Below are 57,671 nucleotides of genomic sequence, written 5' to 3' on the forward strand. Positions count from 1 at the left end.
TTTATACGGTTTATAGTAAGAAAAAAATTTACGTAGCATATCTTCCCTCCATTTTCCAAAATCAAAAAGACTCTCTAAATGATAACCATTATCAAACAATTATTCAAGTTATCCGTCTATGAAACTTCAAAAGAAGGTTTGCGATAGTTGTCGTTTTTTGCCGGAAAGTCGATATATTTGAATAATCGCTGATATATCCCAATAATCGCCGATATAATTCGAGTTGCGCTGATATATCCCAATAATCGCTGATATAAATTTCATTTACTACCCTACTGCCCTCACCCATCACAAACAAAAAAGGCATCACCACAAGATGATACCTTTTCTTCTATTACATCGCTTCCGTATCCCACTCATGCTCCTGCTGAACAAACACAATACCTAATTCGTGATGTCCACCAGCGTATAATGCCGTTTGAGCAAGGCGAAGTTCTCCATTTGTATCTAATACTTCTAATTTACAAAATGCTCCTGTCGTCTTCGTTTGAAGCGCATCATAAAATTCCTCAGCACTTCTTGGAATGACTCCATTTACTTTCGTAATCATTTCTCCAGGCAGTAAATTCAGCTCTGCTCCAATTGTATTTGGAATTGTATCTAGTACAACGAGTCCGTCATTACGTGCAGCGAAGTACGCTGGTCTTGTTTCATCCGCAATTTTCTCTTGCATGGAAATTGTAAAACGTCCAAGCATTGCAACGCCCATTGCAATAATGGCAAGTACGTGCCACCAATAACTTGCGATTCCTAAAACAAGCACAAATCCTGCTAATCCGTACACACGTCTTCCTGTAAATAATAAAGCTTCCGTCGGCTCATAACTTCTAATCCTTCTCATAAATCCAATTAAAAATGGAACGAGGAATAGAGAATATGTATGTGAACCGATTGAAACGACAGGCCACCATGAAATAAACTGCGTTACTGCGTCACCTGGTACAAGAATAAAAATAGGAACGATCCATAAACGCTTTGATTCGTGTAAACCAATCTTTAATCCGCGCTTCCCCTTCCTAATCTTCGGCGTCGAATATCCTACTGCATTTTTAGAAATCAACAAGCCCTCTACAACGAGCATGATGCCTAGCAAAATAGCAAGGGATACGATTGTATTCTCTTCACCTTCTCCAAGCTGTAAGAAAGAAACTGGTAGCTTAGAAGATAATAGAACACATACAATCGCAATACTAAACGTATAAGCCGCTGATAAATATCGATACATAGCAGTTAATCCAAATAGTAACGTCCAAAGTAAAATGGCCCATAAGCTCGCCTTAGAAACAACAAGTCCGAGCCCAATCGTAATGATAGATACGATTAATCCGTATTTAACTCCCGCCAATAAAGATGTTCGCAGTTCAAACCAAATATCATAAACTTTAAAAGAAAAATCTTTTCGTTCTCGTAACATACGTAAGTATCCAACGAAGATACTACTTATTAAAAATACATAGACAGCAGGGTGTAAGAAAAAACGTCCAACTGCCCGCATTATTTCAAAAATCCATGCCTCCACGAACCCATTCACCACCATTTATATCATTCTTTCTTTTTATATTATCATAACTGGACAAACGTTTGTTTAACACAAAAAAATACAGGCAGCAAACCGCCTGTATTTCTTTTTACTTCGCCATTAATTTTAATGCTGACTGTAATTGTAGATCATTTTCTCCAGAACGGATTTTTTCAATAATTTTCGTTTGAATCGCCTCAGCTGTCTTTTTATCGAGCTGTCCTGTCGCTTCCATCTTATTCGCATTTTGGAATGCTTTCAGTGCTGATTCTGTCTCTTTACTAAAGTAGCCATCTTCACGTCCTGGTACATATCCTAAACTCTTAAGCATTTCTTGGGCATGTTTTACTTGTACATCATTTGCATTGTATGAGAGTGTCTTTTCAATTTGAATTGGTGTCGCATGATAATAATCTGGTTGTTTCACTTCTACAGTTGGCTTGATTCCTTTTTTATGAATCCAGTTTCCATCCGGTGTTAACCATTTGAACATCGTTAATTTGATATTGCTGCCATCTTTAAATGGAACAGCTTGCTGAACAGTACCTTTGCCAAACGTTTTTTCACCAATTAAATCGTATCCTTCTCCCTCTTTTAGCGCACCCGCTAAAATCTCTGAAGCAGAAGCACTTCCATTATCAATTAATACTGAAATTGGATATGGCTTTCTCTCTTTTAGTTCCGTAGAGAATTTCTTCTTCTCACCATTTCTTTGCTCTACTTGTAGCATCGGCTTTTTATCCGTCATAATTTCTCCTAGTATCTCTTCTACACTATTTAAGTAGCCACCTGGATTACCACGTACGTCAATAACTAAGCCTTTTATGTTTTTCTTCTCTAACTCTTTTAACTGATCCTTAAATTCTTTCGCTGTATTTTCAGCAAAAGAAGTGATTTGCATATAACCGATATCTTTTCCACTCTCTTGTTTCACAGAGCTAAACACTGTGAAGATTGGAATTTTTTCACGCTTAATTTTAAATACAATCGGATCAGCTACTCCTGCACGCTTAATTTCAATCGCAACAGTCGTTCCTTTTTTACCACGAATCTTTAATACTGCTTCTTCACGTGATAAATCTTTCACACTATTTCCATCTACAGATAAAATTTGGTCATTCGGTTTAATTCCAATCTTTTCTGCTGGTGAGCCTTTAATTGGAGATACGATAATAAGCTTACCGTCCGTTTTGTTCACCTCAGCCCCAATCCCTTCTAACTCGGGATCAAGCGATTCACTAAACTGTTTAGCCGTTTCTTTATCCATATACGTGGAATAAGGGTCCTTCAGCGTAGACAACATGCCTTGTATTGCACCTTCGACTAATTTTTCATCTTTCACGTCTTCCACATAACGTGAATCAATTAGTGCATACGCCTCATTAATTTTTGCCAAATTCCCTTGCGCAGTGCTAGCGTTTCCATTCGAAATTGTTTGCGTTACTTCTGCTGGGTTAACCCCAAATAAAGACATACCCGCAAACATTCCGCCAGCACCAATTAAAAATGCAACAACCATTCCAATAATTGCAACTCTACGTTTCAATGCGGAATTCCCCTTTCCAAAACACACAGGTGGTGTAGCAAAAGGCATCACACAGTGTGTGATGCCTTTACCTATTTCTACTATATGATAAGCTTGTACGAATTATGTTTGCAACTTTTTATACTTTTAAGAAGCGACGGATTGACATTACACTTCCCCACATACCGATTAAAGCCCCGATTAACACTAGTAAACCAGCTAATTGGAATACAAATGGGCTGTATGGTAGAAGTTCGAAAATTGTTCCGCCAAGTTTTTCGTTAAACACACCTTGCAACGAATTATACGTAACTAGAATTAAGCCAATTGGAATAATTGATCCTAATACTCCTAGGAATAATCCCTCTAATAAGAACGGCCAACGAATAAACCAGTTTGTTGCACCTACAAGTTTCATAATTTCGATTTCTGTACTACGAGCATAAATTGTAATTTTAATTGTATTAGAGATTAAGAACATCGCTGTGAATAAAAGACCAGCAATTAACACAATCCCGATGTTACGACCAGTTTTTACAGTATCAAATAATCGTTCAACTTGCCCTTTTCCGTACTGAACATTACTTACAAACTGCATTTTTTCAATCTTTTTCGCAATTGTTGCTGTATCTGTTGGTTCTTTTGCTTTTACAACGAATACGTTTTTAAGTGGGTTATCTTGTTCAAATAACTCAAATGTCTTTCCACTATCGCCTAAGCTTTTAATTAAACGTTTTAACTCTTCTTCTTTAGAAGAATATTTAATAGAGTCTACTTTTGCAATCTTACTCATATCATCTTCTAATTTCTTTTGATCAGCTTCTTTTGCCGCTGGATCAATGTGTACACGAATTTCTACATCTTGCTCTACTTTCGTCGCAAAATGGTTCATATTCATAATCGCTGTTAAAAAGACACCTACAAGTAATAATGTAACTGTTACTGCACTAACAGAAGCAAACGTCATCCATCCGTTACGTGATAGATTCTTTACACCTTCTCGCAAATGTCGACTAAGGGTCTTAGCCTTCATATCCGTATCCTCCCTCCATCTCATCTCGAACAATTTTTCCGCCTTCAATCGCGATTACACGATGACGGATTGTATTTACGATATCTGCGTTATGTGTCGCCATAACGATCGTTGTACCACGCTCATTAATGCGCGTGAAAATCTTCATAATATCAAGAGCTGTTTCAATATCTAAGTTACCTGTTGGCTCATCGGCAATTACAACCTTTGGTCTATTAACAATTGCTCTCGCAATCGCAACACGTTGCTGCTCCCCGCCTGAAAGTTCGCTTGGAAGTGCGTCTGCACGATCTTCAAGACCTACAAGACCTAACACTTCTGTTACACGCTCACGAATTGCATCTGGCTCTTCTTCAATTACTTCTAAGGCAAACGCAACATTCTCATATACCGTTAATTTAGGTAGTAATTTAAAGTCTTGGAAAATCACGCCTAATTGACGACGGAAATATGGAACGTCTCTTTCTGCTAATGACTCGATAGTAAGACCATTTACATTAATTGATCCTGTAGATGGCTTCTCTTCACGATACATCATTTTAATAAATGTAGATTTTCCGGCTCCACTCGGTCCAACTACGTATACAAACTCGCCTTGTTTAATGTTAACTGTGAGACCAGCAATGGCTTTCATACCATTCGGGTACTCCTTATAAACATTCGTCATTTTTATCATTATTTATCACCCAATACTTAATGATTTTTTTCGAAATACTTTTCTGTACATTTGAAAATAAAAGCTAAACCTTTATTCTCTTTTAAACCACTCTTGTTGAAGGCAGTCTACTTATACTCTTTTTCTAAGCAATACTACTCTATGTAATATATTTCAGCAAAATTCTACAAACCTCATTGTAACATCAAACGGTTTCCAGTTTGGATACATTTTTGTTACAGTTATGTTACATTCCAAAAAAAGGGAAACGAGTTGATTATATGAATCAACTCGTCCATTTTCCCCCTTTTTATTTATGTTCAGCTAACCACTCAGCTACTTTTTTCGCATCTTCACCTTGAATAAGTCCTGGCGACATTGAACCGCGACCTTTTTTAATAATTTCTTCGATATCTGCAGCGTCGTACTTCCCGCCTACTTTTCTTAAATCAGGTCCAGTTGCTCCTGATAAATCTGTTGCGTGACACCCAGCACAACTTCTTTGGAAAATTTGTTCTGCACTGTCTGTACTTGCAGACTGGTTCGAAGGCTTACTCTCTTCTTTATTTCCACACGCTCCTAAAGCAAAAACGACTGATGTTCCTAGCGCAATAGCCAATAATTTCTTTTTCACTTCTATCGCTCCCCATTGTTGATATTCTTTTCATTCCTAACACACTCATTTTCATTATAAGCATTATCTTTATATAGAAAAACTAAGGTATATTTCATATTCTTCAAAAATAAAGTGAGAACCCTAATGATATAAAGCTTTTATAAGTTGTTTCAATTCTGTGAACAACTTATAAACTTCTATAAAGGATTCTTTTTGAACGGGAATTTAGAAAAATTCTGTAGAAAGCCTTACTCTATTGCCAATCTGTTTTACTATTTTCTACTTTTTACAAAACAATATACAACATTGTATGCTACATATAATCCCATCAAAAAGAGAAGTTGTCGTTTCCAACTTCTCTTCCTCTGTACTTCATCCATATAAATAAAATAGCACTCTTTATGTCCTCTATATCCTCAACGTGCGCCAACAATTTTGTTGGCTTTTTTTCACTTAGCTTATTAGATGCGAGAACGTAAGTAAGCATCAATAAATGGATCAATTTCTCCATCCATAACTGCTTGCACATTACCAACCTCTGTATTTGTACGGTGGTCTTTCACAAGAGAATATGGGTGGAATACGTAAGAACGGATTTGGCTACCCCATCCGATTTCTTTTTGTTCTCCGCGAATTTCATCTAACTCCGCTTGTTGCTCTTCTAATTTCTTTTGATATAATTTCGCTTTTAACATCTTCATCGCATGCTCACGGTTTTTAATTTGAGAACGCTCTGACTGACACGTTACAACCGTATTTGTCGGTGTATGCGTAATACGAACTGCTGAATCTGTCGTATTAACGTGCTGTCCACCCGCTCCACTTGCACGATACGTATCAATTTTCAAGTCTTCTGTACGCACTTCAATTTCAACTTCATCATTGAACTCAGGTACAACTTCACAAGATACGAACGATGTATGACGACGGCCTGAAGAATCGAATGGTGAAATACGTACAAGACGATGTACACCTTTCTCAGCTTTTAAGTAACCGTAAGCGTTATGACCTTTAATTAATAAAGTAACGCTCTTAATACCAGCTTCATCACCTGGTAAGTAGTCAACAGTTTCTACTTTAAACCCACGTTTTTCAGCCCAACGTGTGTACATACGTAGTAACATAGAGCCCCAGTCTTGTGACTCTGTTCCACCAGCACCTGGGTGTAATTCTAAAATGGCGTTATTTTTATCATAAGGATCGCTAAGTAGTAACTGCAGCTCATACTCATTCATTTCTTGAATTAAGCCTTTTACTTCTGATTCAAGTTCCTCATGTAAATCTTCATCATACTCTTCTTTTAAAAGCTCATGCGTAATTTCTAGGTTTTCGAACGTCTCATCTAGCTGACGGAACTTTCCAACCATATCTTTCAGTGCATTTGCTTCGTTAATTACAGCTTGTGCGCCTTGTTGGTCATCCCAAAATCCTGCGCCCATCATTTTCTCTTCTAATTCTGCAATTTGTTTCTCCTTAGTAGGGAGGTCAAAGAGACCCCCTAAAAGCCGCTAATCTCTTAGCCATTTTCTCTAATTCCTGTCTAATTTCTACTAATTCCATTTCCTTCACCTCTATGTAATTGCTGTTACTTTCGTATGAAAACAAGGGAAACTCTCTCCACTTATGACGGAGAGAGTTTAATCCTTCTTAATTATACATTTTTGATGTAAAAGTTTGCAAAGCAGCCTGGGCTACCGCCCTATATTACTTCCCAATGCCACAGCAGTTTTTATATTTTTTACCGCTACCACATTTACATAAATCGTTGCGGCCCACTTGGTCACCTTTTACAACTGGTTTTTTCTTCGCCTCTTCGCCATCGCTAGATGGGTGAACAGCTTCACCTTGAACAACTTCTTGACGCTCTAAGTTTTGTTCAATTTCAGCCTTCATAATGTAACGAGAAATTTCCTCTTCAATAGAAGCAATCATTGATTCGAACATTGCGAATCCTTCCATTTGATACTCACGAAGTGGATCAATTTGACCGTAAGCACGTAAATGAATACCTTCACGAAGGTGATCCATCGCATCGATATGCTCTGTCCATTTCGTATCTACAACACGGAATACAACAACTTTTTCGAATTCACGCATTTGCTCTTCTGGCATAAGCTTCTCTTTTTCGTTGTAACGCTCTATTAATTTCGCGATAATTGGCTCGCTCATTTCCTCTGGAGCAAGGCGACGTAATTCTTCTTCTTTCACATCTCCTTCTTGCAGAAGGTTCGTATTTAAGTAGTCAACAAGACCTTTAATGTTCCAATCTTCTTCAATTTCCTCTTGTGTATGAAGTGCAACCGCACGCTCTACTGTAGATTTCATCATACCTTCAATAATACCGCGTAAGTTCTCAGACTCCATTACCTCTTGACGCTGTTTGTAAATAACTTCACGTTGCTGACGAAGTACATCATCATATTGTAGTAACTGCTTACGTGCATCATAGTTATTTCCTTCTACACGTTTTTGCGCAGATTCTACTGCACGAGAAACCATTTTACTTTCGATTGGCTGAGAATCATCCATACCAAGGCGATCCATCATCGCTTTCATATTATCAGAACCGAAGCGACGCATTAGTTCATCTTCCATTGATAAGTAGAACTGCGTAACACCTGGGTCCCCTTGACGACCAGCACGACCACGTAACTGGTTATCAATACGACGACTTTCGTGACGCTCTGTACCGATAACGGCTAAACCAACGTTTTTCACATCGTCTCCAAGCTTAATATCTGTACCACGACCTGCCATGTTCGTCGCAATCGTTACAGCGCCTTTTATACCTGCTTCTGCAATGATATCCGCTTCACGCGCATGGTTTTTCGCATTTAAGATGTTATGACGTACACCTTTACGCGTTAACATTTTTGAAATAAGTTCTGACGTTTCGATCGCAACTGTACCGACAAGAACTGGTTGCCCTTGTTTATGACGATTTACAATATCCTCAACAACAGCATTAAATTTACCTTCCATTGATTTGAAGATTAAATCTGCACGGTCATCACGAATAATCGGTTTGTTCGTTGGAATTACGATAACGTTCATATTATAAATGTTACGGAATTCCTCTTCCTCTGTTTTCGCTGTACCAGTCATACCAGATAACTTTTCGTACATACGGAAGTAGTTCTGGAATGTAATTGTCGCAAGCGTCATACTTTCATTTTGAATTTCTACGCCTTCTTTTGCCTCGATAGCTTGGTGTAACCCTTCGCTATAACGACGACCTTTCATAAGACGACCAGTAAATTGGTCTACAATTACGATTTCGCCTTCTTGTACAACATAATCTGTATCACGATGCATAACAACGTGCGCACGAAGTGCCTGATTAATATGGTGAAGAAGCGCTACATGTTTTAAATCAAATAAGTTTTCAATATGGAAAGCTTTCTCCGCTTTCGTAATACCATCTTCTGTTAACATTACATTTTTCGTCTTCACATCAAATGAATAATCTTTTTCATTTTCTAACGTACGAACGAATGCATTTGCAAACATGTACAGCTCTGTTGATTTTTGAGCTTGTCCAGAAATAATAAGTGGCGTACGCGCTTCATCGACTAAGATAGAATCGACTTCATCGATAATAGCAAAGTGCAGTGGGCGTTGAACGCACTGCTCTTTATATAAAACCATGTTGTCACGTAAGTAATCGAATCCAAGCTCATTATTTGTGCTATACGTAATATCAGCAGCATAAGCCTCTTGTTTCTCTTCGCGTGACATACTGTTTAAATTAATTCCTACTGTTAATCCTAGGAACTCATGAAGTTGTCCCATTTCGCTCGCATCACGTTGTGCTAAGTATTCATTGACTGTAACAACGTGAACACCTTTTCCTGTTAAAGCATTTAAATATACAGGTAATGTAGATGTTAACGTTTTACCTTCACCCGTTTTCATCTCAGAGATATTCCCTTCATGTAAGGCAATACCACCCATTAACTGTACACCATACGGACGCATTCCAAGAACACGAGTCGCAGCTTCACGAACAACCGCAAAAGCTTCAGGTAGTAGATCATCTACTGTTTCACCTTTTGTTAGACGTTCTTTAAATTCAAGCGTCTTCCCTTTTAATTGTTCATCAGTTAATGGCTTAATAGATGGCTCTAATGCATCAATTTGCTCAACTGTCTTCTGCATACGTTTAATTTGGCGTTGATTTACATCAAATACCTTTTTTAAAATACCGATCATAGGAAATACGCTCCTCTTTTTTATTAAAATAAAACTTCCGATTGTTTTTCTTTTTCTCTATTACAATCAGTCGTTATAAAAATCAAATGTATGTTATGCCAATTTTTCTCCTAATTAAAAAAACTAAAATGTATATACCTAATGATAATTGTAACACTTGTCTTATAACTATGACAACAATCGGCAAAATGTCGGGCCTTATATTCAAAAAAAGTTTTTATTTTATTTGTTACGTTCCTTTTCTCTGTCTCGCTATTTCAATTTCACGTTACAAATTTCGTATTAAATCTAAGTCCTATTCTTTCAAGTTTCCTTTTAAAGAACATGACTACCAGAAATTCCTTAATAAAATCTAAATCGACAATTACAAAAAGCCGGAAATTTCGCAGGTGCAGCATCCATGGATACTTACACCTGCAAAAAAACTCCGACTTTAAAAAATATTGTTATGTTGCAAGATCTACAAACACCATTAAAATATAGCTGTACCAATCATAAATTTTATTAATTTATCGGTATTTCTAATTCATGATACTTCCCTTTCTGATCCTTCATAAAAGAAATGAATTTCACTTTAGTTGATTCATTTGAAAAGTTTTTATAATTTTTATAAGGATCATCTCCTATAAAATAATTTGTCCCTATATATCCTCGCACTGTTTTACCAGCAGGTATTACAGGCTCAAACTGATATTTTTCAGGTAATTCCATTGAATATGGAATTACATTATAAAACTCTCCTATTTTAGAATAAAACATTGTATTAGAAATAGATTTATTACTAAGCAAATTAATATCCCGATTCGTTGTATTTGTAATATCTAAAGGTAATACATACGTCACTACTTCACGGTCTTCATAAGGATCATAAACTTTTGTAGGATCAAGAGGATTAAGTGCATGAAAAGTAACTCCTTGCCCATCTTCAAAAGTTCTATTAGATAAAAACTCATCTTTTACCACTTTATAAGATTCATTATTAAGATTTAATGTTTTAAATCTTAATAAACTAGCAAATATACATAGCAACAGACACAATCCAACGCTTATTAAGACATATTTTCTTGTCACTCTTAATCTACCAACTTTCCATTATTAACATGTACAATACGATCTACCATTTCATTATCTAGAACATGCACATCATGACTGGCTACAACAATAGTCGTTCCTTTAGACTTTTCTACTTTCAAAATATCCAAAACATCTTTTATCCCATCACTATCTAAAGCATTCGTTGGCTCGTCTAATAACAATAGTGTTGGTTGCTCCATTAAAGCTTGCGCTATCCCTAAACGTTGTTTCATACCTAAAGAGTATCTTTTATACTTTCTCTTATCTGTTTTATCAAGTCCAACCCTTTGAATAATATTATAAATTTCCTCATCAGATATTTTATTGTTAATCGATGATAAAAACTTCAAGTTCTGAAAACCAGTATACCCTGGAATAAAACTTGGATATTCAATCAATATCCCCATAGAATCAGGGAATTGCTTTTGTTTTCCAATCATTTCATTATCTATATAAACAACTCCAGAATTTAAACGCATTAATCCTGATATAGCACGTAAAATCATTGTTTTACCAGAACCATTATGCCCCTTCAAAACTAAAAACTCTCCTTTTTTTACTGACAAACTAATATTATCTAACACAATATTTCCCTTTAATCTTTTCGTCATACATTCACATTTAATATAATTGTCCATAAATTATTCACCTATCACATCTAGTTTTTTAAAACAAAAACTACCTAATAAAATCATTACAACAACAATTACTACTCCTATTAGAAGTAAATCATTCCATTGAATAGATTGATTATTACCTAAAGTCAATTGAATTGAACTGTGATCAACAAAATACCAACGATTTGGCATAACAAAAGATCCTAAAAAATAAATACTATGAAAGAAAATAGACAAAAATAGGTACAACAACATTAGTACAAAAACAATAGTTATTGGTATATAGAACGTTAAAAGCTCAAAAATTAAAGCTAATAAAAAGCTGATAATGATTTGAATTAGCATAGTACCTAATATCTTATAAGGAAATTGACTATATAAAGAACTCTCGCCATAAGGAAGCAAATAGTACACCGTAAACCAAATAAAATACATAACAACCCAAATACAAACTATGTAAAAAAACAAAGATAGCATTTTCGTTAACCACAGAAAATGCTTCTTCTTAACACGAGGAAATAAATAAACACCATTCTGTTGAATATCTGAAAGGGCAAACTTCCCTACTAGCAACAAAGGAACGATTTGAAAGAATATCCAATAAAAAGGGATAGAAAATCGCCCCTCCTTATAAAAATAAGATAAATCCACAAAGTCGACTCCATGAAAAAATCGATAAAAGGTAACATCTACTAATACAGTTTCTTTACCATTACTAAGAGGCTGATTGTATAAAAAAGTAACTACAATCATAGCGTAAATTAAGAATAAAAAAGCCATTATCTTGATGGAATCTCGAAACCTTACATGTAAATCTCTTTTTAACAAATAATATAAAATCATAATGTAAACTAGATCACCTCTGTCTCATCATTCATAGAAATATAACTTTTTTTAGATAAAATCCATACACTTATAAAAAAGATAGAAAAACATCCAAATAAGCGTATAAGTAAACCAGTAGCATCTTCAAACACATTTATATAAAAAGCATTTGTAAATAAAAATCCATGTAATATAAATCTATCTAATAAAACAGCAGTAATCATACATATTATTACAAGTAAACTAGGTAAAAATAATTGCAAGAAAGCACTTATTATGCATATAAAAATATTCGCAAATAGTTGAATGCAAAATAATAATGGATAATTTACATCAACACTAGTTACAGCCATCATATTCGACATCAAAAACAACTGTAAAATCATACTCCCAGCAAAAAAGCAAACAAAAACAATTAGTTTCAAATAATAGATAGAAACTAATTTCAATGCATTATTCACTCGATACACTACATAAATACTAAAAAAATTTGACATAGAATATACAGAAAAAACGATAGTTAAAGGAATAAATATGGTCGACAAATTATAAAACGATATAACCTTATACAAGGTTTCCAATTCGTTCATTTTCTCTTTTACAATTCCAGGTTCAAAATAATTGAACAAACAACCTATGATACTGACATTAAGTAAAAAAAGAATACTTAACCAAATATATTTCATCCTTATAGTTTCTTTCATTACATTATAAAAGAACATGCTTCCTACTCCCCCGTAAATAAAGAACTACAGAACAAAACCAAATACATAACAATACACTAAGAAAAATTTTTAATTCAAAAAAGCCGAGATCTTTAATTAAATAATCTTTAGGATTGAGAATTCCCTTTCCAATACCAAGCCAAAAAATATGTAAAATAAATGGCACTAAATAAATAAAATAAACTCGTTTTATAAAAAACGAAACTGATAAAGCCAAACTTGACAAAACCGCACCGTATAAACCATTTAAAAATACATACATAAGAAAATATAAAGTAGGATACTCATAATAAACCGTATGAAATTGAGCTGTTGGTGAAACAGTAGCAGCCATATAATTTAATACCGGATGCGGAGCAACTGTTGGATAAGTCATTGCATATAAATAAAAGTTAAATAGTAAAGGGACACTTATAATAAAAAAAGATACAATAAAATTAATAAAATAAAGTAGCTTAAAATAATAACCCGTTCCCATTTTAGAAATAACAGGATAAATAAATCCATAATTTTTATCGATTCTATAAATCCCTGCTACAGCCATTGCAGAGATTATAGGAAATATAAGTAGATAAAACTCACTATAAAATGGTAATCTAGTAAAATATAAAATATTAGATAAATATGGTGATACCTTTATAATCCCAGTATCATTAAATCCTTTAGTTGTTACTAGCATAGAAATATATTGAGCAGTAATAATTACTAACATAATAAATAAAGACAACCAAAACATTTTACCTTTTAAAATCCTTCTTAAAAAGTAACTCATCTACAGCTCCTCCATAAACCATTAATGAAATTCAAATCTTTTTTAATATGAACAGTTGATCCGCAACACCATAACATTTATTTTCTTTATTTAACCAGATGTAACGAAAAGAAACATTTGCTCTCTCTCCTTCAAATTTAGGAAACTCAACTTCATACTGATAAACATCATTTGTACCTTTTCTTTTTACACTCTTAACTTCTTGTTTCCACCGAATTATTTTTCCATCAATTTGTTCAATCCGTCCCAAAAGATACGTTGGTTTTTTCTTATTCGTAACACCTGTCAAAAAAACATAATAATTTTCTGGTATAACTCCTGACTTTATTTTTTTATTTGAAAGATTATCTTTTATTGCAATATCATTTCTATCTATTTGCCCTTGAAAGAAATCATCACCAGTTTCATTTTCCAAAAATACTTGTTCAAAAACAGTATTTTTATTAATTTCTTTCAACTGAATACTTTTCAAATTATCTTTTTCCGTTAAAGTATCTTCAATATTTACAATAGGTTCATCTACTTTCTTATGGCAAGAGGCTAATAAACAAATAATCAATATAAAACAACAGAATAAAATATATTTTGAAATAATCTTCATTGCAGCCCCTCCTATTCAAAAAATGAAATAGTAGAAAAAGTCGTATAATCCAGATGATGAACTAGACGACTTTTTCTAACGTTACACAATAAATAATTTTAATTTATAATTTCTAAATCAATATTCAGTGTAAGGTCCACTAGGTCTTACACTATCAGGGCTCCAAGCAGTAGGATAAGCATTATTTTCTCTAGAATAACCACCGAATCTCACAGGTACATTTTTTCCATAGTTTTCATATGCGTAATTTTGGAAAAGATACGTTTTACCTGGTCGCACCGTTCCTTCATGCTTACCTGACTCACCTGAAACATTTACCCAATCTCTATCACCTTTACCTTTATTTTTATCTGCTTCTGTCCAAACGTTGAAAGAACCACCGCCCTTTTCACTACTCTTCACACGCATATACATAGAAGTAGGTGTCTCTTTAGGACTTGCATTAGTATAATCATATGCATTCCAAAGTCTAAAGGTAAATTCTACATGATCATCCCTTGTATCAGCATTAGCTGGTTCGGTTAAAACGAAAGTACTAGCTAAAATACCTAAAGATAAAACAGATCCAAGCATAAAACGACTTTTTTTCTTAATGCTCACTAAAAGCACCTCCGATAATTTGTAGCATTATATTGATTTTATTTTTTCACTGGAGCAATAGAATCCATATAATACGATATTATAGTAACAACACCTCAACATACGTTCAATTGATTTCAGAATATTTAATATTACTTTTACACTTGCGAACATTTTGTTAAATTTTCAAAAACAATAATATACTCCTAGCAAAGAATTACTTGTAAAGATAGCTATATTCCTATGCTTGTTCCAAATAATAACGAGTAACTCACTTCTCTAAGTTTTGAATTTTCTCATGCGATTTTAACGAAATAATGCCTAAAATCACTTCTTAATGAAATCGGCTACTTACAAAGTTTTTTAACCTTGCTGCGAAAAATAAAAATACAAAAAAAGCGCAGCCATTTCGGCTGCGCTTTTGAATTATTATTTAGTTTCAATTAAACCATATTTCCCATCTTTACGGCCATATACAACGTTAGTTTCATTTGTATCAGCATTTGTGAAGACGAAGAAATTATGTCCTAGCATATCCATTTGTAGGATTGCCTCTTCAACGTCCATCGGTTTTAAATCGAATCGTTTTGTACGTACAAGTTCTAGTTCATCCTCTTCTACCTCATCCAGAACAGCTACTGTTTCTGGAAGGATAAAGTTCGTTTTCATAGAACCTTTCTCACGTAACTTACGATTTACTTTTGTTTTATGTTTACGAATTTGTCGCTCAAGTTTATCAACTACTAAATCGATAGCAGCGTACATATCGCTATTAGTTTCTTCTGCACGAAGTAATAAATCAGTAAATGGAATTGTTACCTCGACACGTTGCTTGTCAGAGTATACTTTTAAATTAACTTTAATCTCTGGGAATGTATCAAAATAACGCTCTAACTTACTTAGTTTTTTCTCTACATATTCCTTTAATGCTGGAGTTACTTCAATATTTTCACCACGAATGTTGAATTTCATAGATGAATTCCTCCTTTCAAGCCTATGTACTATAATTTCGACACCGGCTTAAAAACTCCTTCTAACTTTTTTAAAAAAATTAGTGGAATTGCGATTTTTTTATCGTTTTTTGTTGAAATGAAAAGATGCATCGTTTCTATCTTTATTTTATCCTATTAACATCGTGAATAACGAATATAACTGTGGACAATTCGTTACAGAAAAGAAACAACTTTTTGACAACTCCATTCATAACAAAAACCCCTTGCAAAAAAACAAGAGGTTCTACCATATATATAACGTTGCCACAAGCGCAGCTTTCTCTTCCCAAAAACAATATACCTACAGTTTTACAACATTAGCTGCTTGCGGTCCACGTGCTCCCTCTACAATATCAAACTCAACTTGTTGCCCTTCTTCTAATGACTTATATCCATCTTGTTGAATAGCAGAAAAATGAACAAACACATCATCACCGTCTTCACGCTCAATAAACCCAAATCCCTTTTCTGCATTGAACCATTTTACTCTTCCTTGCATGTTCATTCCATTCCCTTCACTCTAAAAATCAGGGCATTTGCCCCATAATTTCACTATAACGAATGACAACATACGAAGTCAAAGAAGACTTATCGTCTTTTTATTATCTCTTTCGACAGTTACAGATTAACTTCTACAGAGCGTCAAACTAGAAACTTCGCTTGCTCCTTTATCATAGAAAAGACTTCCAATTTGTCTCACTGTAATTCCTGTCGTATATACATCATCAACAAGTAAAATGTGTTGACCATGAAACATCTCTTCTCTCTGAAAATAAAAAGGATTACTTCCCGAAAGCCTTTCTTTACGCGATTTCTTACTTTGCTTTTCTGTGTCCTTCCTTCTTAATGATGAATAAAAATTTTTGACAGGCAAACATGCTGCTAATAACTCTGCTTGATTAAAACCTCGTTCATATTCCCGTTCCCTACTAAGCGGAACAGCAATAACGGTTGAAACGTCCGTAAAATACTTTTGAAATAACTCCCGAAAAGATTGATAAAAAATATGAACTAACTCCGCATCACCTCGAAACTTAAACTGCGCTAGTATACCTTTCATATCATCATTGTACACGTACAACGAACGATTTTTAAAAGGACGATATCCTTCCTCATTCCTCCATCTTACACAGTCCATGCAAATATCATTTTCTTTATATCGGGTAGGTAAGTCATCTAAAGGACGACCACAATCCATGCAAATTCCTCCTATAATATAGGAAAGTTTTTGCTCACATCTATCACATACATATTTTTGGTGGGACTTTACAAAGAAGGTGTACCAACTAACTGTTTCCACCATATACTCATCACAAAGTAAACAATGCATTAATCGATCAATCCTTGTTCTTTCGCATTTTTGTTCATACTTTGAATATGTTTTTTCGCACGTACCATTGCCTCTGTCTTACCGTAATGAAAATACATAACCTCACCATATGGCTCTTCAAAACTACGCCCCGCTCGGCCTGCAATTTGTACGAGCGCACTCTCTGAAAAAATTTCTTCTTCAGCTCCTAACACAGCCACTTGTAAGTTCTTCACAGTTACTCCTCTTTCTAAAATTGTCGTTGTAACTAATAACGGAATGTCTCCCTTTCTGAAAGATGCTACTTTTTCTTTTCTCATCGAATCTTCTGCATGCACGCCATCGATTCTATTATCCAACCCTTTCAACAACTGACTTATTTCTTCTATATATCGCACATGAGGAACAAATAAAAAAATAGGATACTTTTTATTTAAGTTCATTTTTAACCATTGTAGTAACACGCGAGGAATTTTTCTATGATGGAGGCTTTTCTTCCAATTTCCGCACCAACTAAATAGAGGAACTGGTAACGGGTGACGATGGTATCGTCCTGACACAATAACACCTTTTTGTTTCCCCTTTCTGAAATTACGCTTCCACTTTTCATCAGGGGTTGCAGTTAAATAAATACGCGCTGCTTTCTCTTTCATTGCTTGCCTAACTGCATACTGTAACATTTGATCTGCATGATACGGGAAGGCATCAATCTCATCTACAATCATCACATGAAACGCTCTATAGTAACGTAACAGTTGGTGAGTCGTTGCAACGACTAACGCTGCATCTTTTTTATGATCTACACTCCCTCCGTATAAAGCAGCTACAGTTATACTTGGAAACACTTCTTGTAATCTCGGCGCTAATTCCAGTACAACGTCAGTCCTTGGCGTTGCGATACAAACTCTTTCTCCTTTTTGGAGCGCCTCTTCTATACCGTAAAATAACATTTCTGTTTTTCCAGCCCCGCACACAGCCCAAATAAAAAAAGATTCTTTCTGCTTAATCGCTTCTATAACTCCTTGCGCCGCCAACTCCTGACCAATCGATAAAGCCCCATTCCACTGTAACGGATTTAGCTCCCTGTCTCCGTTTCTTTCATGAATCCCGCGAACAAGTACAGTACATTCGCTAACTCTCCCCATCGTGATACACTTCCGGCAATACGCGCATGCTTTACCGCACCTTTTACATAAAAATGATGCAAATAGCCGCTTCTCTATATTTCCGCAGCGCTGACATATATATTTAGAAGTATTCTTTGTTATACCTTGTACACATACAACCTCTCCCTTCTTTTTCAAATCACTTAATTCTCTCCGTAAATCTGAAGAGAGTTCTTCTAATAGCAACTGTTTTCCAGCAAGCATTAGCACTCACCTCCAGCACTACTATAAGCCTTTCTTATAATCTCGTAAAAACGCAAAAAAGCCGATAACCTACTTATAAAATAGTAAGCTATCGACTTTATACACATGTTTTATTCGATTATAAATCCTAGAATCTACCGTATCCTAAGAAATGTTTTTGGTTGTAGCTACTGCTTAAGCTAGAGTAAGCAATCCCTTTGTCACCAGCATGAATCATTTGGCCATTGCCAACGTAAATACCAATGTGAGATGGACCTGGTTTATAAGTACCTTGGAAGAATACTAAATCTCCAGGTTGTGGGCTACTTACTTTAGAAACTGAATTCCAGTAACCTGCAACGTCTTGACGACCTACACCGAATACGTAAGAAATGAATCCACTACAGTCAAAACCACCGTTTGATGGAGATGCACTTCCCCAAACATATGGTAAGCCTAAGTATTGTTGCGCTTTACCAATTACGCCAGGAGCTGGAGCTGGGCCTGGTGTCGGTTCTGGTTTTTTATCTTCTTTTTTAGGTGCTTCTTTTTTAGGCTCTTCCTTTTTAGGTGCTTCTTTTTGAGCTTGTCCACCGTTGTTTGCTGGTGCCGCTGGCTGAGCAGGTACCACTTGTGCTGGTTGAGCTTGCGCATCTTTAGCAGCTTGCTCTGCTTGTTTTTGAGCAGCAGCTTCTTGTGCAGCTTTTTCTTGCGCTTCTTGTTCAGCAATACGTTGTAATTGTAATGCTTGTTTTTCAAGATCTTTCAATTGACTTTCCGTACTTGTCATTGAAGTTACAACTGTATCCATTTTACCGCTTAAATCGTTTACTGCCGCTGCTTTTTTCTCTTTTTCAGCGTCAAGTTCTTTCTTAGCAGTTTCAATTTGAGCTTGTGCTTCTTTTAATTCTTTTTGCTTTGTTTTTACCGTTTCAACATCTTTTTTCACGTTCGCTTGATCTTCTTGTTGTGTTTTCATGATATCTTCGTCAGACTCAAGAATTTTAGAAACAGAAGTTAAACGATCAACTAAATCTGCAACGTTTTTAGAGTTTACAAGAACTTCTGTTACAACGTTCGTGTTTGGTTGCTCTTGAAGTGCAACTAAACGTTTTCTTAATAACTCTTCACGTTTTGCAATTTTCGTTTGTAATTCTGCAATATCTTTATTTTTCTTTTCGATTAATTGCTCAGTGTCCGCAACTTTTTTCGTTGTTTCATCAAGCTTTGCAGCATTCTCTTGAACAGACTTATCTAAACCTTGAATTGTTTTGTTTAAGTCATTCATTTGTTTTTGTAATTCATCACGTTCTTGTTGTTGTTTATGTAAAGTGTCATTTTGTGTATTAATTTGTGATTTCACGTCAGAAATTTTATCTTCAGCAAATACATTTGGTGTTAGTCCTGAAAACATTAACCCTGCCACTAATGCGCAAGATGCCATTTTTAGCTTTTTCATTTTATTTTTTACACCGCTTTCTTTTTTCTTTTTCCGTATATAACCTATAAAATTTATACCATAATTCGGGATTTTTTTTGCTAATGTTACGCTTTTGTAAAACAAATGTAATATTATATGTAACACTATCGCAAAATATGCATATTTTTGTACGTATGTGTAGAATTTTAAATACTTTTTTGTAAGCAAAGAAAAAAACGCAAGGTTTCCCTTACGTTTTATTAAATATACTAATACGGATGAAATCAAAACGTTATTTCATCCATTTCTCAGCCCAATTTTGGACTTCATCCATAACACTTTCTAACGCTTTTCCCTTGTCCGTTAAGCCGTACTCGATTCGAACTGGTACTTCTGGATAAACATTACGAACTACAATGCCTTCGCTTTCCAATTCCTTTAAACGCTCTGATAACATACGATCGCTCATATTCGGTATAATATCTGCGATTTCTCTAAAACGTTTTGACTCTTCCAGCAAAGATTTAATAATTAAGCCAGTCCATTTCTTACTAAGCAAAGTAAAAGCTGACTCAAACTTTGGACATAAACAAGAATTATGCTCCATATGTTTCACCTCTCTTCTATTATAATATAGTTTCTTGTAAAAAGTAAGTTATAAAACTTTCCTCATTATTTTATTTTACGTACATTTTACCATTTCCAAATATTAACTTGTCAACTTCACGTAAAATATCCGTAAAAAAACCCTCTTCCGAAAGAGAGCTTTTTATATCTTTATTACTTCGTATACCATCCAAGACCTAGTGCACCTTCACCTAAATGCGTTCCAATTACAGCACCGAAATAACCTGTGCGGATTGTAACATGAGGATATTTTGCTTCTAATTCTGCCTTCCATTCATTCGCTTCCTCTTCACGTTGTGCATGAATGATAACTGCTTCCATAGGTAAACCTTTACTTGCTTGCTCATCAAAAATTTCAATGATACGTTTTAGCGCTTTTTTACGCGTACGAATCTTTTCAAACGGGATAATGATTTTGTCCCTAAAATATAAAACCGGCTTTACTTGTAACAGACTACCGATGAAAGCTTGCGCACTATTTAATCGGCCTCCACGTTGTAAATGGTGTAAATCATCTACTACAAAATAAGCGTCCATCGTTTTCTTCATTTCATCAAAACGGGCGATAATCTCTTTTGGATCCTTCCCTTCGCTTGCTAGCTTTGCACCTTCACGCACGTAGAATCCTTGTACTTCACAACTAATTTCAGAGTCGTACGTATATACATCAATACCCTCTACCATTTGACCAGCTGTCGTTGACGTTTGATATGTACCACTAATCCCACTTGAAAGATGAATGCTAATAACTGCATCATAATCCTTAGATAATTCTTCATATAGCTCAACAAACTTTCCGATTGCTGGTTGAGAAGTTTTTGGAAGTTCTTCTTGCTCACGTACTTTTACATAAAAATCATCTGCTGAAATTTCAGCTTCTTCTTGATAAGATTCCGTTCCAAACACAACGTTTAATGGAATCATATATATATTGAGTTCATCACGAATATGCTTCGGTATATATGCTGTACTATCAGTAACAATAGCTGTTTTCATTTTCGTACCTGCCTTATAAAAAAGTTTTTATTTCCTAATTTTACACGAAAACTAAAAATGGTGCATCCATACATGAAAATGCGGGTTTGAAATTATACTCATCATCTCGACAAATTACAACAAAAAGGTAAAACACTCACCAAAAATTTCAGCTTATTTATAAAAAATGTTTGAATATAAAAACGCCCGCTTTTAAAATGTAAAGTACTAGTCATTTTGATGGATAGGAGCGTATACAAGTGTTATTACAATATTTAACAATAAAAGACTACGGTGAACACGAAATTGTCATTCAAAAATCAAGATTCATCTGTTATGTTAGTCGTGCTACAACCGAAGAAGAGGCTCAAGAATTCATACAAAAAATCAAAAAACAAAACTGGAATGCAACACATAATTGTTCTGCTTATTTAATTGGCGAACAAGATCAAATTCAAAAAGCAAATGATGATGGTGAACCTAGCGGTACAGCTGGCGTACCTATGTTAGAGGTACTAAAAAAACGCGGTTTAAAAGATATCGTCGTTGTCGTTACCCGCTATTTTGGTGGCATCAAACTGGGCGCTGGTGGATTAATTCGCGCATATGGAAAATGTACAAGCGAAGGCATTAATCATGTCGGTGTTGTCGAGCGAAAATTAATGCGTGTTATGCAGACCGAAATTGATTACACATTACTTGGCAAAATTGAAAATGAATTACGCAATTCAAAATATGCCATTAAAGATATACATTACCTCGAAAATGTCACATTTGATACGTATGTAGAAGAAGATGGAAAACAAGCATTCACGGATTGGATGATTGAATTAACAAATGGGAAATGTACAATTACAGAAGGAGATATGTTGTACTTAGAACAAGATGTTATCTAAGAATAACTACTGTATCGCCTTTAAAGATTAATGTAGTGAATTACTTTCCTACAAATGAACTAAGGAGATTATATATGGAAGAACGTTATTATCATCTCCAAAATAGCAGAATAAAAAAGAAACGAAGAAGAAAGTTTTTCTACTTCCTTATTTTCTTATTTTTATTTGGCAGTGTAGGACTTTATATATTAAATTCCTACTCTTCTCTCATGGGGATGTATAGTGGTTTTACTCGTGAAAAATCGGATTTGAGAACCGAAGATGTAGAAATTACAAAGGAGCCTTTTACACTCCTTATTATGGGTATAGAAGATTATGCAACAGACGGCCAAAACGGTCGTACAGATTCATTAATGTTTGCGACAGTCAATCCGAAAACGCAAAAGATTTCGCTTATGAGTATTCCTCGGGATAGTCGCGTTCCAATTGTCGGAAAGAATAAAGAGGACAAAATTAACGCTGCGCATGCTTACGGCGGAGAAGAAATGGCAATCAAAACTGTCGAAGGTTTTCTAAAAGTGCCTGTCGACCATTATCTTAAAATTGATTTCCAAGGCTTTAAAGGTATTGTTGATGCTGTTGGCGGTGTGACTGTTGATGTCCCCTTCGACTTTTGGGAGCGTTCAGACGTGGATTACTACAAAAAAATCGAATTTAAGCAAGGACAACAAGAATTAAATGGTGAAGAAGCACTCGCTTACGTTCGTATGCGAAAGCAAGATCCGAATGGTGACTATGGTCGTGCCGCTAGACAAAGACAATTACTAGCTGCTGTTGTTCAAAAACTAAATTCCACCTCTACCGTATTTAAAATTAAAGATTTGACAGCAGTCGTTGGAAAATATATAAAAACTGACATTCCTATTTCTGATGGCCTTGCTCTTTACAAGAAACTTTCTGGGTTTGATCCTTCCACAATACAAACACTCAAACTTGAAGGAGAAGACAAAAAAATAGGTGGTATTTATTACTTCCTTCCAGATCCAAACGGTGTTGAGGCAGTACGTAACGAAATTAAAAAAGAACTAGGAGAAAAGGTAACCACGCAAGAAAATTCAACAACAAAAACGGAATCCACTCCTTCTTCAAATTCGAACTCTAACGAGAAAGCAAAGAAAGAAACGAATCAGAACAAAACACCAACTGATCCCCCTCCTTCTACGAATGCTCATGCAGAGTGGATTATGAGAAATCAGCAATAAAACAGCCAAATCGCATGCGATTTGGCTGTTTTTTTATTTATTAAAATGTTTTAAGATTGCTTCTACAATACGCTCTGATGCACGGCCATCACCGTACGGATTAGATGCTTTTGACATCTTATCATGAGCTTCTTTGTCTGATAACAACTCATCAGCAAGACTAAAGATTGTCTCTTCGTCTGTTCCCGCTAATTTCAACGTACCTGCTTCAATACCTTCTGGACGCTCTGTTGTATCACGAAGAACAAGAACCGGTACACCTAATGACGGAGCTTCCTCTTGTACACCACCAGAATCAGTTAGCATTAAGTATGAACGAGCTGCAACATTGTGGAAATCAATTACATCTAGCGGCTCAATTAAATGAATGCGGCCATGATCGCCTAAAATATCATTTGCAGTTTCACGAACAACAGGGTTCATATGAACAGGATACACAACTTGTACGTCTTCATGCTTATCAACAAGACGCTTAATTGCACGGAACATATTACGCATTGGCTCTCCTAGGTTTTCACGACGGTGAGCTGTCATAAGTACAAGACGATCACTTCCAAGTTTCTCTAGTACAGGATGACTATATGTTTCTTTTACAGTCGTTTTTAGTGCGTCAATCGCTGTATTTCCTGTTATGAAAATACGTGATTCATCTTTATTTTCTTTCTGTAAGTTCGTTGCTGATTTTGCTGTAGGTGAGAAATGAAGATCTGCCATTACGCCTGTTAATTGACGATTCATCTCTTCTGGGTATGGAGAATATTTATCCCATGTACGAAGTCCTGCCTCGACATGACCTACTGGAATTTGATTATAGAAAGCAGCTAAGCTTGCAATAAACGTTGTCGTCGTATCACCATGTACAAGTACGATATCCGGCTTTGCTTCTTTCATTACTTTATCCAAACCTTCTAAACCACGCGTTGTAATATCGATTAAAGTTTGGCGATCCTTCATAATATTCAAATCGAAATCTGGTGTAATTCCAAAGATACTTAATACTTGGTCTAACATTTGACGATGTTGTGCTGTTACAGTCACAATTGATTCAATTTTCTCTGGATGCTTTTGCAACTCTAATACAAGAGGTGCCATTTTAATTGCTTCTGGACGTGTCCCGAAAATTGTCATTACTTTTAAACGTTCAGTCATTTCATTGCCTCTTTTCTTTCACTAGTTACAAATCCTATTATGACATATAAGAATATACATGAATACATACCTTTTTAACGAATAACGGAAAAATCCCTCTTATGAATACTTTCTCTTCCAACAGAATAATAATCTATTCCTTGTTTCTTAACATCCTCATTAGTATAACAATTTCTTCCATCAAATAAAATAGGTTCTCTCATAAGTTGTACGTACTTTCCTAACGGATACGTTCGGATAGCCTCCCATTCTGTCACGATAAAAGCCGCACTCGCTCCTCTAATCGATTCATCTATACATTCGCTATATTGTATAGTCTCCCCAAAGATATTTTTCATATTTTGAATCGCCTTCGGGTCATATAGTACTATGTCTGCACCTATATTCATTAATTCTTGTATCATAATAAGGGACGGTGCGTCTCTTATATCATCTGTATTCGGTTTAAATGCTGCTCCCAGCACTGCAATTCGCTTCTTGTTCATATTTATTACTTTCTTCGCTTTCTCAATCAATAATAGCTGTTGTTTATTATTTACTTCAATGACGGCTTTTAACAAACGAAAATCATGTGCCACATTCCCTGCAATTTGCACAAGCGCTTTCGTATCTTTCGGAAAACACGATCCCCCGTAACCAATGCCCGCATTTAAAAAAGACGACCCAATTCTCTTATCCATTCCCATTCCTTTTGCAACATCTAATACATTAGCTCCTACCTTCTCACATATATTTGAAATTTCATTGATAAAACTAATTTTTGTCGCTAAAAAGGCATTCGATGCGTATTTAATCATCTCTGCACTTTTTATATCTGTAACATACGTTTGCAAATGTAATTTACTATATAAATCCTCAACTTTTCGCGCCGCTTCCTCATTATCAGCTCCAATTACAATACGATCTCCCTGAAAAAAATCGTAAATCCCTGAACCCTCCCGTAAAAATTCGGGATTCGATACAATATGTAACTCATGCCTATTTTGTAATGTCTCCTCAATCCATCCCCTCATAGCACCATTCGTCCCTACAGGAACAGTACTTTTTGTAACAACAATAATGTCTTTAGTCGCATATGCTCCAATATCAAAACATGCATTTTGAATATATGTTAAATCTGCTGTCCCATCTAATAACGATGGCGTTCCAACTGTAATAAATATAAATTCTGCATCATGAAATGCTTCTTCTTTACTTGTTGTAAAAGTTAAACGATTATTCTCACACGCATCATGTATTAATTCATATAAGCCAGCTTCATAAATAGGCAGATTCCCTTGTTTTATCCGTTCCATTTTCTCATCATTTATATCAAAACATGTAACCGAATGTCCCAATACTGCCAATCCTACTCCTGTAATCAATCCAACGTATCCGGTACCTATTATCGTAATTTTCATTTCCTTTTCGCACAGGAATATACAATAGAAAATATACGAATACATAGAATTTCCCCTGTGCTTCCCCCTCTCACATTAAAAATGAGAAAACTCTTTTACTTCTTTATTATATGAATTACTTTCTTCATTCTTTTTTAAGTTTTTGTAAAATTAAATATTGTCCATAAAACCAATAGAAATTTTACCGAGATTACAGCTGCACGTTCAGGCTTGAAAAATTCCCACATTTTAACACGGAACTTACTCATTTCTACGTGTAACACTTATAATATTGAAATAAAATTATTCGCTATTAAAGAGAAAGAGAAAATGTCATATTCCAAAGCCCAATACGATTAACCTTCTCAAACGATTCAACATTCTGTATACCATTGTCATATATTCTATCTGCTTCCATTTACCATAAAACGAAAAAAAGATTGAATTCTAATCTTTTTGTGATACCATATGTTATGAGCCTGTAAATAAACATCATAATTTTCAGATAAATATATTTAAAAAAATTACGTTAGACTATAAAAGGGTGGGGTATTAATGGACTCACAAGTGATTTATGCCATTTTGGCATCTTTCATCACTGTACTCGTCGTTACTCCTTTAGTTATTAAGTTAGCTTTTAAAATAGGAGCAACAGATAAGCCAAACGCGCGTAAAGTGCACCAAAAGATTATGCCTCGTCTTGGCGGGTTAGCAATATTTATTGGTGTGGCTGTTGGATTTGTTGTCGGTGGCTTATACGAACAAAGAATGTTATCGATAACGCTAGGTGCGATTATCATTGTAATCATCGGTATTTTAGATGATATGTACGAGTTATCTGCGAAGGTAAAATTCGGTGGACAACTATTAGTTGCCATTATGATTGTAAAAAGTGGATTATTAGTGCAAGTATTATATATTCCAATCCTCGGGGATACTGAACTTGGATGGCTTGCTTACCCAATTACAGTATTTTGGATTGTAGGTATTACAAATGCAATCAACTTAATTGACGGCTTAGATGGATTATCCGCTGGTATTTCATCTATCGTACTGGCAACGCTAGCATACATGGCCTTCACTAGCCCATGGGGTACTGGAACGGCTATCATTTTACCTCTAGCACTAATTGCACTTGCAAGTACAATTGGATTTTTATTCTACAACTTCCATCCAGCAAAAATTTTCATGGGAGATACAGGAGCACTATTTTTAGGATACTGTATTTCTGTTATATCGTTACTCGGATTATACAAAAGTGTAACGCTATTCAGCTTTATCGTTCCAGTTATCATTTTAGGCGTGCCTGTATTTGATACGACATTTGCAATTATCCGTCGTATCGTAAATAAAAAACCTATTTCAGCACCAGATAAGTCGCATTTACATCACCGTTTACTTGCAATGGGCTTCTCTCATCGTAAAACGGTACTAATTATATACGCATTCGGTATTTTCTTTAGTGTAAATGCAATCATTTTCTCTAGTGCGACATTATGGTTATCCATTATTCTTCTTTTCGTTTTAATCTTCTTTACAGAGATTATTGCTGAAGTAATTGGACTTGTACATGAACGTTACAAACCACTTATTTCCTTTTATAAAAAAGTGAAAAAACGCGAAGACTAATTGTAGTATAGCCTTTACTATTATGAAATATTCAAATAGCATCCTCTTTCTTATAAGAGGATGCTATTTTTATTCATTATTTTATATTTCCAAAATATAGCTTGTTTGAGAGTTCCACTATTGGAGAAAGATATACATAATAAGAAAAGGATTATATTTTCTTTTTTACATCTTGATTGTCAAACTGAGGGTGAATGTTATGATCAAGCGAGTATTTCAATACATTATTTTATTTTTAACGATTACTATGTACGCGTCATCTCATGCAGGAGCAACTACCATTCCCCCTGCTGAACATCATCCAAATACCGAAACTACCTCTTCTACCCAAAAAATCGCGTACTTAACATTTGATGACGGACCAAACAAATATACTACGCAAATTTTAAACATCTTAAAAGAAAAGAACGGAAAAGCAACTTTCTTTGTTATTGGTGGAAAAGTACCACATTATAAAAAGACAATGCAACGATTAATTAAAGATGGACATTATATCGGACTTCACAGTATGTCCCATGATGTAAAACGCCTTTACACTGGTGACCCATCTACTTTAATTACAGAAATGGAACAAGCACAAAGCATCGTTCAGCAAGTTACAAAATTAAATTCACATCTCGTTCGTGTCCCGTATGGTAGCATGCCTTACTTAAAAAAGAATTACCGTGATGCACTTGTATCAGCCCAGTATAAAATGTGGGATTGGACAATCGATACATACGACTGGAAAAGCTATGATAATCCTTCTGCCATACTAGAAAGGGTACGTAATCAGAGCGATGAACAAGTCGAAGTAATTTTAATGCATGATTCGAGTGTAACCGTACAAATACTGCCACAAGTAATTGATTACTTACAGTCACAAGGATACAAGCTTCTTCCCTATAATCCATCTTCCCACCTGGAAGTAAACTTTTGGAAAGACACAAGATTGTAACAGCTTTAGTGCCTATGTGCTAAAGCTGTTTTATTTTTCTCTTCCCACCCTTCCCATTTTTGTGTAAAATTTTAAATAGTGATGAAGTTTCGAGGTGAATAGAAATGAAACGAATAGATCTCATTTTTAACGCAATACAAAAAGGCAATTATACAGAAGGTGTAACTGCATCAGAACTCGCTACCCTGTTGCAGCTAGATCGAGCCAATGTAAGTAGCGACTTAAACAAACTCGTAAAAGATAAACGTTTATTAAAAACAAATACGCGTCCTGTTCGTTTTTATATAGAAACGAACACTTCGTTGGAAACGCATTCAAAAGAAGTAACTTCATTAGATACATTTGCAGTTGAAAATACGAGCCTTAAAATCGCAATCGAAAAAGCGAAAGCTTCTATTCTCTATCCTCCAAACGGTATGCATACTTTACTGCTCGGAGAAACAGGCGTCGGAAAATCCATGTTTGCTTCTTTAATGCACGAATATGCAATTGAAGTTGAACAGCTTCCTAAAAATGCACCATTTATCGTCTTTAACTGTGCTGATTATGCAAATAACCCACAGCTACTACTCGGGCAATTATTTGGGATTAAAAAAGGAGCGTATACAGGGGCAAGTGATCAAAAAGGGTTAATTGAAAAAGCACATGAAGGAATCCTTTTCTTAGATGAGGTACATCGCCTTCCTCCAGAGGGACAAGAAATGCTTTTCACCTTTATTGACCGCGGAGTATATCGCCGCCTTGGAGAAACAGAAAACGAACGTAAAGCACAAGTATTGATCATTACTGCAACAACAGAAGAACCAAATTCATTTTTATTAAAAACATTTACAAGACGTATACCGATGACTGTCACGCTGCCACCACTTCGTGAGCGTACACATAAAGAACGTTTTGCTTTACTGCAACTATTTTTCACAAATGAAGCAATTCGCTTGCGAAAAGAAATTCACGTTAGTCCGAATGCAATGCGTGCTTTCGTCTTTTACAATTGTCCCAATAACATCGGCCAATTAAAAACGGATGTACAAATTGCCTGTGCGAAAGCCTATTCTGACTTCGTGACAAAGAAACGTGATTCTGTCTATGTTTCAAGCACAGACTTACCTTGGTATATGAAGGAAGGGCTCTTCATTGAAAGAAAAAGCCGTCATCTATACCAAATACCGAATGAAACATTTATATTTACAGGTGATGAAGGATGGAGTAATCATAAAATAGAAAATGAAAAACAGTCTTCTATTTACGATTATATTGACTATAAATATGAAGAACTTCAAGCTCGTGGTATTGAAGAGGAAGAATTAGAATTACTAATAGAAAATGATATTCAAAGCTTTTTCGTACAATATTTTAACCAAATGTCAAAAAAGACAAGTCATGAAAATGTTTTTAAAATTGTAGATCGTAATATCGTTTCCGTTTGTGAAAAAATTGCTGAACTTGCTGAAAAACATTTATCCAAGACGTTCGATGAAAAAGTATTTCTCGCTTTAAGTTTACATGTACAGACAACTCTACAACGTTTACAGGCTGGAAAACAAATTCATCACCCGCAATTAAATCAAATTCGTACGAAATATAAAGAAGCTTTTTCCGTAGCTATGCAATGCATTCAACTACTGGAAGACGAATTACAAATAACAATGCCTATCGATGAAGCAGGCTTTTTAACAATGTTCTTTGTTGTTGATCCAATTCCTGCCTCACAAACAGAAGTAAAAGTATTAATATTAGCGCACGGCAACGGCATAGCAACAGAAATGGCAAACGTCGCAAATGAACTGCTCGGCATTGACGAAGTAACCGGTATCGATATGCCGTTACATGAATCGCCGAAAGATTTCTTAGAGCGTGTGAAAGTGTATATGAAAACACTCCAAAATGTAAACGGGCTTCTCTTACTCGTTGATATGGGATCTCTCGCTTATATTGGTGATATATTAGAAACTGAGTTCAAAATTCCAGTGCGTGTTCTTTCCATGACAAGCACTCCACATGCACTAGAAGCAGCTCGAAAAGCTCAGCTTGGCTACTCGTTAGATGCATTATATGAAACGGTGAAGAACTTAACACCGTTTTACTTAAACGTACAAGAAGAAAAGAAAAAACCACTATCACCAATGAAATCTGTTATTTTGACAGCTTGTTTAACTGGGGAAGGCAGTGCTTTAGCTATTCAAAAAATGTTGGAGAACTATTTGCGATTTGACAAAGACTTAATTGAAATCATTCCGATTAGTATCGTCCATGAAAAAGATTTAACGAAAATGATTGAGAACATAAAAAAAGAGCGGAACATTATTTGTATCGTCACGAATTTCGATGTACAAGTGCCATGCTTAACATATCATTTCCAAGACATTGTAAACTACACAGCGATTCAGCCAATTCAAGAATTAATTACGTACGAAGAAACATATGCAAAAATGGCTGATATTCTTGAACAACAAATGCAGCGTAACGACGGAGCATTACTTATTAAAACGATCCGTTACGCATTGAATACAATTCAAGAATTAATTTCCTTACAGCTAACTCCTGACAGTTTAATGGGTGTTATTCTGCATATGAGCTGTATGGTTGACCGTCTTCAAAAGGGAGAAAGCCTCCTCCCTCATCCAGATAAAGAGAAACGAAGACAAGATGAATACTGGATGTATATGAAAGTAAAAAAAGCATTGCAGCCAATTGAAAATACATTTGAAATACAAATACCTGATGACGAAGTGTTTTATGTTATGGACTTCTTCATTAAAAATCAGCCTGTAAAAAATTAATCGTGGCAATTTTTTAGTATATCGACTGTAACTCGGATTATATCAGCGATTTTTCAAATATATCGGCGCAACTCGGATTATATCAGCGATTTTTCAAATATATCGGCGCAACTCAGATTATATCAGCGATTTTCAATATATATCGATTTACCAACAATAATCGACAATATTAGCAACTTATAGAAAAAGGCTGTTCCAAAATATGGACAGCCTTTTTTCTACTTCTTTACCTTCCTGATTCTCCCCCTGATTTCACCCTTCTTATTGGGCTTCGTATACACATTTACATATGCATTCGCCTGAATGATTTCTTGCAGTAAGCTATCAAACGCTCGCCCCTGTAAAGGCCCTTCAAAATCCCCCACATGAACTACACCAGTGACGACTCCTTCATTAACACTAATACCTTGCTTTAATGGACCAAATAAACTTAAAACAATTGGACCAATTTGATTTGCTTTCCCTAAATGAATTTGGCATGATGTAACTTTTTCGATGTTTTTCAATATGATCCGGTACTGCAACTTCTTTAAATCCTCACTAAATATAAACTCTGCTACGCCATAAGCTTCTGTATTTACAGGAGGTATTTCCCTCTTACCTGTTAACCTCGCAAAGAAATGTGTTGTCATACGGGCATTCTCCTTATATAAATTTCCCAGCACTACTTCTACTACTTTATGGTTTATACATAATCATTTATGACTTTTTCAAGTGTTAATTACGAAGAAAAGATTCACATAATCTTTACATTAGAATCATTCCTTTTGCTTTACTACCTCTTGTATAATGCACTTAGAAAAACATTCTAGGAGGTCATTTTGAAAAAAAACAAATACATTTTTCATACATTATTAGAGATTTTTCTCGTTTCATTTAAATTAGGAATTACTTCATTTGGTGGCCCTGTCGCCCATCTTGGGTATTTCCACCACGAATATGTGCAAAAAAGGAAATGGATGGATGAACGGAGCTATGGAGATTTAGTAGCACTATGTCAATTCCTCCCTGGTCCTGCTAGCAGTCAAGTCGGTATGGGCGTTGGATTATTAAGAGGCGGGGTATTCGGAGCTATTATTTCATGGATTGGATTCACTTTACCGTCTGTGCTTGTTTTAGTTTTCTTCGCCTCATTCCTTAATCAGTTCGACCTTGGAAGTGCTGGCTGGATTCATGGGCTAAAACTTGTAGCAGTCGCTATTGTCGCTCATGCAATATGGGGAATGGCGCAAAAATTAACGCCAGACCGAAATCGTGCGACGATTGCAATTGCAACTGCCGCAATCGCCTTATTATGGCCAAGTAGCTGGACACAAGTCATTCTCATTATCATATCTGGCTTTATCGGCTGGTTTTTATATCGCAACCAACCAATTAGTCAATCTCAACATATAAAAGTACCTATTTCAAAAAAGATAGCAGTTTCTTGTCTCGTCTTATTCTTCGGACTATTACTACTGCTACCAATATTAAGACCGTTCTCTTATTACATCGCTTTATTTGATAGTTTCTATCGCTCTGGCGCACTTGTATTTGGAGGCGGACACGTCGTACTCCCCCTTCTTGAAGGTGAGTTCGTACAAAACGGAATGATGACAAAAGAACAGTTTCTAGCTGGATACGGATTAACACAAGCAATGCCAGGACCACTATTTACATTCGCCTCTTATATAGGAGCATTGTTAAACGGAACGCTTGGGGCCATACTTGCAACAATTGCGATTTTTCTTCCTGCTTTCTTGCTCGTTATTGGTGTTTTACCATTTTGGAACAGTGTGAGAAAAATATCTTTCATACAAGGCGCACTACTTGGAGTCAATGCGGCCGTTGTCGGTATTTTAATTGCCGCTTTTTATGATCCGATTTGGACAAGCACAATTATGAATGCTGTAGATTTTGTTTTTGCATCTCTTCTATTTTGCTTGCTCGCTTTTTGGAAAACACCACCTTGGGTTATCGTTATACTTGGAGCCTTTGGCGGATATATCCTATCCATTTTGTAAATAAAAAAAGACGGCATAATGTAGCCGTCTTTTTTCTATTAAAACTTTACAAGCTCTATTCCTTCAGGCAACTCACTCTCTGTTAAAATACGCAATTCTTTCACGCGATCCATTACGTAAGAAGAACGCTTCACAAGCTCTGGGTCAATATAAGCTGGATGAACCATAATTTCTACCGTTTGTTCACCTTGTACTCTTTCTTTTAACTTCACGAAGTAATCTTCCGTCACACCATCTGCGTAAAAATCACTATAAAACACGTCAGAAAATGGACGCACCGCTCGCTCTTCTTCACAACGACGAATTGGAACATTATATGTAGCAGCTAACCTTTCCAGAACATCGTGCAAAATCGGTAATCCGTGCACATGGTGATGACTATCTAAATGAGTTGGCGTTAATCCGTAAGATAAGAATTTCTCAATTTGGGCAGTCCATTCTCGCTCGACTTCCTCTGGATTTACGTTCCCTTCCCATACGATGCTTTGTTTATGAAACAATCCATCGCTACTTACAAGTGATGGTACGTCTCCAAGAAGCGGCTTACCTGCTGTTAATACGAGATGTACGCCTACTCCTAATGTTTTATACTCTTTTGCTAAGCGTACCGCATGCTCTGTTCCTGGCATATTCATCATCATCGTCGTTGAATTTACAAGTCCATTTATATGTCCATCAATAATGCCGTAATTTGTACCTTCTGTAAGACCGAAATCATCTGCATTTACAATTAATTTAATCATCGTAATACCTCCTAATAAAGTGAAACTTTAATCAGTGGGGGGGCTTCATCCCCCACCTAATTTCTTTGCTTTCGCTGAATTTTGAGGTAGGGGTCTTACTGCCCATTAAAGTGGGATAGAATAAAAAAAGCGGGCTAAATAGCGCCGCTTTTATTTCTCTACCTTTTTGAAGAACTGCGGAAGATATTCTTTATGCGCTTCCAACATTTCATCTAAAATTTGTTTTGCCACTTTATCTGATGGTACAAGTGGATTAATTGTCATAGCAAGCAGCGCTTTATGATAATCCCCTGTAACAGCAGCTTCAATTGTTGTGCGCTCAAATGATTTAATTTGTTGTACTAAACCGCGAACTGGTACTGGAAGATCTCCAACTGCAATTGGTTTTGGACCTTCTTTCGTAATAATACAGTTCACTTCAACAGCCGAATCATGTGGTAAGCTTGCAATTGTTCCGTTGTTTCGTGTATTAACAGGCTGGATATCACCTTTATTATTGTAAATAGACGTAATTAAGCTACATGCTGCATCACTATAATAAGCGCCGCCACGTTTTTCTAATTGTGGTGGTTTAATATCTAAGTTCGGGTCTTTATATAACTCGAATAAATCATTTTCTAATTGTTTTACTACTTCTGCACGTGTACCTTTTTCAACTGAAGCTTCTTTCTCTTCTTCTAACATTTCACGTGTTTTGTAGTAGTAACGATGGTATGGACATGGAATTGCACGAAGGCCACGAATAAAGTCTGGTTCCCAGTTAAGCGCTGCGATATTTTCCATCGTAATTTGCTTTTCTGGATCTGTTACAAGCTCTAACACACGATCCATTACACTTACGCCATCTAAATATACGTCTAGTCCATATACCATATGATTTAACCCTGCAAAATCAACGTGAACACGACTTGCATCTACTTCAAGCAATTTTGCAAGACCCATGCGAATTCCGATTGGAACGTTACATAGACCAACTACTCTTTCAATATTTGTATAACGAAGGACAGCTTCTGTTACCATACCTGCTGGGTTTGCAAAGTTAATTAACCATGCATTCGGACAAAGCTCCTCCATATCCTTACAAATATCTAAAATAACAGGAATCGTTCTCAATGCTTTGAATAAACCACCAGGACCATTCGTTTCCTGACCGATTACATCATATTTTAATGGGATTGCTTCATCTTTTGCACGAGCTTCTAATAAACCTACGCGAAGCTGCGTTGTTACGAAATCAGCATCTTTTAATGCTTCGCGGCGATCAAGCGTTAAATGTACCTCGATCGGTAAACCAGATTTTTTCACCATACGTTTCGCTAAGTTACCAACGATTTCTAACTTCTCTTTTCCTGCCTCAATATCTACTAACCAAATTTCACGAACAGGAAGCTCATCATAACGCTTAATAAATCCTTCAATTAACTCTGGTGTATAGCTAGATCCACCGCCGATTGTAGCAATTTTAATTCCAGTCATGCTTTATTCCCCTTTCGCTTCTAATTTTTTATAAAGATCAATAAACTCTGCTGCTAGTTCTTTTACTGTAATCGCATTCATTAAATGATCTTGTGCGTGAATTAAAAGAACACTAACCTCTGTTTTTTCTCCTCTTGCTTCTGATTGTATGAGCTCTGTTTGGAAATGATGCGCTTCATTAATCGCTTCTTTCGCCTTCACCATCGCTTCATCAGCCTCTGCCATTTTCCCCTGTTTGGCAAATTGAAGTGCCTCCATCGCAAAGCTTCGTGCATTACCACTATTTAAAATTAATTGGAATGGAATTTGTTCTGCTGTAGTCATCATAATTACCGCCCTCTCTATTATGGTTCAACCGATTAAAATACCCCTTCAGTTTGAACATTTCTATTAAATTATTATTTTATGAATGATAGTTTGGTGTTCTTGTAGATGGATTTCATCTTTTTGAACATGATATAAAGGTGATTGTTCTCACAGATAGTGTTATCTGTGAGAACAATTACTGTGTTACATAGGTACAGAGTTGTTATTTCCTTGTGCTGCTGCTTTTTCAGTACGAACAACAGAACGATCGCACAATACAACGAATGGATAGTAGATTACCATCGCAATTACAAAGTTGAATAACTGTAGAATTGCACCTGAAAGATGTCCACCTGTTACAAGATAACCACTAATAATTGGTGGTGTTGCCCATGGAATCATCACAACTGTTTTTGGTACCCAGCCAATCGATATAGCTGTATAAGAAGTAATTACTAATACAATTGGTGTTAGGATAAACGGTAAGAATAAAATTGGATTTAAAATAATTGGTGTACCAAAGATTACTGGTTCGTTAATGTTGAACGCACCTGGACCAATTGATAAACGAGATACACCGCGTAATTGTGCACTTTTTGCTACAAGTAATACAACTACTAAGAACGCTAATGTTGCACCAGAACCACCAAGATATACGAAAGTATCAAAGAATGGTTTTGTAACAATGTTTGGAACATCAAATGCAGATGTGCCACCTTTGAATAACTGCATATTTTTCTCTAATGCTGGTAAGTATAACGGCTCAATAATACCACCAACGATATTTGGACCATGTAAACCGAAGAACCAAAGAAGATGAACAAGGAGTACAATGACAATTGCACTTGGTAATGTCCCTGCTAAACTTTGCAGTGGCGATTGAATCGTATTAAAGATAAATTCATGAACACTTGTACCGGCTAATTTCACTGCTAATTGAATACCTGCAACTACTGTTAAAATAACAAATGCTGGAACTATAGCTGCGAAAGATCTTAAAACTGCTGGTGGTACTCCATCAGGCATTTTAAAAGTAATGTTTCTTTGTACGAAGAAACGGAATACTTCAGTAACAAGAAGTGCTACAATAATTGCTACGAATAACCCTTGTGCACCCGTCCAAGCTAAGTTCAATCCGCCTTCTTTCGGTGTTGTTGGCGTAAGAATAATTAACGCACCAAATGAAATAATACCTGCTGACAAACCATCAACGCCGTAAGATTTTGCTAAGTTATAACTTGTTGTAAATGCTATGATTAGTGCTAGAATCGCGAAAGAACCAGTCCACATTCCACCGCCAACTTGTTTCCACGTTTCACCAAACAAACCTTTCATGAAATCTTGGAAAGCCTCAGATGGAAAACCATTAATTAGTGATGCCAGTGCACCAACTAAAATAAGTGGCATAACTGCGATAAATCCGTCACGAATCGCAGCTAAATGACGTTGCGACCCGATTTTACCAGCGACAGGAACAATATATTTCTCCATAAATGCAATAAATTTTTGCATTTCGCTTCCCCCCTAATTATTTTTTAAGTGTTAATGCGTGATCTAAAACTGCTTCTCCATTCATCATGCCGTAGTGCATTGGATTAATAACGTCGATTCCAACGTTTTTCTCATCAGCAAGCGTTTTCATTGAAGAAAGCATGTAACGAACTTGTGGTCCTAGTAATAATACATCTGCTTGATCAATATTTGTTTTTACTGCATCCCCAGATACAGCCCAAATCTTTCCTTCTAGACCGCGAGCTTTTGCAGCCGCTTCCATTTTTGTAACTAGTAAACTTGTAGACATCCCTGCTGAGCAACATAATAAAATATTCATTTGAAAATCCCCCTTGTGTAGTATAAAAAATTTATATTTTATTTATTTTTCTTTACGCTATTTATTAATGCAATTAGCGTGCCAACTTTTTAAAACCACTAAATTCAGCACTTTTTCGACCATTTTCTTTGTGTGTTAACGCTTTCAATTAGTGTGTCGATCAAAAAACACACAGTGTGTTATAAAACAACACGCTTTTAACACATAACTGTATGAAAATAGATTAGTGTTTAGTTGTCTAGTTGTATTTAAAACAAAAAAACACTAAAAAATTTTTTTAGCATGAAAATCTAGTAAAAAATAAACCTCTCTTAAACACACTCTTCTATCTATTGTCCAAGCCGATTCTACTAGATTACATAGAATAGAGTAAAGTAACACAATTCGAAAGGGGATTCCTATGCCAAAACATAGAAAAAAAAGCAAAATAAAGATTTATAGAATAACAAGCTATAAAAAAGACAAACGTTCTGAATTAGACTCTAACAAATTTGAACTAGAACAGCAGGAAATAGAAAATAAGCAGGACAAGCACGACAAACAGGATAAACAGGACAAGCAAGCACAAACGGAAAATGTAGTCATAGTACCCACGGATTCACACAACCTAGATATATGGGATGAAATTTCTTTAAAAGAAATACAAGCTGGTGAACATACAAGTTTATTGAATGAAAAAAGCAATTATCAAAATATTCATTTGCTACAAGTAAGCGATATCCGTTTATATTTGGACAAGCAACTACAATTCAGTTCCGTCGATGAGCAAATTTATCATGAAGCACTTGTACATCCAATTATGTCAAAAGTAATTAATCCAAAACGTGTTCTCATATTAGGTGGTGGCGATGGTCTTGCCCTGCGAGAAGTTTTGAAATATGAAACTGTGCTACATGTAGACCTTGTTGATTTAGATGAGGCAATGATTAATATGGCACGTAATGTTCCAGAAATAGTATCTTTAAACAACAATGCATTTTTGGATAGTCGCGTGAATGTGCACGTATGTGATGCGAAAGAATTTCTAAATTCTCCTTCATCCTTATACGATGTAATTATTATTGATTTTCCTGATCCAGCAACAGAAATTTTAAGTACTTTATATACAAGCGAACTTTTTGCTCGGATAGCTACATTCTTAACAGAAGATGGTGCATTCGTCTGCCAATCTAATTCACCTGCTGATGCACCTCTTGTATATTGGAGTATCGGTCATACAATTGAACATGCGGGATTAACTGTGAAAAGTTATCATACAATCATTCCTTCTTTCGGAACTGACTGGGGATTTCATATTGCCGCTAATTCTGCCTATGTACTCGATCAAATTGAGCAATTATATGTAGTGCCAACGCCTCGAACATTACCTTCTCTTCTTTTTCCTTTATTTCAATTTAAAGAAGAACATTTAGAACAACGTAATCTCGCTCTTTTAAACTCAGAATCGAATCTTATCTTGCATCAATGTTACAAACAGGAAATGGAATTTTAACAACATTATAGTAAGGAGCGTTACCTTATGGAATATTCTACTTTCGGTAAGCATATAATAGTAGATTTATGGGGAGTGGATTTTTCCCTATTAGATGATATTTACTTTTTAGAACATCATTTAGTTCACGCTGCTGATCAATCTGGTGCCCACGTTTTAAACGTAAGTACAAAAGAATTTGATCCGCATGGTGTTACTGTTTTAGTTTTACTATCAGAAAGCCACCTCTCTATTCACACTTATCCAGAAAAAAACTTTGCCGCCATTGATTGTTATACGTGCGGTACAACCGTTGAACCGCAAATAGCGATTGATTATATCGTAAGTATATTGAAACCAAATGAGATGCATATAAAAAAACTGATTCGTGGTATAGGAGAAATTGTTACTGTCGATTAAATATCACTCTTACTCATTTGTAAAAAGGAGGATTGTAAATACCATCAGTGGAACACATATTCCACTGATGGTCCAGACACATACATAATTTTTTCACCTTAATTGATGATTTATTTTTTTTATTTTTCGCTTCCAATATAGGGTCATTATGAACCAAATTATGAAGTAAATAAAAATAAAGATTCCTATACAAACAAGAATCGGACCGAAACGATTCGGAACCCACCCAATCAAAATTGCTGTAGGCAAAAATGTTCCTAGCAAAACGATAAAGTGAATACTTGTCTGTTTTAATATACTCCATTCTTCCTTTTCAAAAACAAATGAAGCAAAAGAGAAGATAAGTCCTATTATATTTGCTGTTACTAAATATGCGATTAATGTTTTTGTTTCCACTGTCTCCATTCCATTTACATAACCAATCCATAAAAATAATAGACTATATACCATCGCTATCCCTAAACCAAAAGCGATTTTATTTATAACCCTATCAAACATCTTTTAACCCCCTCCTATATTTAAAGCTTCTTTAATGAGCGGTACATATTTTCTCGAAACGTATTCTTTCATTCCGTTAGAAAAATGAGCACACATACTGCCACTAAAAGACATTTCAAAACTTTTGACATGCCCTAAATTTGCAAGTATCGACTTAGAAAATCTAGCAAATCGTTTTCCAGCTAACTGTTCTTCTAATTCATATAGGCGAGCCTTGACCTCAAGACCCCCTTTCTTTGTTTGCGCCATAACTTTTCTCTCTTCTGTATAGAACCAATAAATATCATTTAAATTCAATAAATAATACTGCTGATTTAACACACCAACAATTTGATTTACAGTTCCCCCTTCTATTATTTTTAAAAGTTGCTGAATTTCATCTGTCACTTCTTTTGTTTTTATAATAATTTCTACTTCGTCTTGTGATGGGTCCAATTCGATGCGAACTTTCATCTACTTCCCACCCCCTTTACAACTTTATTTTTACATAAACTTGGAAATAATAAATAAAATTATGTGTAAGTGGTTCTCTCTTCGCCATAACAGTATCTTTACGAAACATAAAAAAACCTTGCATACGCAAGGTTCATTCAGCCGCTGACATCTTCCTATATAATTCTACAAATTCACTCGCTAATTCCTTCACTGTAATAGCATTCATTAAATGATCTTGTGCGTGCACCATGAGAAGGGTAACTTCGGTCTTTTCACCACCAGCTTCTTTCTGTATGAGGTCCGTTTGTACACGGTGCGCCTCTTTTAATTCTTCTAACGCTTCTTGTAATTTCGCTTCTGCTTCTGTAAATTCTCCACGCTTTGCGTAATCAATTGCTTCCATTGAACAACTTCTCGCATTTCCCCCATGCAAGATTAAGTGAAAGGCCTTCGTTTCTATCGTATCCATTTTAGTTCTTTACTCCCCCTTTTCTTCCACCACTTTTTGTTTATCCCATATTTTTAAGAACGGTAAATAAATGAAGAATGCAAGCGCAAAGTTAACAAGTTGTAAAACAACACCTGAAATTTTCCCACCTGATCCTAAATATCCACTAAATAGAATTGGTGTCGTCCAAGGAACAGCAGCACCGCTCGGACGAGCAACTAATCCCCATTCCATTGCAAAGTAAGAAACAATTGTTAACACAACTGGAACTAATATAAATGGAATTAATAAAATTGGATTCATGACAATCGGCATCCCAAAAGTTACCATCTCATTAATATTAAATATACCAGGCGCAATTGACAATCTACCTATACTTTTTAATTGCTGACTTCGGGCAAATAATAACATTCCTACAACTAAAGCAAGTGTTGCACCAGATCCGCCCATATAAATCCATAAATCAAAAAACTGTGCGGTAATCGTATTTGGTACATCTTGCCCCGCTTGAAAAGCAACTCGGTTTTGATCCATTAACGATAACCAAATCGGGCTCATTACACCACCAACAATAGTAGCTCCATGAATTCCACATGACCAAAGAACATGAACGAGAATAACAGCTATTATTGCGCCCCAAAGACTAGCACCAAGTACACTAAGTGGTTCCTGTAAAATTTGCCCTACAATATTATGGATACTGCCAAAAGAAGTATTTTCTATAATTAAGCGTACAATCCAAATAACCGTTACAACAATAAATCCTGGAACAAGCGCGGCAAATGAACGTGTCACAGCTGGCGGAACTGTCTCTGGCATCTTTATAATTATCTTTTTTTGTACAATAAACCGATAAAGTTCAGTAGATATAAGTGCAATAATCATTGCTACAAATAACCCTTGGCTTCCCATTAATACAGCTGGGATAGCACCTTCTACAAGTACACTCTCTTTTGTACTTGGTATAATATATGCAACTTGAAATGGCGTCGCAAGTAAAAACGTCACAAGCGACAATGCCCCGGATGCTAAAGCGTCCACTTTATAATATTCTCCAAGTCTGTAAGCGATTCCAAAAACAGCTATTAAAGCCATTATATTAAAAGTTGCACTAACTGGATACCCTAAAGCCCTCTGCCAATTCTCCCCAAACAAACCTGCCATAAAATCATTATAACCTGGTATTGGTAAAGCACTAATGATGAGGAAAAATGATCCTATAATTAAGAACGGCATCGTCAATACAAGTCCATCACGAATTGCTAGCAAATGTCTCTGCTCTGCAACCTTTCCTGCTACCGGCATTACATATTTCTCTAAAAACCGTATCATCTATCCCACTCTCCTCATGGTTTCATTGACAAAGCTGCTTGCAAGATAGCTTCTCCATTACAAAGTCCGTAATGGACGGATTGAATGACATCAACAGGTACTCCTTTCTCCTTACATAATTCTTTCATTTTCGGTAATAAATAACGTACTTGCGGTCCAAGTAAAAGTACATCGGCTTTATCAATATGGCTATTTACTTCAGAACCTGATACAGCCCAAATATTTACCTCTATTCCTCTTGCCTCTGCTGCTTTCTCCATTTTTGTAACAATCAAGCTGGAAGACATTCCCGCTGCACAGCAAAGCAAAATATTCATCCCGCTTCCCTCCCCCTTTTTCTAAACCTAAATTATGGTGCATCCCTTACCACAACTAGGTTACAAATATATATGTCTAGATTTCCTGCTGTATGCCGAGCTTAAAAACAAAAATTTCTCGGTTTTCACGCTATTCCATCTATCCATATTCTCCTAGTAAAGAGGGCTCTAACTCGCTATAATAATTCAGTATGATTTTTTAATTGATAGGAGGATATATTTATGAAGGCATATCGCTTTCCACTTATTTTATTATCTTCTATCCTAATTGGTGGTTTCATTGGTTATTTCATGGGTGCCGATGCAGTTGCTTTAAAGCCGCTTGGTGACATTTTCTTAAACTTAATGTTTACGATTGTTGTACCGTTAGTGTTCTTTAGCATCGCGTCATCTATTGCTAATATGGATGGATTAAAACGTTTCGGTAAAATTATGTCTAGTATGGCTGGGACTTTCTTATTTACGAGTATTTTAGCTGCTATTTTTATGATTATTGTCGTGAAAGTATTCCCGCCAGCACAAGGTGTTGTATTAGAATTAACACAACCTGACAAAGCAGAAAAAGCTGTTAGTGTTGCAGATCAAATCGTCGGTATTCTAACAGTATCTGACTTCTCGAAGTTACTATCTCGTGAAAATATGTTAGCTCTTATTTTCTTCTCTATTTTAATGGGGATTGCAACTTCAGCAGTTGGTGAAAAAGGAAAACCATTCGCTACATTCTTACAAGCTGGTGCAGAAATTTCAATGAAAGTCGTATCTTTCATTATGTACTACGCTCCAATCGGACTTGCTGCTTACTTCGCAGCATTAGTTGGTGAATTCGGACCGCAGCTTCTTGGAACTTACTTCCGAGCAGCAATGGTATACTATCCAGCATCTCTCATTTACTTCTTTGTCTTCTTTACGTTCTATGCATACCTTGCAGGTCGCAAGCAAGGTGTACAAGTATTTTGGAAGAACATGGTCTCTCCTACAGTTACATCTCTTGCAACTTGTAGTAGTGCTGCAAGTATTCCAGCGAACTTAGAAGCAACGAAGAAAATGGGTATTTCTTCTGACGTTCGTGAAACAGTTGTCCTTCTTGGATCTACACTTCATAAAGACGGCTCTGTTTTAGGGGGCGTATTAAAAATTGCTTTCTTATTCGGTATTTTCAACATGGAATTCGAAGGACCGAAAACATTAGCAATCGCACTTGTTGTTTCTCTATTAGTAGGAACAGTAATGGGCGCTATTCCAGGCGGCGGTATGATTGGTGAAATGTTAATCGTTTCTCTATACGGCTTCCCGCCAGAAGCATTGCCAATTATCGCAGCAATTAGTACAATCATTGATCCTCCTGCAACGATGTTAAACGTAACAGCAGATAACGCTTGTGCCGTAATGACAGCTCGCCTTGTAGAAGGTAAGAACTGGATCAAAAACAAATTTGCTTAATAGATAGAAAGAGGATGCTCGGTGTGAGCATCCTCTTTTTGTCGTTATTTGTTGATAAGTCGATATATTGAAAAAATCGTTGATATATTTGAAGTTATGAACGATATATCCGAAAAATCGTCCATATAATCTATTCCGCCACAAATTTGTTAAAATCTTCACAAATATTCCACATCCATTATTCATTCTCCGTACTATAATCATGTATGGAAAAGGAGATGGACCTAATGACTCAAAGCGCACCAGAATTTAAAGTTTTGCAAAGCATTGCATTCCTTGCTGTCGTTTTGCAAAGTTCGTTATTATATACAATGAATCAAGGAAATGTCTTACTTGAGCAATCCCTCATTATGGGTATGCTATTTAATCTCGCAAAATTTTCAGCACCTGCATTCATATTTATCGTCGGCTTCCACTTAATTCGTCAATATACAAAGCAACTTGCCTACGCAGAATATATTTATGAAAAAGCCGCACATTTACTCATTCCTTATCTCTTCTGGTCTATTCTTTACTTATTAACAACAAACGATATGATTACACTACAAGGCGGAATAAAAAGTGTATTACTCGGAACGGCCGCACCTCACCTTTGGTACGTGATTATGATGTTCCAAATTCACTTATTGTTCCCTTTGCTGTGCACACTATTTTATTGGTTTCAAAAACGAACAGAAAATAAAAAAGACATATATAAATATATGACTATCTTTGCTTGTTTATATTTCCTCTTAATGTGGTATTCTTCGCACTACATTTTTAATGGAGAGAAATTGACTAGCTCAACAATTTTACATTATACAGACCGTTCCTTCTTCTTCTACTCATTTTATTTCGTCATGGGAGGAATCGCTGCTGTAGCACTAAAAACTTGGCGGCTATTCGTCTTGAAACATATCCCGCTTATCACAATATTATTTTTCATCTTATTTTTATTCATCAATTATGAGTTATTTAGTTTTTACGGAGCAAACTCTATTCATTTAACCGTTTCGACTTATTTAAAACCGTCTATGTTTTTATATATCGTATGCGAAATTATTATACTTTACGTGCTTTCTATTACAATCGTACAGAGACGCGGTTTCTTATATAAAGCTTTGCGATTTATCGGGAATTACACGTATGGTGCTTATTTAGCTCACTTTTTCTTCTTGCAACTATGTACAAAGTTTCTTTCTTTATTCACACTGCAAGAAAATACAATATTATATAGCTTATTATTATTTACAATAACGGCTACAATCTCAATTTCAGCAATGGTCATTTTTAGTACACTACCATTTCATACATGGATTACAGGACCGTCCCCTAGGGCAAATGTGAGATGGGCGAAGATTGTACTTCGAAAAAATCACGAAAAGGTATGCAAACCATATCTTTGATATAATAGAATTCCATACAAGAAAAGAAAGTAGGATATACCTATGATTAATCAAATTGGACAAATTATGTTATATGTAAATAATCAAGATGAAGCCGTACAATTTTGGACTGAGACAGTAGGATTCCAAATTATTACGGAAGAAAATAACGGACAAGGGTTTCGCTGGATTGAAATTGCGCCAGCAGAAGAAGCAGGAACAAGCATCGTCCTTCACGATAAAGCGTTAATTGCAAAGATGCAACCTGAATTAAACTTAGGTACTCCTTCACTTATGTTCTTCGCTAATAACTTAGATCAACTGTATAAAGATCTTTCTGAGAAAAACGTTACTGTTGGACAAGTTGTAGATTTACCTACTGGCAGAGCTTTTAACTTCGCTGATAACGAAAACAATTACTTTGCGGTAATGGAACGCAAATAAAAAAGAAGCTATCCGAAAAAGTCGGATAGCTTCTTTCATTTTAAGAAACTTGTTCTGCATTCGTTTCCCTATGTTGTATATGGCTCGTAATCCAAGCAATTCCACCAGCAACAACGAGATAGCATAACAATATTAAAATTTGCATTTGTAATTGCGACCAATCCCCTAAAGAGATCACATCTTGCAATCCTCTAAGAGAATGAGACATTGGGAGAAATTGTCCAATTTTGCTAAGAACAGCTATATTTAATTCTCCTGGGAAAGTCCCCCCGCTCGTCGCTAACTGCAGGACAAGAAGCGTTACCGCTAAGAACTTTCCAACAAGACCAAATACTGTTACTAACATAAGAATAAACGTCATAAACGTAAAGGAAATAACGATACTTGATAAAACAAAGAGTGGCACACTTGCAACTTCTAATTTCATAACTCCTAGCACAACTACATCTACAAGCAATGCTTGAATAAGTCCAATTAAATATACCAATCCTAGTTTATTAATAAAATGTACTGTTCCACTTACTTTCATATTTTGTCTACGGCCAAGCGGTAAAATATTCGACGCCATAATTCCGCCAACATAAAACGCAAGCGATAAGAAATATGGTGCAATACCTGAACCGTAATTAGGTACGTCAGAAACTGTTGACTTCACTAATTGAACTGGCTCTGAGAACATCGTATTGCGTGCATCATCATTGCGAACATCCGCTATCTTCGCTGCGCCCTCTCCTAATTTCGTAGAAAGTTCTTTCGCACCATCGTCAAGTTTAACAAGTCCGTTCGTTAACTGATCAACACCATGATTCAGCTCTGTTCCCCCGCTCGCAAGTTGATTTACACCTTCTTGTAATGATGTAAATCCAGTTCCCCATTTCGTAAATCCATTAGCTAAATTCGCCGCACCATCTGCTATCTTTTTCGTTCCAGCAGTAGCCTCATTTAACTTAACTCCGAATGTATTTATACCTTCTTCAATCTTATGTTGACCATCCGCAAGCTTCTGTGCACCTTGTGTCAATTGTTGCTGACTATTATTTAAAGTGTTTGTTGCTTGAGCTAATCCATTAGACGTAGCAATAATCTTTTGAAAAGCAGGATCTTGCTGCACTTCTGGATGACTTTTCACGTACTCTTCTAATTGTTGTTTTACACTATTTGCTGCATTGTCCGCTTTCACTTGCCCATCAGCAAGTTTCTCACTTCCGTTCACCCATTCATTTGTACCAGCACTTAATTCACTAACCCCTGATTGTAAGTTTTTTTCACCTTGTGCTAATAACTCCATACCACTATGAAGGGATTTTGCCCCTTCACTCAGCTCATTCGCTCCGCCAGTTAAAGCTGATTGGCTAGAAGCAAGTTTTTCACTTCCCTCTTTCACTTTTGATGTCCCGTCACTTAAACGATGAATACCGTCTGCAAGCTGATTTGCTCCGTTTCTTGCATCTGTCGTTCCTTCATGTAACTTTCCAGCACCATTACTTGCATCATTCAACCCTTGTGCTAAGTCTTGAAACTTTGAAAAGACACCTTCTGTATAAGATTTCGTAATACTATTTGAAATTTTTGTTTTCATATTTTCAACAGCTGTCGTTCCAATTTGCGCTGCTACAAAGTTTTTACCTGGATTCACTTTGTACTGCAGCTGCGCTGGTTCTGGTTTCTCATCCATAAGTGTACTTACCTTTTTAGAGAAATCCTCTGGAATTGTAACAACCATATAGTACTTATCTTCTTTTAGTCCTTCATCAGCATGTTTTTCTGATACAAAATGAAAAGCTAGTTCCTTATTCTCTTTTAAATTTTTTACAAAATCGTCTCCTGCACGAATTGTTTTCTCATCCATCGCGGCACCTTTATCTAAATTTACAATCGCAACAGGTAATTTATCTAATCGTCCGTACGGATCCCAATATCCAGCTAAAAAGAATCCTGAATAAATTAAAGGAACGATTAATAAAAAAATTAAAGCGATACGTCCATGTTTATGGTGCCACATCGCTTTCCAATCTTTAAATATAAGTTGAATTCCTTTCATGAAACATACTCCTTCTCCGAATTTAACACCATTAGAATGGTTTAACAGATTTACTATACACGTCCATTTTCATACTGTATAATACATCTTTAATTATCAATTCATTCCTTTTGGTCTATAGAAAGGAGAATCAAAATGGAACTTCTTCAACTAAAATACTTTCAAACAGTCGCAAGATTAGAGCATATGACAAAAGCCGCTGAAGAATTGCATATCGCACAACCTTCGCTCAGCAAAACAATTGCTAGATTAGAAAAGGACTTAGGCGTTCCGTTATTTGACCGCCAAGGGCGACAAATTACATTAAACTCTTTCGGGAAAGTATTTTTAAAACGAGTAGAGCGCATTTTTCATGAATTAAGTGAAGGCGAACGAGAAATTAAAGATTTAGCTGACTTACAACAAAGCTCTATTACGTTGGCTGTTTCTATTCCAAGAATATTACCCGAACTAATTGGTTCTTTTTTACTAGAACATCCTAACGTTCGATTCCAACAATTTCTCGCATCTACTCCTTCTATGAAACGACAACTAGATAATATAGAAATTGACTTTTGCATTTCTTCTGTGCCAATTGAAGGCGAAGAGATTATTTGGGAACCACTTATTACAGAAGAAATTTTCTTAGTCGTCCCTTCAGGGCACCGTTTATCAGAACGTGAAATTGTATATTTGCATGAAGTAAAAGACGAACCGTTCATTAGTATGAACACTGGTTACGGATTTCGGCACTTAACAGATGAATTTTGTAAAGAAGCTGGCTTCACTCCACATATTGCTTTTGAAGTAGATGAACCAACCGTGATTAGCGACCTGATTAAGCAAGGCCTCGGCATCGCCTTTGTCCCAAGTTTAACTTTATTAAAAAACTCTACTTTAGCATTAAATAAGTTACGTATTATTGAACCAAATTGTGAGCGAACGATTGGGTTAAGCTGGTCAAAAAAACGTTACTTATCGAAAACTGCTCAGAAATTCCGTGAATTCGTAATTGATTACTTCTCCAATATTAGGACTTAAAATGATATCAAACAATAAAAGATGCCATCCCCATAGGGTGGCACCTTTTATTGTTCACTCTTCTCTAATTCTATTTCAGCTAAAAGCGGCAAAACATTATCAAAAATATGCGTATTGTTATTTTCGCCTGTTACATATCCACCGTAATATCTACTAAATACGTTGTCATTTCGGAATGTGGCCATATGATCATATAATTCCTTTGCAAACTTTGTATCACCTGTTTGTAGTACGTACAAAATCGTGAGTCCATAAGCGGCTGGCGATTCATAATTCACAGTTTGTTTTCCCGTTTCTAAATTGTAACGACCGTATAGCTTTCCATCCTCCTGGAATTTCTTCTTTATAAATTCCAAATAAGCATCTGATGAAAGGCCACCTAAACTACGATGATATGCAACGTATGATTGGTCAATAAGATTCACTTCTTTGTCGTACGTAAATGTACCATCCTCTTTATACTCTTTCGGGAATGCCCATCCATGCCTTGGATAATCCGCTAAAAATTGAACGACTTCCTCATATTGCTGAGCAGAAACTTTGCCGTACTTCTTCATATAGGAGAATGCACGCGGATTTATGTATGATGTTGTTACAAAATTATTTTGTTTTCCTGCATCTGCATCATAATAATCAACATAATAATTATCTTTTTTATTATAACGAAGTACAGCATCACTTAATTGATCGGCAAGGTTTTTATAACGCTCTTCCTTATACATTTCATAAGCACGATATAATTGTTCTATAATACGAAGATCATCTATAAGTGCATTTGTAGCTGATTGCATCTCTCCCTTTTCAGAGATTTTCCATAAAACAATTTGGTTCTTATGTACAAAGTTATTTTGAATAACCTTAACTTGTTCATCGAATAACGCTTGATCGTCTTTATCGAGTGTATATTGCAGCCATAGTCCTGCTGATTCCGATAAAGCTTCACGGCCTTTCGCTTCACCAGTACCTGCTTTTGTATCCTCTAAACGATATGTAGCAAGCGTCCCATTTTCATTCACCATATGTCTTAAAATAAAATGTTCCGTACGGTTTCCTTGCAAAGCTGACCAAAATACAATTCCACCTAAAGCGATTAAAAGAATAACGCCAATCACTATATATATACGTTTCCGCAAACTTTTCACCTCCCTAGTAAGGCTATCCTTAATTTTACCAGAACATACGTAAATGTAAAAAAGACAATCTATTAGATTGTCTCCCGTTCCTCTATGACTCACAAGCCTCTTTAGAAGGTCTATATAGCGATTCCACGAGTCGATCATACTCCCGACGCGTAATCTCTTTATTATACAGCTTCAATAATAAATCTCTATGCTCTTTTGAAAATGCCATCTTTTTAATGACTTCAGGATACATAAAACATCCTCTCCATTTCACATAAACTTCTTCACTCCGAAAACAGAACTTATGTTCGCATAAAAGATTATAAAATATTCCTTACTAAAAAACAAACAAAATATTAACTTCTTTCTATTTAGAATATTCAAACATAATATTATCATATCCACTTTTTAAATACATATATATTTTTGGAAGTTTTTTTGAATAAATCTTCCAATTCAATCAGAAAATAATGGCAAAAAAGAAGAGGAGTTTACATATGGATACGGTAACATTAGCAAGAGCATTTTTCGGTTCTTCACTAGCATTCCACATTATCTTCGCAACACTTGGCGTGGGACTTTCATTAATGATTTTTATAAGTGAAATACTCTATCACTGGAAGAAAGATTCCGACTACGCCATTATGGCAAAAAGATGGACAAAGGCCTTTGCCATCCTTCTTGGTGTAGCAATTCCAACTGGAACAATCGTTGGTGTGCAAATCTCACTGCTTTGGCCTGGTTTTGCCAAAATTGTTGGGCAGGTTATTTCTGTGCCCTTTCAAATTGAGATTTTCGCCTTCTTTTTAGAGGCTTTGTTCATGTCCATTTATGTATATGCAGCTGACAAACTACCTCCATTCATGAGATTAATCTCGCTATTCTTCGTCATGATTGGTGCCACAGCATCCGCCGTGCTTATTACATCGGCAAATACATGGATGAATACACCCGCGGGCTTTTCAATGGGACCAGATGGATCAGTTTTTAACGTCGATCCGTGGAAAGCTTTCTTTAATCCGAGTTTTGGCACGAGCGCATTCCACGTTGTGATTACAGCCTACGCAACTGGAGCTGCCGTCATTGCCTCTATCGCCGGATTTAAATTATTAAAGAAGAATGTAAGTGAACGTGAAGTGGCATATCATAAAAAAGGACTGCTGTTAGGACTCGTCGTGACATTTATTACAGGCGCTACGATGTGGCTTTCGGGACACGAATCGGCAATTGCTTTACATAAGCATTCCCCTGAAAAACTGGCATCTGCTGAAGCTTTATTTGAAACGACATCACATGCACCGTTATCAATTGGCGGCGTTGTAGATCCTAACACACTTGAACTAAACTATGCACTAGAAATTCCGAACATGCTTAGCCTACTAGTAGGACTAGACCCTAACACTGTCGTAAAAGGACTAAAGGAATTTCCACAAGAAACATGGCCACCATTTTACACGCATACACTGTTCAATTTAATGGTTGGCACTGCTGCCTTTACCTTTGCAGTTGCAGCAATTGCCCTCTTATATTGGTACTTTGTTTACCGAAAAAAAGAAACAGAGCTACCGAAGTGGCTTCTTTGGGGAGCTGCCGCATGTGGACCAGTTATGATGCTCGGCATTGAATTTGGGTGGATTTTCAGCTGTAGCGGTCGTCAGCCATGGACCATTTACGGTATGCAACGTACAGTCGACGCTTCTACACGCGCTGATTTTGTCGGTCCTTTATTTATTCTATTCATCATTTTATATATTGGACTCGGTATTTTAACAGTTTTTGTACTACGGACATTCTTTAAGAAACATCCGCTTACAAATGATTTACATCACGAAGGAGGCGATTCTCGTGCATGAGGAAAGTATTGCAATCATCATCTTATGGGCTCTTATTTTCGTATACAGTATATTAGGGTCCATCGATTTTGGAGCAGGTTTTTGGGGCATGGTATACGCAAAACATCCAACGCTAGCTGCCAAGCTTGCCAACCGATACTTATCACCGACTTGGGAAGTAACAAATACATTTCTCGTCTTTGTCGTTGTCGCTTTTCTTGGCTTCTTTCCGAAAGCCGCTTTTACCCTAGCAACGGTAATGTTCGTACCCGTTATGTTAATTCTAGTACTCGTGGCAATTCGCAGTACATTTATGGTATTTGCTTATTCCCTGCCGAAGTACCAACACCTTCTTCGTATTATTTCAGGTATTACAGGACTCTTAATCCCAGCCCTATTAATTACCGTTTTACCTGTTACAGAAGGTGCCTATATTACAATGTCTGAAGGAAAAGAAGTACTCCTATATGGAAAACTTCTTTCTAGTCCTGTTATTTATTGTTATATGCTCTTCGGACTAACTTCGGAACTATTTCTTTCCTCTCTCTTTCTTGCTGATTTTGCGAGAGAACAAGGTTCAGAAGATGCATATAGAATTTATAGAAGAAACGCGATTATCCTTGGTCCTGCAACGCTTGTTACGGCGATTATTGCCCTCGTTGTAATGGATCCGGAAACACACTGGCTTATGCAAGGGCTAATAAAGCAATTCACATGGTTTACAGTTTCTATCGTTTTATTCATTATCGGATACTCTTCTCTTTGGTGGACAAACAAGAAGTATGACACACTAGGATACCCTCGCATTGCCGTTTTAGCAGTCGTCGCTCAATATGCATTTGCAAGTTATGCTTACGGCGTTGCGCATTTACCGTATATTATTTATCCTGATGTAACTGTATTTACAAGCTTTACAACGGTCGAAACATTCTATGCATTGCTTATTCTATATGCAATTGGGATTGCAATTTTATTACCAGGATTTATTTTCTTCTGGAATTTATTCTTGAAAGATCGAACTTTTTTGAAAGAAAAATAATATTGTAGGGCCTGTTCCAAAAGGTATTTTGGGGTGGGCTCCTTTTGTCATGTTTTGTCGATAAGTCGATATAATTTAAAAATCGCTGATATATTTTGAGTTGCGCTGATATATCTCCATAATCACCTATATAAATTTTATTTACTATCTTACTGCCCCATTAATTTCTAGACTCCTCTCACAATAGTTATGTCACTAAGAGAGATACTTGTCCCATAACTTGAAAAACACATATTCATTGCACTCCGTTATACGTCTAGTTCTTCTTATTTTTTGCTGAATATACTACCAATACAAACCTTAAGACAAGCTACATTACTTTAAGGAAAAGTAGAAAGGTAGGTAAAATATGAGCATTGAAATATGGATTACTATTATTGTATTCTTCTTAACAATGATTGTTATCTTTTGGCGACCTCGTGGTTTAAATGAGGCGTGGCCGGCAGCAATTGGCGCTGGCATTATCCTGATTACTGGACTTGTATCAAAACCAGACGTCATGGACATTATTAGTAAAATTGGCGGTGCCTCCATAACGATATTAGCGACCATCGTTATGGCGGTTATATTAGAAAGCTTCGGCTTCTTCCACTGGTCTGCGGCGAAACTTGCAAACTTAGCAAAAGGTTCCGGTCGCCGTTTATACTGGTATATTCAATTATTATGTTTTCTTATGACTCTTTTATTTAATAACGACGGTAGTATTTTAATTACAACGCCAATTTTAATTCTTCTCCTAAAAAATCTTCAATTAAAACCGCATCAACAAATCCCTTATTTATTAAGCGGTGCTTTAATCGCTACTGCATCTAGTGCACCAATTGGTGTAAGTAATATCGTAAACTTAATCGCATTAAATATCGTGAATATGACTCTTTATATGCATACTGCTATGATGTTTGTACCTGCAACATTAGGACTATTGTTTATGTCATGGCTTATGTATACGGTTTTGAAGAAAAAACTTCCGAAAAAATTGCCTGTTTCTTCATATGATATTGAAGAAATATTCTTCACGAAAAACTTTCATCCGTTAAAAGGAAAAAATTCAGTTGATACGAAACAAAAACGGACAAGGTTCATGCTAAAAGTATTAGGCTTCGTCTTCCTTATGCGCTGTCTTCTATTCGTTGCATCCTTCTTATCCATCCCAATCGAGATTGTTGCCGTACTCGGTTCACTCGTTCTTCTCATTTGGAGATGGTACTACTTACGAACGAACCCTGTCGACATTTTGAAAAAGACACCTTGGCACATTTTGATTTTTGCTTTCTCTATGTATGTCATTATTTACGGGCTCCACAACGCAGGATTAACAGCAGCGCTTGTCCAATGGCTTGAACCAGTTGTAAGTCAACATCTGCTTTATGCTAGCTTTGCAATGGGTGGACTCGTTTCTCTCCTCTCCAATGTCTTCAATAATCACCCTGCACTTATGATTGGTACCATTACGTTAACAGAAATGGGATTAGATCCAGTCACATTAAAAACTATCTATCTCGCAAATATCATCGGTAGTGACATCGGTTCACTATTATTACCAATCGGTACGCTAGCTTCTCTCATTTGGATGTATATCCTGAAACAAAACAAAATTAAAGTAAAATGGAAAGACTATTTAAGTGTATCCCTTATCGTTATTCCACTCACAACAGTCGTTACATTATTCCTCTTATTCTACTGGGTACATCTCTTCTTCGCCTTATAAAGTGAAACTTTAATCAGTGGGGGTTTTGTTCATCCCCCACTGATTATTAGCCCTAACCAATCGGGCTTTTACGGGCAGTTGCCCCCCCACCTAACTTCTTTGCTTCCGTTGAATTTTGAGGTGGGGGGTCTTACTGCCCGGCAAATAGCGGGATAAACAACAGAAGCCCGCTTTGCTACCGTCTTAGCAAAGCGGGCTTCTTCTATATTTAAATTAGGTACTACAGTGTGATCAATCAAGTAAAGAGGTGTAACGTGTTATTGGTATAAATGACTACCTGTTTCTTTAAATTCTTTCGCTTTTTCTTTCATTCCTTTTTCAATTGCTTCTGTCGTTTCTAAATCATTTTCTTTTGCATATTCCCGAATATCATGTGAAATTCTCATACTACAAAACTTCGGTCCACACATGGAACAGAAATGAGCCGTTTTCGCACCTTCTGCTGGCAACGTTTCATCGTGATACTCCATCGCGCGTTCAGGATCTAAAGATAAATTAAATTGATCGCGCCAACGGAATTCAAAACGAGCTTTTGAAAGTGCATCATCACGCTGATGAGCCGTTTTATGCCCTTTCGCCAGATCAGCTGCATGCGCAGCGATTTTGTACGTAATAACACCTTCGCGTACATCATCTTTATTCGGTAAACCTAAATGTTCTTTCGGCGTTACATAACAAAGCATCGCTGTTCCAAACCAGCCAATCATCGCAGCTCCAATTGCCGATGTAATATGGTCATAACCTGGTGCAATATCTGTCGTTAAAGGCCCAAGTGTATAGAATGGTGCGCCCTGGCAAATATCAAGCTCTTTCTCCATATTTTCTTTAATTAAATGCATCGGTACATGCCCAGGCCCTTCAATCATAACTTGCACATCATGTTTCCAAGCAATCTTCGTTAATTCACCAAGTGTTTCAAGCTCAGAGAACTGCGCTTCGTCATTTGCATCTGCAATCGAACCTGGACGTAATCCATCTCCAAGAGAGAACGAAACATCGTACTGCTTCATAATTTCACAAATCTCTTCAAAATGAGTGTATAGGAAATTTTCTTTATGATGGAATAAACACCACTGTGCCATAATCGAACCACCGCGTGAAACGATACCTGTCGTACGTTTCGCCGTAATTGGAATATAACGAAGTAATACACCAGCGTGAATCGTAAAGTAATCTACGCCTTGCTCCGCTTGCTCAATTAACGTATCACGATACACTTCCCACGTTAAATCTTCTGCAATTCCGTTTACTTTTTCCAATGCTTGATAGATTGGTACAGTTCCAACTGGTACAGGTGCGTTACGAATAATCCACTCGCGCGTCGTATGAATGTTTTTACCTGTAGATAAATCCATAATCGTATCTGCACCCCAGCGAGTAGCCCACGTCATCTTCTCTACTTCTTCTGCAATAGAAGAAGATACAGCAGAGTTTCCGATATTCGCATTAACCTTCACATGGAAATTACGTCCAATAATCATCGGTTCTGCTTCAGGATGGTTAATATTCGCTGGTAAAATAGCGCGCCCTTCCGCGATTTCCTTACGAACAAACTCTGGCTCTACTCCTTCACGAATCGCAACATATTCCATCTCAGACGTAATGATGCCATTACGTGCATAATGCATTTGCGTAACATTTGCACCTTGCTTCGCTCTAAGTGGTTTACGACCCATTTGCGGGAAAACAGGTGTATGTTTCGAAGCCACTTTCACACCGTCATCCTCTGGTTTCACTTCGCGCCCTTCGTATGCTTCTACATCTCCGCGCTCTAGAATCCAAGAGTGGCGTGGCGCCTGCAACCCCTTTTCCAGCTCCACTTTATACGCAGGATCTGTATAAGGTCCGCTCGTGTCATATACACGAATTGGCGGATTCGGAACGCCGTTTGTATCGCTTTGTTCAATCTCACGCATCGGCACTTTCATACCTTCTCGTGGTCCATCCACATACACTTTCTTGCTTCCTGGTAAACTCGATTTCAATTCAATTTGCTCAGCTGAAACAGACTGTTTCATAACCTTTGTTGCCCCCCTGTACGTGACAAGGACGAGATATGGCCAGCGTATGCCAAAATAAAAAGAGCCAGGTCCATAAAAAAATAAGGACCTGGCTCATAAAGACATCATTATGTAAAGCCGTTAACTTCCCTACGCTGGTACGAGCCAGATCAGGTCCAAAGGGTTAAGAAGTTCACGCGCTTCTCTCTCAGCCTACGCATACGTTAGGCACCCCTAGTTTATCACTGATTTAATTTTCAATACTTTCTCATCATACACGATAATCTGAAAAATGCAAAGTTTATTTCTTTTGCTCTTTATGGAATCATCCACGTTAAATAATATGCCTGTACATACGTCATAATACCAACAATAATTACGAAGAATAAACTATGCTTCACCGTAAAGCGGAATAAATCAGATTCTTTTCCAGCAAGTCCAACTGCTGCACAAGCAATTGCAATCGATTGCGGCGAAATCATTTTTCCTGTTACACCGCCCGTTGTATTTGCTGCAACGAGAAGTACTTCAGATACACCGACTTGTTGTGCTGTAATCGCTTGTAAATTTGAGAATAATGCATTTGCTGACGTATCAGACCCTGTTAAGAATACACCAATCCAGCCTAAGAATGGTGAGAAGAACGGGAATAGCCCGCCAGTTCCTGCTAACGCTAATGCTAGTGTAGAAGATAGTCCAGAATAGTTTGCGATAAATGCAAATCCTAGTACGAATCCGATCGATAGAATTGGCATTTTAAGTTCATTTAACGTTTCTTTAAATGTCGCTACTGCATCTTTTACACTCATTTTCAAAATCAGCATGGAAATGAGACAAGCAATTAAAATTGCTGTTCCAGTTGCTGATAATACATCGAACTTCAAAATTGCCTCGTAAGGCGTCGGTTTATTTACAATAGGCTCTGCTTTCATTACTAAATTGTGCAAGCCCGGAATTTCAAACTTAAATACAAGACTTTCTAACG

General features: G+C 36.3%; 55 protein-coding genes and 1 riboswitch (2 of these 56 cut by a window edge). Of the genes, 15 read left to right on the plus strand and 40 right to left on the minus strand.

From position 1 onward, the window contains the following. The 22 genes from MR070_RS15695 to MR070_RS15800 form a co-directional block, all read right to left on the minus strand. Positions 1-39: the beginning of an ABC transporter ATP-binding protein gene (locus MR070_RS15695; protein ID WP_000944619.1), read on the minus strand. 1,677 nt of this gene lie to the left of the window's left edge; the window shows 39 of its 1,716 coding nt (coding positions 1-39); it begins with the start codon at positions 37-39; its stop codon lies beyond the left edge, outside the window. 295 nt (positions 40-334) lie between these two features. Next, a complete protein-coding gene (locus tag MR070_RS15700) occupies positions 335-1,537 on the minus strand; it encodes a PDZ domain-containing protein (RefSeq protein ID WP_138320744.1) in 1,203 nt (400 codons plus the stop codon). A gap of 91 nt (positions 1,538-1,628) precedes the next feature. Further along, positions 1,629-3,065 carry a S41 family peptidase gene (locus MR070_RS15705; protein ID WP_000830290.1) on the minus strand — a complete coding sequence of 479 codons (1,437 nt, stop codon included), beginning with the start codon at positions 3,063-3,065 and terminating at the stop codon, positions 1,629-1,631. A 118-nt stretch (positions 3,066-3,183) separates the two neighbouring features. Beyond that, positions 3,184-4,077: a permease-like cell division protein FtsX gene (gene ftsX / locus MR070_RS15710; RefSeq protein WP_000645019.1), complete on the minus strand. Its 894-nt coding sequence runs from the start codon at positions 4,075-4,077 to the stop codon at positions 3,184-3,186. After that, a complete protein-coding gene (gene ftsE, locus MR070_RS15715) occupies positions 4,067-4,753 on the minus strand; it encodes a cell division ATP-binding protein FtsE (RefSeq protein WP_000594318.1) in 687 nt (228 codons plus the stop codon). Before ftsE ends, ftsX begins: the two co-directional genes overlap by 11 nt. A 289-nt stretch (positions 4,754-5,042) precedes the next feature. Further along, the gene (gene cccB / locus MR070_RS15720; protein ID WP_000727968.1) at positions 5,043-5,366 is read right to left on the minus strand and encodes a cytochrome c551; all 324 of its coding nucleotides are present in this window, start codon (positions 5,364-5,366) and stop codon (positions 5,043-5,045) included. Positions 5,367-5,809: 443 nt separating this feature from the next. Further along, a protein-coding gene (prfB, locus tag MR070_RS15725) for a peptide chain release factor 2 (protein WP_096001716.1) occupies positions 5,810-6,908 on the minus strand; the annotation gives its coding sequence in 2 pieces (ribosomal slippage) (positions 5,810-6,835 and positions 6,837-6,908; 1,098 coding nt in all). 144 nt (positions 6,909-7,052) lie between these two features. Beyond that, positions 7,053-9,560 (minus strand): preprotein translocase subunit SecA, encoded by a 2,508-nt coding sequence (secA, locus tag MR070_RS15730; RefSeq protein ID WP_000579366.1) that lies wholly within the window; start codon positions 9,558-9,560, stop codon positions 7,053-7,055. Between the two features lie 504 nt (positions 9,561-10,064). Beyond that, a complete protein-coding gene (locus tag MR070_RS15735) occupies positions 10,065-10,592 on the minus strand; it encodes a hypothetical protein (protein WP_041184268.1) in 528 nt (175 codons plus the stop codon). Positions 10,593-10,633: 41 nt separating this feature from the next. Then, a complete protein-coding gene (locus MR070_RS15740; protein ID WP_044792036.1) occupies positions 10,634-11,272 on the minus strand; it encodes an ATP-binding cassette domain-containing protein in 639 nt (212 codons plus the stop codon). A gap of 3 nt (positions 11,273-11,275) precedes the next feature. Continuing rightward, positions 11,276-12,031: a hypothetical protein gene (locus MR070_RS15745; protein ID WP_041184269.1), complete on the minus strand. Its 756-nt coding sequence runs from the start codon at positions 12,029-12,031 to the stop codon at positions 11,276-11,278. A 71-nt stretch (positions 12,032-12,102) separates the two neighbouring features. Continuing rightward, positions 12,103-12,798, minus strand: coding sequence for a hypothetical protein (locus MR070_RS15750; RefSeq protein WP_044792034.1), 696 nt, complete (start codon positions 12,796-12,798; stop codon positions 12,103-12,105). Continuing rightward, positions 12,785-13,573: a hypothetical protein gene (locus MR070_RS15755; protein ID WP_000120066.1), complete on the minus strand. Its 789-nt coding sequence runs from the start codon at positions 13,571-13,573 to the stop codon at positions 12,785-12,787. The genes MR070_RS15750 and MR070_RS15755 overlap by 14 nt, the downstream gene beginning before the upstream one ends. Before the next feature lie 31 nt (positions 13,574-13,604). Further along, on the minus strand, positions 13,605-14,174 hold the full coding sequence (locus MR070_RS15760; protein WP_000691998.1) for a hypothetical protein: 570 nt from the start codon (positions 14,172-14,174) through the stop codon (positions 13,605-13,607). Positions 14,175-14,291: 117 nt separating this feature from the next. After that, positions 14,292-14,774 carry a hypothetical protein gene (locus MR070_RS15765; protein ID WP_242261596.1) on the minus strand — a complete coding sequence of 161 codons (483 nt, stop codon included), beginning with the start codon at positions 14,772-14,774 and terminating at the stop codon, positions 14,292-14,294. A gap of 408 nt (positions 14,775-15,182) precedes the next feature. Beyond that, complete coding sequence (hpf, locus tag MR070_RS15770; protein ID WP_000671192.1) at positions 15,183-15,725, minus strand: ribosome hibernation-promoting factor, HPF/YfiA family; 543 nt, start codon at positions 15,723-15,725, stop codon at positions 15,183-15,185. 321 nt (positions 15,726-16,046) lie between these two features. Further along, complete coding sequence (gene cspC / locus MR070_RS15775; RefSeq protein WP_001162041.1) at positions 16,047-16,244, minus strand: cold shock protein CspC; 198 nt, start codon at positions 16,242-16,244, stop codon at positions 16,047-16,049. 126 nt (positions 16,245-16,370) lie between these two features. Next, on the minus strand, positions 16,371-17,075 hold the full coding sequence (locus MR070_RS15780; RefSeq protein WP_041184158.1) for a ComF family protein: 705 nt from the start codon (positions 17,073-17,075) through the stop codon (positions 16,371-16,373). Continuing rightward, entirely contained in the window at positions 17,075-18,424 is a 1,350-nt protein-coding gene (comFA, locus tag MR070_RS15785; RefSeq protein WP_000879438.1) for an ATP-dependent helicase ComFA, read from the minus strand. Before comFA ends, MR070_RS15780 begins: the two co-directional genes overlap by 1 nt. Positions 18,425-18,551: 127 nt before the next feature. Beyond that, positions 18,552-19,967 (minus strand): C40 family peptidase, encoded by a 1,416-nt coding sequence (locus MR070_RS15790; RefSeq protein WP_242261597.1) that lies wholly within the window; start codon positions 19,965-19,967, stop codon positions 18,552-18,554. 148 nt (positions 19,968-20,115) lie between these two features. Further along, entirely contained in the window at positions 20,116-20,430 is a 315-nt protein-coding gene (locus MR070_RS15795; RefSeq protein ID WP_000400857.1) for a winged helix-turn-helix transcriptional regulator, read from the minus strand. Positions 20,431-20,603: 173 nt separating this feature from the next. Then, entirely contained in the window at positions 20,604-21,446 is an 843-nt protein-coding gene (locus MR070_RS15800) for a DegV family protein (RefSeq protein ID WP_113712271.1), read from the minus strand. Positions 21,447-21,685: 239 nt separating this feature from the next. On the opposite strand from MR070_RS15800, the gene MR070_RS15805 reads away from it, so the two are divergent. After that, positions 21,686-22,321 carry a YigZ family protein gene (locus MR070_RS15805; RefSeq protein ID WP_242261598.1) on the plus strand — a complete coding sequence of 212 codons (636 nt, stop codon included), beginning with the start codon at positions 21,686-21,688 and terminating at the stop codon, positions 22,319-22,321. 74 nt (positions 22,322-22,395) lie between these two features. Then, a complete protein-coding gene (locus MR070_RS15810; protein WP_000392773.1) occupies positions 22,396-23,523 on the plus strand; it encodes an LCP family protein in 1,128 nt (375 codons plus the stop codon). 33 nt (positions 23,524-23,556) lie between these two features. Here MR070_RS15810 and wecB read toward each other — a convergent pair whose 3' ends face one another. After that, the gene (gene wecB / locus MR070_RS15815) at positions 23,557-24,672 is read right to left on the minus strand and encodes a non-hydrolyzing UDP-N-acetylglucosamine 2-epimerase (RefSeq protein WP_000140134.1); all 1,116 of its coding nucleotides are present in this window, start codon (positions 24,670-24,672) and stop codon (positions 23,557-23,559) included. Positions 24,673-24,746: 74 nt separating this feature from the next. After that, a complete protein-coding gene (locus MR070_RS15820; protein ID WP_242261599.1) occupies positions 24,747-26,117 on the minus strand; it encodes a UDP-glucose dehydrogenase family protein in 1,371 nt (456 codons plus the stop codon). Positions 26,118-26,606: 489 nt separating this feature from the next. Between MR070_RS15820 and MR070_RS15825 the strand changes: the two genes are divergently transcribed. From MR070_RS15825 to MR070_RS15835, 3 genes are all read left to right on the plus strand, one after another. Then, the gene (locus MR070_RS15825) at positions 26,607-27,680 is read left to right on the plus strand and encodes a glycosyltransferase family 4 protein (protein WP_000378310.1); all 1,074 of its coding nucleotides are present in this window, start codon (positions 26,607-26,609) and stop codon (positions 27,678-27,680) included. Positions 27,681-27,879: 199 nt separating this feature from the next. Then, on the plus strand, positions 27,880-28,617 hold the full coding sequence (locus MR070_RS15830; RefSeq protein WP_000597164.1) for a polysaccharide deacetylase family protein: 738 nt from the start codon (positions 27,880-27,882) through the stop codon (positions 28,615-28,617). Between the two features lie 104 nt (positions 28,618-28,721). Next, positions 28,722-31,397 (plus strand): sigma-54-dependent transcriptional regulator, encoded by a 2,676-nt coding sequence (locus MR070_RS15835; RefSeq protein WP_000820980.1) that lies wholly within the window; start codon positions 28,722-28,724, stop codon positions 31,395-31,397. Between the two features lie 218 nt (positions 31,398-31,615). On the opposite strand, the gene exsM is transcribed toward MR070_RS15835, so the two are convergent. After that, positions 31,616-32,029 carry an exosporium regulatory protein ExsM gene (gene exsM / locus MR070_RS15840; protein WP_242261600.1) on the minus strand — a complete coding sequence of 138 codons (414 nt, stop codon included), beginning with the start codon at positions 32,027-32,029 and terminating at the stop codon, positions 31,616-31,618. A 189-nt stretch (positions 32,030-32,218) separates the two neighbouring features. Here exsM and MR070_RS15845 point away from each other — a divergent pair, with 189 nt between their 5' ends. Beyond that, positions 32,219-33,400: a chromate transporter gene (locus MR070_RS15845; protein WP_242261601.1), complete on the plus strand. Its 1,182-nt coding sequence runs from the start codon at positions 32,219-32,221 to the stop codon at positions 33,398-33,400. Positions 33,401-33,438: 38 nt separating this feature from the next. Here the strand turns inward: MR070_RS15845 and chbG are convergent, their stop codons facing one another. The 5 genes from chbG to MR070_RS15870 form a co-directional block, all read right to left on the minus strand. After that, positions 33,439-34,143, minus strand: coding sequence for a chitin disaccharide deacetylase (chbG, locus tag MR070_RS15850; protein ID WP_044792030.1), 705 nt, complete (start codon positions 34,141-34,143; stop codon positions 33,439-33,441). A gap of 150 nt (positions 34,144-34,293) precedes the next feature. After that, positions 34,294-35,619 carry a 6-phospho-beta-glucosidase gene (gene celF / locus MR070_RS15855; RefSeq protein WP_242261602.1) on the minus strand — a complete coding sequence of 442 codons (1,326 nt, stop codon included), beginning with the start codon at positions 35,617-35,619 and terminating at the stop codon, positions 34,294-34,296. 3 nt (positions 35,620-35,622) lie between these two features. Further along, on the minus strand, positions 35,623-35,946 hold the full coding sequence (locus tag MR070_RS15860; RefSeq protein ID WP_000989055.1) for a PTS lactose/cellobiose transporter subunit IIA: 324 nt from the start codon (positions 35,944-35,946) through the stop codon (positions 35,623-35,625). 183 nt (positions 35,947-36,129) lie between these two features. After that, positions 36,130-37,437, minus strand: coding sequence for a PTS cellobiose transporter subunit IIC (celB, locus tag MR070_RS15865; protein WP_001168825.1), 1,308 nt, complete (start codon positions 37,435-37,437; stop codon positions 36,130-36,132). A 16-nt stretch (positions 37,438-37,453) separates the two neighbouring features. Next, positions 37,454-37,756, minus strand: a complete 303-nt coding sequence (locus MR070_RS15870) for a PTS sugar transporter subunit IIB (RefSeq protein ID WP_001023567.1) — start codon at positions 37,754-37,756, stop codon at positions 37,454-37,456. Between the two features lie 400 nt (positions 37,757-38,156). Here MR070_RS15870 and MR070_RS15875 point away from each other — a divergent pair, with 400 nt between their 5' ends. Both MR070_RS15875 and speD read left to right on the plus strand, forming a co-directional pair. Continuing rightward, positions 38,157-39,248, plus strand: a complete 1,092-nt coding sequence (locus tag MR070_RS15875) for a polyamine aminopropyltransferase (RefSeq protein WP_242261603.1) — start codon at positions 38,157-38,159, stop codon at positions 39,246-39,248. A gap of 27 nt (positions 39,249-39,275) precedes the next feature. Next, positions 39,276-39,647: an adenosylmethionine decarboxylase gene (gene speD, locus MR070_RS15880; protein ID WP_044792025.1), complete on the plus strand. Its 372-nt coding sequence runs from the start codon at positions 39,276-39,278 to the stop codon at positions 39,645-39,647. A 93-nt stretch (positions 39,648-39,740) separates the two neighbouring features. On the opposite strand, the gene MR070_RS15885 is transcribed toward speD, so the two are convergent. The 5 genes from MR070_RS15885 to MR070_RS15905 form a co-directional block, all read right to left on the minus strand. Continuing rightward, positions 39,741-40,145, minus strand: a complete 405-nt coding sequence (locus MR070_RS15885) for a DUF3021 domain-containing protein (RefSeq protein WP_044792024.1) — start codon at positions 40,143-40,145, stop codon at positions 39,741-39,743. Positions 40,146-40,148: 3 nt separating this feature from the next. Continuing rightward, positions 40,149-40,598, minus strand: coding sequence for a LytTR family DNA-binding domain-containing protein (locus MR070_RS15890; RefSeq protein ID WP_044792022.1), 450 nt, complete (start codon positions 40,596-40,598; stop codon positions 40,149-40,151). Between the two features lie 133 nt (positions 40,599-40,731). Continuing rightward, the gene (locus MR070_RS15895) at positions 40,732-41,049 is read right to left on the minus strand and encodes a PTS lactose/cellobiose transporter subunit IIA (RefSeq protein ID WP_044792020.1); all 318 of its coding nucleotides are present in this window, start codon (positions 41,047-41,049) and stop codon (positions 40,732-40,734) included. 9 nt (positions 41,050-41,058) lie between these two features. Beyond that, positions 41,059-42,360 (minus strand): PTS cellobiose transporter subunit IIC, encoded by a 1,302-nt coding sequence (gene celB, locus MR070_RS15900; RefSeq protein WP_242261604.1) that lies wholly within the window; start codon positions 42,358-42,360, stop codon positions 41,059-41,061. A gap of 14 nt (positions 42,361-42,374) precedes the next feature. Next, positions 42,375-42,677 (minus strand): PTS sugar transporter subunit IIB, encoded by a 303-nt coding sequence (locus tag MR070_RS15905; protein ID WP_044792017.1) that lies wholly within the window; start codon positions 42,675-42,677, stop codon positions 42,375-42,377. Between the two features lie 222 nt (positions 42,678-42,899). Here MR070_RS15905 and MR070_RS15910 point away from each other — a divergent pair, with 222 nt between their 5' ends. The 3 genes from MR070_RS15910 to MR070_RS15920 all read left to right on the plus strand — a co-directional run bounded on the left by MR070_RS15910 (position 42,900) and on the right by MR070_RS15920 (position 45,925). Continuing rightward, positions 42,900-44,117: a dicarboxylate/amino acid:cation symporter gene (locus MR070_RS15910; RefSeq protein WP_000649370.1), complete on the plus strand. Its 1,218-nt coding sequence runs from the start codon at positions 42,900-42,902 to the stop codon at positions 44,115-44,117. Between the two features lie 227 nt (positions 44,118-44,344). Continuing rightward, the gene (locus MR070_RS15915) at positions 44,345-45,502 is read left to right on the plus strand and encodes an acyltransferase (RefSeq protein WP_242261605.1); all 1,158 of its coding nucleotides are present in this window, start codon (positions 44,345-44,347) and stop codon (positions 45,500-45,502) included. Between the two features lie 42 nt (positions 45,503-45,544). Further along, positions 45,545-45,925 (plus strand): VOC family protein, encoded by a 381-nt coding sequence (locus MR070_RS15920; protein ID WP_001977028.1) that lies wholly within the window; start codon positions 45,545-45,547, stop codon positions 45,923-45,925. A 40-nt stretch (positions 45,926-45,965) separates the two neighbouring features. Here the strand turns inward: MR070_RS15920 and MR070_RS15925 are convergent, their stop codons facing one another. Beyond that, positions 45,966-47,966 carry a YhgE/Pip domain-containing protein gene (locus MR070_RS15925; protein WP_242261606.1) on the minus strand — a complete coding sequence of 667 codons (2,001 nt, stop codon included), beginning with the start codon at positions 47,964-47,966 and terminating at the stop codon, positions 45,966-45,968. Positions 47,967-48,101: 135 nt separating this feature from the next. Between MR070_RS15925 and MR070_RS15930 the strand changes: the two genes are divergently transcribed. After that, the gene (locus MR070_RS15930; RefSeq protein ID WP_242261607.1) at positions 48,102-48,986 is read left to right on the plus strand and encodes a LysR family transcriptional regulator; all 885 of its coding nucleotides are present in this window, start codon (positions 48,102-48,104) and stop codon (positions 48,984-48,986) included. A gap of 47 nt (positions 48,987-49,033) precedes the next feature. Here MR070_RS15930 and MR070_RS15935 read toward each other — a convergent pair whose 3' ends face one another. Together MR070_RS15935 and MR070_RS15940 are read right to left on the minus strand one after the other, a co-directional pair. Next, on the minus strand, positions 49,034-50,119 hold the full coding sequence (locus MR070_RS15935; RefSeq protein ID WP_242261608.1) for a transcriptional regulator: 1,086 nt from the start codon (positions 50,117-50,119) through the stop codon (positions 49,034-49,036). A 91-nt stretch (positions 50,120-50,210) separates the two neighbouring features. After that, positions 50,211-50,360, minus strand: a complete 150-nt coding sequence (locus MR070_RS15940) for a hypothetical protein (RefSeq protein WP_000283174.1) — start codon at positions 50,358-50,360, stop codon at positions 50,211-50,213. A gap of 244 nt (positions 50,361-50,604) precedes the next feature. Between MR070_RS15940 and cydA the strand changes: the two genes are divergently transcribed. The 3 genes from cydA (at position 50,605) to MR070_RS15955 (ending at position 54,686) form a co-directional block, all read left to right on the plus strand. Next, entirely contained in the window at positions 50,605-51,960 is a 1,356-nt protein-coding gene (gene cydA, locus MR070_RS15945) for a cytochrome ubiquinol oxidase subunit I (RefSeq protein WP_000381959.1), read from the plus strand. Then, positions 51,953-52,978, plus strand: a complete 1,026-nt coding sequence (locus tag MR070_RS15950; protein WP_000544181.1) for a cytochrome d ubiquinol oxidase subunit II — start codon at positions 51,953-51,955, stop codon at positions 52,976-52,978. Before cydA ends, MR070_RS15950 begins: the two co-directional genes overlap by 8 nt. Positions 52,979-53,327: 349 nt before the next feature. Further along, complete coding sequence (locus MR070_RS15955; protein ID WP_000021134.1) at positions 53,328-54,686, plus strand: arsenic transporter; 1,359 nt, start codon at positions 53,328-53,330, stop codon at positions 54,684-54,686. 257 nt (positions 54,687-54,943) lie between these two features. Here MR070_RS15955 and thiC read toward each other — a convergent pair whose 3' ends face one another. Both thiC and lldP read right to left on the minus strand, forming a co-directional pair. After that, complete coding sequence (gene thiC / locus MR070_RS15960) at positions 54,944-56,704, minus strand: phosphomethylpyrimidine synthase ThiC (protein WP_242261609.1); 1,761 nt, start codon at positions 56,702-56,704, stop codon at positions 54,944-54,946. A 112-nt stretch (positions 56,705-56,816) separates the two neighbouring features. Beyond that, positions 56,817-56,932, minus strand: a riboswitch (TPP riboswitch). A gap of 71 nt (positions 56,933-57,003) precedes the next feature. After that, positions 57,004-57,671 carry the 3' end of an L-lactate permease gene (gene lldP, locus MR070_RS15965; RefSeq protein ID WP_242261610.1) on the minus strand. It continues 991 nt past the right edge of the window, so the window shows 668 of its 1,659 coding nt (coding positions 992-1,659); its start codon lies beyond the right edge, outside the window; its stop codon occupies positions 57,004-57,006.

It is taken from the genome of Bacillus cereus group sp. BfR-BA-01453, assembly GCF_022662915.1.
In the GTDB taxonomy this organism is placed as follows: Bacteria; Bacillota; Bacilli; order Bacillales; family Bacillaceae_G; genus Bacillus_A; species Bacillus_A paranthracis.

Bases quoted from the DNA above. Each gene is read 5' to 3' on its own strand.
- MR070_RS15890 (WP_044792022.1), bottom strand. From the start codon at position 40,598: ATGAAAGTTCGCATCGAATTGGACCCATCACAAGACGAAGTAGAAATT.
- cydA (WP_000381959.1), top strand. From the start codon at position 50,605: ATGGATACGGTAACATTAGCAAGAGCATTTTTCGGTTCTTCACTAGCA.
- ftsX (WP_000645019.1), bottom strand. From the start codon at position 4,077: ATGAAGGCTAAGACCCTTAGTCGACATTTGCGAGAAGGTGTAAAGAAT.
- celF (WP_242261602.1), bottom strand. From the start codon at position 35,619: ATGACTGGAATTAAAATTGCTACAATCGGCGGTGGATCTAGCTATACA.
- celB (WP_242261604.1), bottom strand. From the start codon at position 42,360: ATGATACGGTTTTTAGAGAAATATGTAATGCCGGTAGCAGGAAAGGTT.
- MR070_RS15955 (WP_000021134.1), top strand. From the start codon at position 53,328: ATGAGCATTGAAATATGGATTACTATTATTGTATTCTTCTTAACAATG.
- chbG (WP_044792030.1), bottom strand. From the start codon at position 34,143: ATGATTAAATTAATTGTAAATGCAGATGATTTCGGTCTTACAGAAGGT.
- ftsE (WP_000594318.1), bottom strand. From the start codon at position 4,753: ATGATAAAAATGACGAATGTTTATAAGGAGTACCCGAATGGTATGAAA.
- MR070_RS15810 (WP_000392773.1), top strand. From the start codon at position 22,396: ATGGAAGAACGTTATTATCATCTCCAAAATAGCAGAATAAAAAAGAAA.
- MR070_RS15875 (WP_242261603.1), top strand. From the start codon at position 38,157: ATGCCAAAACATAGAAAAAAAAGCAAAATAAAGATTTATAGAATAACA.
- MR070_RS15780 (WP_041184158.1), bottom strand. From the start codon at position 17,075: ATGCATTGTTTACTTTGTGATGAGTATATGGTGGAAACAGTTAGTTGG.
- MR070_RS15920 (WP_001977028.1), top strand. From the start codon at position 45,545: ATGATTAATCAAATTGGACAAATTATGTTATATGTAAATAATCAAGAT.
- MR070_RS15795 (WP_000400857.1), bottom strand. From the start codon at position 20,430: ATGGAGCATAATTCTTGTTTATGTCCAAAGTTTGAGTCAGCTTTTACT.
- thiC (WP_242261609.1), bottom strand. From the start codon at position 56,704: ATGAAACAGTCTGTTTCAGCTGAGCAAATTGAATTGAAATCGAGTTTA.
- MR070_RS15885 (WP_044792024.1), bottom strand. From the start codon at position 40,145: ATGTTTGATAGGGTTATAAATAAAATCGCTTTTGGTTTAGGGATAGCG.
- MR070_RS15740 (WP_044792036.1), bottom strand. From the start codon at position 11,272: ATGGACAATTATATTAAATGTGAATGTATGACGAAAAGATTAAAGGGA.
- exsM (WP_242261600.1), bottom strand. From the start codon at position 32,029: ATGACAACACATTTCTTTGCGAGGTTAACAGGTAAGAGGGAAATACCT.
- celB (WP_001168825.1), bottom strand. From the start codon at position 37,437: ATGCAAAAATTTATTGCATTTATGGAGAAATATATTGTTCCTGTCGCT.
- MR070_RS15825 (WP_000378310.1), top strand. From the start codon at position 26,607: ATGGACTCACAAGTGATTTATGCCATTTTGGCATCTTTCATCACTGTA.
- MR070_RS15835 (WP_000820980.1), top strand. From the start codon at position 28,722: ATGAAACGAATAGATCTCATTTTTAACGCAATACAAAAAGGCAATTAT.
- MR070_RS15910 (WP_000649370.1), top strand. From the start codon at position 42,900: ATGAAGGCATATCGCTTTCCACTTATTTTATTATCTTCTATCCTAATT.
- MR070_RS15745 (WP_041184269.1), bottom strand. From the start codon at position 12,031: ATGGCTTTTTTATTCTTAATTTACGCTATGATTGTAGTTACTTTTTTA.
- MR070_RS15870 (WP_001023567.1), bottom strand. From the start codon at position 37,756: ATGAATATTTTATTATGTTGCTCAGCAGGGATGTCTACAAGTTTACTA.
- MR070_RS15905 (WP_044792017.1), bottom strand. From the start codon at position 42,677: ATGAATATTTTGCTTTGCTGTGCAGCGGGAATGTCTTCCAGCTTGATT.
- cspC (WP_001162041.1), bottom strand. From the start codon at position 16,244: ATGCAAGGAAGAGTAAAATGGTTCAATGCAGAAAAGGGATTTGGGTTT.
- MR070_RS15820 (WP_242261599.1), bottom strand. From the start codon at position 26,117: ATGTATTCGTATATTTTCTATTGTATATTCCTGTGCGAAAAGGAAATG.
- MR070_RS15800 (WP_113712271.1), bottom strand. From the start codon at position 21,446: ATGAAAACAGCTATTGTTACTGATAGTACAGCATATATACCGAAGCAT.
- MR070_RS15895 (WP_044792020.1), bottom strand. From the start codon at position 41,049: ATGGATACGATAGAAACGAAGGCCTTTCACTTAATCTTGCATGGGGGA.
- MR070_RS15755 (WP_000120066.1), bottom strand. From the start codon at position 13,573: ATGAGTTACTTTTTAAGAAGGATTTTAAAAGGTAAAATGTTTTGGTTG.
- MR070_RS15860 (WP_000989055.1), bottom strand. From the start codon at position 35,946: ATGATGACTACAGCAGAACAAATTCCATTCCAATTAATTTTAAATAGT.
- MR070_RS15930 (WP_242261607.1), top strand. From the start codon at position 48,102: ATGGAACTTCTTCAACTAAAATACTTTCAAACAGTCGCAAGATTAGAG.
- MR070_RS15940 (WP_000283174.1), bottom strand. From the start codon at position 50,360: ATGTATCCTGAAGTCATTAAAAAGATGGCATTTTCAAAAGAGCATAGA.
- MR070_RS15830 (WP_000597164.1), top strand. From the start codon at position 27,880: ATGATCAAGCGAGTATTTCAATACATTATTTTATTTTTAACGATTACT.
- secA (WP_000579366.1), bottom strand. From the start codon at position 9,560: ATGATCGGTATTTTAAAAAAGGTATTTGATGTAAATCAACGCCAAATT.
- comFA (WP_000879438.1), bottom strand. From the start codon at position 18,424: ATGCTTGCTGGAAAACAGTTGCTATTAGAAGAACTCTCTTCAGATTTA.
- MR070_RS15750 (WP_044792034.1), bottom strand. From the start codon at position 12,798: ATGTTCTTTTATAATGTAATGAAAGAAACTATAAGGATGAAATATATT.
- wecB (WP_000140134.1), bottom strand. From the start codon at position 24,672: ATGACTGAACGTTTAAAAGTAATGACAATTTTCGGGACACGTCCAGAA.
- hpf (WP_000671192.1), bottom strand. From the start codon at position 15,725: ATGAAATTCAACATTCGTGGTGAAAATATTGAAGTAACTCCAGCATTA.
- MR070_RS15925 (WP_242261606.1), bottom strand. From the start codon at position 47,966: ATGAAAGGAATTCAACTTATATTTAAAGATTGGAAAGCGATGTGGCAC.
- MR070_RS15915 (WP_242261605.1), top strand. From the start codon at position 44,345: ATGACTCAAAGCGCACCAGAATTTAAAGTTTTGCAAAGCATTGCATTC.
- MR070_RS15760 (WP_000691998.1), bottom strand. From the start codon at position 14,174: ATGAAGATTATTTCAAAATATATTTTATTCTGTTGTTTTATATTGATT.
- speD (WP_044792025.1), top strand. From the start codon at position 39,276: ATGGAATATTCTACTTTCGGTAAGCATATAATAGTAGATTTATGGGGA.
- MR070_RS15700 (WP_138320744.1), bottom strand. From the start codon at position 1,537: ATGGTGGTGAATGGGTTCGTGGAGGCATGGATTTTTGAAATAATGCGG.